This is a genomic window from Agromyces kandeliae (assembly GCF_009674665.1).
GTDB lineage: Bacteria > Actinomycetota > Actinomycetes > Actinomycetales > Microbacteriaceae > Agromyces > Agromyces kandeliae.
This window is the reverse complement of record NZ_WKJD01000011.1, coordinates 1-56,805: the sequence shown is the minus strand read 5'-3', so window position 1 is coordinate 56,805 and position 56,805 is coordinate 1. Positions and strand designations below refer to the sequence as shown.

The following is a 56,805-nucleotide window of genomic DNA, read 5'->3' as shown; positions in this document are numbered from 1 at the left end:
GCTTCGTTCGGGACGAAGAGGTCGCAGGTTCAAATCCTGTCACCCCGACCATCCGGAAGCCCCTCCTTCGGGAGGGGCTTCCGTCGTCTCCACGACCTGCGATCGACCTCTCCAGGCGAGCGGATGTGCCGCGTCGCTCGCGAGCGGATGGGACGCGATCGCGTCAGGTGTCGCCGCGGCCCTTCTGGCGGCCGCGCGTGCCATCTGCAGCGCCGCCGGCCCCGTCCTGCCGATCCCGCCCGCTCGCGGCCCTCAGCAGTACCTCGAGCGGCCCCCTGCCGACGTAGCGGCGCCACAGCCAGGCGAAGGCCATCGAACCGACGATCAGGCCGATGAGCAGGCCCCACGAGTCATCCGTCGCGACGCCGCCGGGGCCGACCCGCTTCGACAGTGAGAGCACGACGAGTTGGCCGGTGTAGATCGTCAGCGGCATCGCCCCCATCGCGGTGATCGGCGAGAGCAGCGTCGATGCCGCACGACGGACGGGCGCCACCGCGAGCGCGGTGACGGCGACCGCACCGGCGAGCACCCCGAGTCCGGCGCCGACGTTCCCGACCGTCTCCAGTGACGCGCGCACGGGGATCACCCAGTCGGCCGCAGTGTCGGCCCCGAGCACCTGGTTCTCGGGCATCGAGGCGGTGATCGGCAGGCACACGGCGGCAGCGAGCACCCCGACCAGGGCGTACCAGCGGACGGTGGCCGACGCCGCGACGTCGAGGCGCGCCAAGCCGAGTCCGATGAGCATGACCGGCACCCAGATGATGACGGGGTAGGCTCCGGTGATGAACCACTCGACGACGATTCCCGCGTCGCCGGATGCCGCGGCCCGCACCGCCGGATCGCGCTCGGCGAGGGCGGCGACCGCCGGCGTGACGGCCAGCGACACCGCCCCGGCCGCGAGCGCCACGCGAGCGGACAGGAACAGCAGCGGCAGCATCGCGAGGAAGGCGATGCCGTAGACGTCGAGGATCACGATCACGAGTGGCCGCAACTCCGCGATCACGATCAGGCCGATGAGGATGAGGATCACCGCGCGGATCGCGACCTGGCGCCGCAGCTCGCCGCGGTCGGCCGTGCGCGGGCGCGTGGCGCCTGTGAGCAGCCCCAGGCCGACGCCCGCGGTCAGCGCGAACAGCAGGCGAGGTCGCTCATCGGCGATCGCGATGAGCTCCGCAACCTGAGCGGATTCCACGGCGGGCGCCACGTGCGCCACGAACATGCCGAGGAGCGCGATACCGCGCGCGGCATCGACGCCGGTGATGCGCGACGCCGGACGCCGTCGGGCCTCGATGCGGGATCCGACGTCCTCCGGCATGCGGGCCGACCAGCGCCTCGTCAGGGACGGCCGAGGCCGCGGTAGGTCCAGCCGGCGGCACGCCAGGACGCGGGGTCGAGCACGTTGCGACCGTCGATCACCGTCGGGTTCGCGACGAGGTCGCGCACGTCGGCCGGGTCGAGGCCCCGGTACTCGCCCCACTCGGTCACGAGGACGACGAGGTCGGCGTCGCGGAGCGCCTCGGTGGTCGATGCCTCGTAGGCGAGCTGCGGATGCCGCAGTCGCGCGTTCTCCAGACCCTCCGGATCGGTGGCCACGACCTCGGCCCCGAGTCCCTTGAGCTGCACCGCGACGTCGAGGGCGGGCGAGTCGCGCACGTCGTCGGAGTCGGGCTTGAAGGTGACGCCGAGGACGGCGACGCGACGCTCGTTGACCGAGCCGCCCAGTGCCTCCACGGCGAGGTCGACGACGCGCTGGCGGCGCCGGAGGTTGATCGAGTCGACCTCCTTGAGGAAGGCGACGGCGTCGCCTCGGCCGAGTTCCTCCGCACGGGCGGAGAACGCGCGGATGTCCTTCGGGAGGCACCCGCCGCCGAAGCCGACGCCGGCGTTGAGGAACCGGCGGCCGATGCGCGCGTCGTGGCCGATCGCGTCGGCGAGCTGCGTGACATCCGCCCCCGTCGCCTCGGCGATCTCGGCCATCGCGTTGATGAAGCTGATCTTCGTCGCGAGGAAGGCGTTCGCCGCGACCTTCACGAGCTCGGCCGTCGCGTAGTCCGTGACGATGCGCGGCGTGCCGGCGTCGAGCGCGGCGCGGTAGATCTCGTCGAGCGTCGCCGCGGCCGCGTCGTCGGCCACGCCGTAGACGAGGCGGTCGGGCTCGATCGTGTCCTTCACCGCGAATCCCTCGCGGAGGAACTCGGGGTTCCATGCGAGCGTCGCGTGCGGCGCGACCTCGGCGAGGCGCTCCGCGAGGCGGGTGGCGGTGCCCACCGGGACCGTGCTCTTGCCGACCACGAGGGCTCCCTCGGCGAGGTGCGGGAGGAGGTCCTCGAACGCCGCGTCGACGAAGCGGAGGTCGGCGGCGTGGCTGCCCGCCGTCTGCGGCGTGCCGACCGCCAGGAAGTGCACCTCGGCGCCCGCGGCATCCGCCATGTCGGTGCTGAAGCGCAGGCGGCCGGAAGCGGTCGCGGACGTCAGGATCTCCGGAAGGCCCGGCTCGAAGAACGGCGGACGCGCGGCGGCGAGCTCGCCGATCTTGCGCTCGTCGACGTCGATGCCGATCACCTCGTGGCCGAGTTCCGCCATCGCCGACGCGTGCACTGCGCCGAGGTAGCCGCAGCCGATGACCGAGATCTTCATGGGGTCCTTCCGGTGGGGGTCGCGCCCGTGGCGAAGCGCCGCTCGGGGAGCGCGAGGGTGTCGTGCAGGCACTCGACGGCCCGGGCGGCGACATCGAGTGCAGTCACAGGATAGTCGCTGCCGCCTGCGTCGAGGGTGCGCGGCCGGACGCGCATGCTCAGCCGCAGGTCGCCTCGACGACCTCGACTCCCGTGCGGTTGATCATCGGGGTGGTGCGCACCTCGACCGGCGCATCGTCGGGCGTGCCCGCGAACGTCGCGCGGACGACGGCGGTCTGGCCGTTGACCATGTCGACCGTGAACTTCTCCGCCGGACGCCCGAGGTCGATCACCGACGGGCCCGTCGTCGCACCGTTGGCGGGGTTCGGCACGGCGACCTCGGTCGTCGAACCGCCGGCCGGGCCGTAGAGGAACACCTCGGTCCGGTACGCGCCCGGCTCCCGTGAGTCGATGTACTCCGGCAGGGAGAACTGGAGGTCGGCCGGGATGTCCATGCGGAGCGTGACCTCGACCGTGTAGGTCGGAGCCTCCGGCGTGCAGGTGTCGACCGTGACCTTGGCGCCCGTGTGCAGGTAGTAGTCGATCTTCGAGATCGAGCGGTCGCGGAAGTACACGCCGAGCACGGTCGCGCCGAGGTTCGTGTGAGGAAGCGTGCCGTCCAGTCGCGAGCCCGCGAAGAGCTCCTGAGTCGGTTCGTTCTCGGTCCACATCATCAGGCTGCCCGAGTTGGTGACGTCGATGAGCGCCTGCGCCATCTGCCAGACGTCGTAGTCGCCGGCCATCATCTTGTCGAACATCGCCGCGGATGCCGCAGCGAAGTAGGCGTCGGACTCGGCCCCGCCCTCGGGGTACCTGAAGTAGATCTCGTTCAGGAGCTTCGACACGACGTTGTCGCTCGTGAGCTGTTCGCCGCCGGGCAGGCTGACCGGGCCCGTCACCTCGAGGATGCGGGACACGGCGATCGGATCGGTCATGACGACCGTGTTCGGCGTGATGCCGAGGTCGCGGTCCCAGCGCGAACGGAGCAGGGCCGCCGCGGTCGGGAAGTCCGGTCGGCTGGTCGTCGCGTTGATCTCGGTGCGCAGGATGTCGTTGTAGAGCTGGTCGGCGCTCTCGTCGATCTCGGTGCCGATCGGCGCCTGGGTGTCGAGTTCGGTGCTGGAGACCTGCCGGTCGATCTTGACGGTCCCGTCGTCGACGCTCAGCAGCGTCTGCGCGGCGGGCCCGCCGCCGAGCGCGGTCGCCTCGGCGTTGTTCTCGAACGCGAGGAGCACCGTCTGCGGGCCGTCGATCCCGAGCATCGCACCCGCGCCGGCGAGCGCGGCGTTGATCCCGGGCAGCGTCCCCTGCGCGCTCTCGACGACGTCGCCGAACTGCGTCACCGCGTCGGAGACCGGCGCGATCGTCGCGTCGGTGTCGATCCCGGCGAGGTCGGCCTCGAGACCGTCGAGGATGGCCTGGGCGTCGGCGGCGATGTCGGTGGCCGTGCGAAGCGGTTCGAGGTCGAGCGCTCCGCTCTCGTCGCGTGAGATGCCGAACTCGCCGACCAGTCCGCTCGCGGGCTGGACGACCTGCTGGGAGACGTCGTCGACGCCCTCCGCGATGATGCGGACGGCACGCACGTTCTCCCCCACGCCCGGGACCAGCTCCGCCATCCGCCAGACCGGGTTCGCCGTCGGCGCCGCGGCACTCGATGCTGCCGCGTCCAGCTCGTCGGCGATCGGCTGCAGTTCCTCGAATCGGCGCTCGTCGGCCGCCTTCTGGAACGCGACGACCTGGGCACGAGCGACCTCGAGGTCGTCGCGCACGGCGAGCGCGCTGGCCGCGAGCCACCATGCCGCGAGGCCGCTCCCGATGATGAGCAGCGCGAGCAGCGGCCAGAAGATGGAGTGGAAGATGATCCGACGACGGCGCTTCCTGCGCCGGCTGCTGCTGCCGGAGCTGCGGTGCTGCCGCTCCGGGGCGAGCAGGAACTCGGGGGTCGTCACGATGACCAATCGTAGACGCGGGATGCCGTGATCCGACCGGGCGCCGGATCACGATCACGACACGGCATCAGTAGGCGCCCTGCGCCTGGAGGACGGCACGCGCCGTGCGGTAGAGGATGATGACGTCGCCGGTCAGCGACCAGTTCTCGACGTAGTAGAGGTCGAGGCGGACGCTGTCGTCCCACGAGAGGTCGGAGCGGCCCTGCGTCTGCCAGAGGCCCGTGATGCCGGGACGGACGAGCAGCCGTCGGCGTGCCCACTCGTCGTACCGTTCGACCTCAGCTGCGAGCGGCGGCCGGGGACCGACGAGGGACATCTCGCCGCGCAGCACGTTGACGAACTGAGGCAGCTCGTCGAGGCTGTACCGGCGCAGGATCGCGCCGATGCGCGTGACGCGAGGATCGGAGCGCATCTTGAAGAGCACCCCGTTGCCGTCGGTCCGGTCGAGGAGCGTCGGGAGCTGCGCCTCCGCGTCGACCACCATCGAGCGGAACTTCAGCATGCGGAACCGCCGGCCGTTGAGCCCGACCCGCTCCTGGGAGTAGAGCGCCGGGCCCGGGCTGTCACGTCGGACGAGCACGGCGATCGTGAGGAACACCGGACTGAGGATGATGAGCGCGACGGTGGCGACGACGAGGTCGAACGCGCGCTTCGCCGCGTACTTGCGGCCCGTGAACTCGGGGTAGTCCACCTGGATGAGCGGAAGCCCGGCGACCGGCCGCGCATGGATGCGAGGGCCCGCGACGTCCGTCAGCGCCGGAGCCACCACGAGGTTCGTCGCGGTCGCCTCGAGCTGCCAGCCGAGCTCGCGCATGCCGCGCGGGTCGATGGTGTCGGCCCCCGTGAAGACGACCGTGTCGGCGCTGGCGACGCGCAGCGCCTCGTCGATCGCGTCGTAGGCGCCGAGGACCGGGATCCCGGGCGCGAGTTCACGGGACGACTCGCCGTGCTCGGTGAGCGCGCCCACGATCAGGATGCCGGAGACGCCGTCGCGCGCGATCTGCTCGGCGACGTGGAGCGACTTCTGGCGCTCTCCCATGAGGATGGCGCGATGCAGGAACCGGCCGGCCGCCCGCTGCCGCAGCAGCCACTTCCGCCACGCCCATCGCGCGGTCATCAGCAGCACGAGGCCGAGCGGGAGTGCCACCAGCACGTAGGCGCGACCAACCTCGGAACGCAACAGGAACGCGCCGATCGCGAGCACCGCGAAGACCCGGATGCTCGCATCCGCGATCCGTCGGTACTCGGCGGTGCCCGCGCCGATGATCGTGCGGTCGCGGGTGGCGAAGATCGCGAGCGAGGCGAACCAGCCCGCGGCGAGGAGTGCGGAGACCAGCGCGTAGCTGAGCAGGTACTCGGCGTCGCCGAGTCCGGGAATGCGGAGCGAGGTGCCGGTCGTCCCGAACCTGATGAACTGCGATCCGTACACGGCGAAGACGATGACGATGAGGTCGGTCACGAGCAGTCGCCGCGCGTAGGCGCGCTGCCACTCCTCGACCGTCTCGGAAGGACTCGTCTCGGTCGCGTGCCGTGCGAGGGTCATCCATCACCTCCGCCGCAGTGGCTCGGGCCCCGATGACGGCCCCCGAGCGTCCGCCGTTCGGGTCGGCGGACAGAGACAGGTTAACGTGCCGTTGTCCTCCGATGTGAGGACAGGGTGGAAGTGGCCCCCGAACTGGGGCAGCCCCCCGAGGATCAGCCGTGGCGTCCGCGAAGCCGGCCGCCGCTCTCCTCCAGGTAGCAGACCCCGCAGAGCGACTCGTAGGTCACCTCGACACCGTCGATCGCGACCTGGTCGCCGTCGAAGATGAATCGACCGCCGACGCGCCGGCCGTTGAAGATCGCCTTCCTGCCGCATCGGCAGATCGTCTTCAGTTCCTCGAGGCTGTGGGCGACCTCGAGGAGGCGACCGCTGCCGGCGAAGGCGACGGTCTGGAAGTCGGTGCGGATCCCGTAGGCGAGGACGGGGATGTCGTCGAGCAGTGCGATCCGCAGCAGGTCGTCGACCTGATCGCCCGTGAGGAACTGCGCCTCGTCGACGAGCAGGCAGCTCACGTCGCGGCCGTGGGCCTCGATGACGGGCGTGCGGTGACGCTGGAACACCTCGAGCACCTGGTCGTCGGGCGCGATCGTGAAGTCGACCTCGCGGACGACGCCGAGCCTCGAGACGATGTCGCGATCGCCCTTGGTGTCGACCGCCGGCTTCGCGAGCAGCACCCGATGCCCGCGCTCCTCGTAGTTGAACGCGGCCTGCAGCAACGCGGTGGACTTGCCCGAGTTCATCGCGCCGTACCGGAAGTAGAGCTTGGCCACTACTCGAGCATCCCGTCCTCCGCCGCTCGGCGGATCAGTTCGGCGCGGCGGCCTGCCGGCCTGCCGACCTTGGCGTACTTGTCGCGCGCCCGCCGGAGGTAGGTCTTCGCGGTCTCGTACCCGACGTCCATGCTCGCGGCGACGTCGGCCGTCGACATCCCCTGCACGTAGAGGCCGACGGCCCGCCGCTCCGCCGCGCTGAGCGCGGCCTCCGGCGGGGCGGAGACCTCGAGCGCTCCGTCGTCCGATGCGCCAGAGCCGTCCGGCCCCTTCGGCGCCGCGGGCGCCCGTTCGCCGCGGAGCGCACGCCGGGCCGCCGCCACGACGTCCTCCACCGGGAACGTCTTCGACACGAAGGCATCCGCGCCGGCCGCGAGGCAGCGCTCACGCGATGCGTCGTCGTCGAGCGCGGTCACCACGACGACGATCGCCCCCGCGGCCCGACACGCGCGGATCCGCGACTCGATGGAGACAGTGTCGCCGAGCTGGAGGTCCATGAGCACGAGGTCGACCGGGAAGTCGGGGTGGCGGATCAGGTCAAGCCACATGGTCGTGCGGATGACGACACGGAGGTCGGGGGCGTGCTCCGCGATCCAGCTCGCGATGCCGTCGACGATGACGGCGTGGTCGTCGAGGATCGCGACCCTGACGACTTCGTCGGCGTCGGGCTCAGGCGTCATATCGGAACTCCACCCGGATATTCTCTCGCGCCATCTCGAGATCGGCGCGCACCCCCACGGCGCGAGCGACCGCGAGGAACCGCTCGACCTCTCGCCGTGCCGGCGCCGAACCGCCGGCCGCGGCCACGCGCGCCTCGACGCGGACGATCGAGCCGCTGCCCTCCGCCGCCACCCGGATCCGGATCGCGTCCGAGCGCTCGGCGCTGCTCAGCCAGGACAGCAGCGCGGTCAACGGGGGCCGCTGGTCGCTGCGGAGACGCGCCGCGGTGGCTCCGGGATCGTCCACCGTGATGGGGATCCGGCGTGCGGCCGCGATCGACGAGGCCAGGTCGTCGAGCCACGTCGATTCGATGCCCGCCTTCAGCGCGCGACGGAGCATCTCCGCGAGTTCGCGCGCGCGATCGGCGTCGGCGACGCTGATCCGCTCGGCGTTCATGACGCCGGCGAGGAACGGCAGCACCTCCCTGCTGAGCACCGAGACGCGGCCCTGCTGCACCGAGCGGACGATCCCGGCGCGCACGCCGCCATCGCGTTCGAGCGCGATCGCATTCGCCTCCCGCTGCCACGCCAGGCTCTCCCGGACGATGGTCGCCGAGTACGCCGCCCCCGCCGCGGAGAGGGCGAGCACCGCGACCGAGTTGACGGCGACGAGCGCGGCGGCGTTGGCCTGCAACGCGCTCGCACCCGACGAGCCGACGGCGAGGATCGCGAGCACGGCGGCTGCGACCGCGCCGGCCGCGAGCAGCGAGACCCAGGTGCTGAAGGGCGCGAGGGAGAGGATCAGGATGCCGACGACGAGCGGACCGTAGTTGTCGTACAGGTAGCGATCCGCGCCCACCGTGCTGACGTACTCGGCGATCGCGCCTCCGACGGCGAGCGCGACCGCGAACCAGAGCCGTTCCACGGTGAACGGCGCACGTGACGGAAGGGCCGACACGGTCGCCACCGCGCCCGCCGCGGCGACGAGCAGGATGCCTGCGATCGCGGCGAGCACCGATCCGACCTCGTCCCAGTGCCACGCCGTCAGCGCGATCGAGGTCGCCGCTCCGAGGATCGAGCCGATGAGCACCAGCGGGGCCGCCGCGACGCCGCCGATCGGGTCGACCTCCTGCTGGGTGAGGCGGAGTGCGGTGCTCATTCGCCACCCTCCGGGACGGCGAGCAGCACGGTGGTGCCGACGCCGGGCCGCGACCAGACTCGTGCGCGACCGCCCTCCTGCTCGATCCGACCCCTGATGGACGTGCGGAGCCCGATGCGATCGTCGGGGACGTGTTCCGGGTCGAATCCCCGTCCATCGTCCACGACGACGACGGTGACCTCGCCGTCCGCACGCCCCAGCACGACTTCCACGTCATCGACGCCGGCGTGCCGGGCGACGTTCATCAGGCACTGCGCGACGGCGGACTCGATCGCCGAGCGACGCCGAGGACCCACGGCGGCGAGGACGTCCGGGGGGCCGGACACGTTCACCTCCAGCCCGGCGTCGCGCGCGACGCCGAACGCTTCGGAGAGCGGCGCGGGGGCCTCCTCGGCTGCGATGGTGGACATCGCGCCCGCTCGGCTCGCGCCGGTCCGATCCCGGCCCGACGCCTCGGATGCATCGCGGGACTCGGCGGCACGGAGGGCGGTCGACGTCGCGCCCCCCGTTCCGGTCCTGACCGCGGCCGCCTCGCCGTCCTCCGAGTGCTCTGTCGCCCAGTCCCGCCCGACGATGAGGGAGAGGTCGTGGCGGATCGCGGTGCGAAGCCGCTCGTCGACGGGCCCCGAACCGGATGCGGCGATCGCGACGAGGTGACTGAGCGCGGTGTCGTGGAGGCGCGCGATGGCGCGGAGTTCGTAGTCGTGGCGGATGACGAGCTCACGAGTCTGCTGGCTGGCGCGATGCAGCGCCGTCTCGCGTCGGGCGTCGCTGCGCGTCACGGCGTCGAAGACCCGCGTGATCACGACGATGCCGAGTGCGGCGGCAGCCGCGGCGTTGGGCGCCCACGCGGCGCCTGCGGCCATCGCACCGAGGAACGCCGCCGCCTCACCGAGTCCCCAGCCGAGCGTCGCCCAGGTGATCGCGATCCGAGAGCCGATCCCTGCGCCGCCGAGGAGGAGCAGGGCGGTGCGCGGCATGGCGAGCAGCGCGTTGTTCGTCGTCTCGAAGCCGTTGCCCTGGGCCATCACGAGCACGGTCAGCCCGTACACGACGGCAGTGCCTCCGAGGAGGTACACGACCGTGAGGGTGACGCTCGGATGGAATGCCACGAGCGCGAAGAGCGCGGCCTGCACGCCGATCAGCGCGAACGCCGCGATCGCCGCCTGCCGGTCGGGACCGATCTCGCCGACGGGATCGACGACGATCGACGCGACCGCGATGACCATGGCCGACGCGAGGCAGACCGCACCCGCAGCATGCCCGGCGCTCGCGAGCGCCCGGCTCAGGGACGCCTTCGCGAGGTGCTCGGGCAGGCCGAGGGTCATGGTTGCTCCGATCCGGCCGCGGGGGAAGAGGCACTGGCCGGATTATCTCAGTTCGGCGGCCGATCGCCCCACTCGCGGCACCGCGGCGTCAGAACAGCATCGCCGGCGCCGCGGCGTCGAGAACCGGAGGCGGAGAGGACCGATCGGCGACGCGCGAGCGCACGCCACCGGTCACGACGTCCTCCCGACCGCGATCGAGGCGGTGCGCCCGAAGCAACGGCGCGACGCGCGCCGCGAGCCACGTTCGGTACTCCTTCGGCGCATACGCCGCCGCTCCGGGGAACATCGCGCGGTACTTCGGCACGAGTTCGGGATGCTCCCGGGAGAGCCAGGCGAAGAACCATGGCTTGACGGACCCGCGCAGGTGCAGCGCGGAGTACACGACGCTCGTCGCGCCGGCCGCCTTCACCCGACCGAGCGCATCGTCGAGGTGCGCCCGCGTGTCGGTCAGGTACGGGAGGATCGGCATCAGGAACACGGTGCAGTCGAAGCCCGCCTCGCGTATTGCGGTGACGCCCGCGAGCCTGGCGGTCGTGGTCGGAGTGCCGGGCTCGATCGAACGCTGCAGTTCGTCGTCGTACACCGCGATCGACATCGCGAGGTCGATGGGCACGTGCTCGCTCGCACTCGCGAGCAGGGGGAGGTCGCGACGGAGCAGCGTGCCCTTCGTGAGCACGCTGAACGGCGTGCCGCTGCCCGCGAGCGCCTCGATGATCCCGGGCATCAGTGCGTACCGACCCTCGGCGCGCTGGTACGGGTCGGTGTTCGTGCCGAGCGCCACCGGGTCGTGCCGCCAGGACGGCCGTGCGAGCTCACGACGCAGCACGTCGGCGACGTTCACCTTGACGATCAGCTGCCGGTCGAAGTCGTCGCCCGGGCCGAGGTCGAGGTACTCGTGGGTCGGTCGCGCGAAGCAGTAGACGCAGGCGTGGCTGCACCCCCTGTACGGATTGATGGTCCATCCGAAGGGCACGTACGACTGGCCCGGAACCCTGTTGAGCGCCGACTTGGCGAGCACCTCGTGGAAGGTCAGGCCCGCGAACTCGGGTGTCCGGACGGACCTCACGAGGTTGCTCAATCGGGCCAGGCCGGGCAGCGTCCCCTGCTGCTCGACATCGAGTTCCTGGCCGTTCCATCGCATGCGCTCATTCGAACATACGTTCGATCAGGTCCGCAAGCCGGCGCGCGCACCGGCGACACCTCGACGCAACATCACCGGGCTACGCTGTGTCGATGTCCCGGACGCCGTATCCCGACCGACGCCCGGCGCCCGCGGGGCCCGGTCGGCGCGCGCTCGCGTGGCGACGCGTGGTCCTCGCGATCGTCGGCGTCGCGTACGGCATCGGCCTCTGGATCGTGCTCTTCTGGCCCGTGCACGTGGACGGCGAGGGCGGCCTCATCAGGGTCGACGGGATCATCGACCTCCTCGGGCGGATGGGGATGCCCGCCGGGATCCGCTACCCGCTCGTGCAGGCAGGCCTGAACGCGGTCCTCTTCCTCCCGTTCGGCGCACTCTGGGCGGCGTGGTTCCGGCGTCAACGCCTGCACCTGGTGATCTCCGCGACCGCGCTGGCGTCCGCGGCGAGCCTGGCCGCGGAGATCGTGCAGGGGCGCTACCTCCCCGGGCGCACGTTCGACCTGCGCGACGTCGTCGCGAACGGGATCGGCGCGGGCATCGGCGCACTCATCGTGGTCCTCGCGGCACGGCGCCCGCCATCTCGCGATCCGGGGGCGTGACGACGGATGCCTCGGCGGCCGACCGCGCCGGGAGGGCCAGTTCCGCGCCCGCCCATCGGCGACGGAGCCAGCGGTCGTGGCTGGCGACGATCACCGCTCCCGGGAATCCGCCGAGCGCGTCCTCGAGCTCGCCGGCGAGGGCCAGCGAGAGGTGGTTGGTCGGCTCGTCGAGCAGGAACACGTGCGGGGGCGCGGCGATGACCAACGCGAGCGCGAGCCGTCGCTGCTGTCCGACCGAGAGCCGCCCGACGGCCCGATCGAGGTCGCGCGGCGCGACGAGTCCGAGACCCGCGAGGGGCACGCGCTCGGCGCGCCGCTCCCCCAGCACCCGCTCGTAGATCGCGCGCGGCGTGGCATCCGGGTCGGCGAAGCGCACGTCCTGTTCCAGCAGGCCGACCCGCAGGCCCCGTCGACGGTGCACCGTGCCCCGGTCCGGGGCGAGTCGACCGGCGAGCACCGCGAGGAGCGTCGACTTGCCGGCGCCGTTCGCGCCCGTCACCAGCAGCCTGGTCGTCGAGGCGACCCGCAGCGCCCGGAGGTCGAGGCGCCCGGCGACGGCGAGGTCGGAGACGTGCACCAGGAGGCCCGCCGCGTCCGACGGCGCGTGCGAGCCGCCCGGGATGCCCGCGAACGCCATCGGCGCCGGCGGGCGGGCGACCTGCGTCCGCTCGAGGTCGTCGAGCCGGGCCTCGGCGTTGCGGACCCGCCTCGACACGGCGGCCTCGACGTTCCCGCGCTTGAAATGCTTGAGGAACTTGTCGTTGTCGGTCGGCCCGCGGCCGTGCGCGACCGCGCGGGCCGTCTCCGCGACCGAGCGGCGGAGCCGCCTCAGCTCGCCCTGCTCGTCCTCGTACTGCCGCCGCCAGCGTGCGCGTTCGTCGTCGCGGCGGCCGAGGTAGTCGCTGAACGACCCCCCGAACACCGTCCCGACGGATGCCGCGAGCACCACCTCGCGACCGTTCGCGTTCGACGGAGCATCGCCCGATCGCGCCAGTGCCGTCGCGCCCGTGCGACCGGGATCGAGGTCGAGGAGTCCCGTCGCCACGCGGTCGAGGAACTCGCGGTCGTGGCTCGCGAACACGACCGGCCCGCGCCAGGCGCGAAGTCGCTCCTCGAGGAAGGCCGCGGCGTCGTCGTCGAGGTGGTTGGTCGGTTCGTCGAGCAGGAGGGCCTCCGGCGACGAGAGGAGGAGGGCGGCGAGCGCGAACCTGCTCCGTTGCCCACCGGAGAGCTCGTCGACGCGCCGGCCTCGTCCGAGGCCGGCCAGGCCGAGGCCGTCGAGCAGTTCGTCGCGCCGACGATCGACGGACCAGACGTCGGCGAGTTCGGCGGCATCGAGCGCTCGGGCGTACCGTTCGGCCGGGCCGTCGTCCGCCGCCGGTCGGTCCGAGGCGACGGCGCCGAGGGCGACGGCGGCCGCGTCGAGTTCGCGCTCGACCGCACGCACCTCCTCGACGGCCGACTCGAGCACGTCGTCGATGCGGTCGGACGACGCGAACGGCGGTTCCTGCAGGAGCAGCCCGGTGCGCGCGGGACGCACGAGGCGCCCGTGCACGACGGCGCCCCCGAGGGAGGCACCGGCGATGAGCCGCAGCAGCGTGGACTTGCCCGCGCCGTTCTCGCCGATGAGCCCGAGGCGATGCCCAGGCGCCACGGCGAAGCCGAGATCGGCGAAGACGCGCCGATCGCCGAACGCGACGGAGAGCCCGTCGACGCGGAGGTGGGAGGAATGGGAGTGGATGACCGGCATGCGGAAGGGATCCCTTCGCGAGATGCCCCCGAGCCGTCGACCGGCGCCCGCGCGCTTCGGCGAGCACGGACGACGCGTCGACCGAGCGGTCGTCGCGCGAGAGCGGCGACACGACGGCCCGGGAGCGGATGATGGATCCCGCCGGGCATGTGCCGTCGTCGAGGCGCGCGCGAACACGGTCGCGAACAGTGCTGGAGCGCACACCCCGGTGTCGACGGCGCCTCGGGCGCGGGACGGTGGGATGTACTCACTTCATAGCGCCGTCGACAGTAGCAGACGACGAGACGCAGGGGAAGAGCGGATGCCGCGGCATCCGCCCCTCGTGTTCAGGCGCTGATCTGCAGCGCGGCCGCGGTCCGGGCGAGCGAGGCCGCCGCCGCGTCCGGGTCGTCGGACAGCGTGGTGCCGTACGACGGGATCATCTCGCGGATCTTCGGCTCCCAGTCGGCCATGCGCTCGGGGAAGCATTTCTGCATGACCTCGAGCATGATCGGAACGGCGGTCGACGCGCCCGGCGAGGCACCGAGCAGCCCGGCGATCGAGCCGTCGGCGCCGGAGATCACCTCGGTGCCGAACTGCAGCACGCCGCCCTTCTCCGGGTCCTTCTTCATGACCTGCACGCGCTGGCCGGCGGTGATGAGCTCCCAGTCCTCCGACTTCGCGGTCGGCATGAACTCGCGGAGCGCCTTCATCTTCTTGTCGCGCGAGGCGAGCAGCTCGGAGACGAGGTAGCGCACGAGGTCGAAGTTGCGGAGGCCCACCTGCAGCATCGGGATGAGGTTGTGAGGGCGGATCGAGAAGGGGAGGTCGAACCACGTGCTCGACTTCAGGAACTTCGGGGTGAACCCTGCGTACGGCCCGAAGAGCAGCGAGGTCTCGCCGTCGACGACGCGCGTGTCGAGGTGCGGCACCGACATCGGCGGAGCGCCGACGGCGGCCTTGCCGTAGACCTTCGCCTGGTGCTGGGCGACGACCTTGGGGTTCGTGGTCCGCAGGAACTGGCCGGAGATCGGGAAGCCGCCGTACCCCCGGATCTCGGGGATGCCGGAGTGCTGGAGGAGCGAGAGCGCGCCGCCGCCCGCCCCGACGAACACGAATCGCGCGCGCACCGTCTCGGGGGTGTTGCCGACGAGGTTCCGGATGCGCAGCTTCCAGGTGCCGTCCTTCTGGCGCTTGAGCCACGTGACCTGGTGGTCGGTGCGGATCTCGGCGCCGCGCGACTCGATGTCGCGGAGCATCTGGAGCGTGAGCGCGCCGTAGTCGACGTCGGTGCCCGACTCGATGCGCGTCGCGGCGATCTTCGCCTTCGGGTTGCGCTTCTTGGCGAGGAGCGGCGCCCACTCGGCGATGGTGTCGAGGTCGTCGGAGTACTCCATGCCGGCGAACAGCGGTTCGCCGGCGAGCGCGTCGACACGCTTCTTCAGGTACTCGATGTTCGACTTGCCGCGCACGAAGGTCATGTGCGGCGTGGAGTTGATGAAGCTGTTCGGCTCGGGCAGTGCGCCGGACTCGACGAGGTGGGCCCAGTACTGGCGGCTGACCTGGAACTGCTCGTTGATGGAGACGGCCTTCGCGGCGCTCACGCTGCCGTCGGCGGCCTCGGGCATGTAGTTCAGCTCGCAGAGCGCGGCGTGCCCGGTGCCCGCGTTGTTCCACGGGTTCGAGGACTCCTGCGCGACGCGACCGAGGCGCTCGTAGAGGCGGATGCTCCAGTCGGGCTGCAGCCTCGAGATCAGGGAGCCGAGCGTGGCGCTCATGATGCCCCCGCCGATCAGGACGACGTCGACGGTTTCCTCGGAATTCACGGGTTCCAGTGTATGGGCGCGCGGATGGACGCGATGACCAGCGGGTCTTCCGCCGATGTACGCGCTGACCAGCGCGGTCTCCTGGTCAGAGCGCTCTGATGCCGCCGGCGAGCAGCCCGACGCCGGCGGTGACGAGCCCGATGGTGAGCGAGGCCGCGCCGAGCCAGAGCAGCAGGATGGCGCGGCTCGGCCGCTCGGGATCGCGCCCGAGCACCGAGAGGAAGAAGCCCGCCGGCATGAGGATCGCGGCGATCGGCACGCCGAGCCGCGCGACCCAGAGCCATCCGCCGTCGAGCGCCGAATCCGACAACACCGCGAGGATCGCGACCGAGAGGACGATGAGGACGCCGGCGTGGGCGTGCCCGGCGCGGAAGAAGGACTGCTGGAGCGGATTGGCCGGCGCGAGGCCGCGCGAGACGCGGGTGAGGAACCACCCGCCGCTCTCGACCGTGACGAGTGCGAGCAGGAGCGCTCCGATGAGGATGGTGTCGATCGGCGACGGCATGGCGCGGCCCTCCGGGGTTCGATGGCATGCTTGGATAGTGTGACTCTCCAATATTAGAGAGTGAAAGTATCCAATGCAAGGAGTCCGAATGCGCATCTCTGGCCTCGCCGACACCTCGGGCGTCTCCGTCGCGACCATCAAGTACTACCTGCGCGAGGGGCTCCTGCATCCGGGGGTCGCGACCTCGGCGACCCAGGCGACCTACGACGACTCCCACGTGCGCCGCCTCCGGCTGATCCGGGCCCTCACCGGGCCGGTGGGACTCAGCGTGCAGCAGGCGCGCGCCATCCTCACCCTCGTCGACGACCCCGGCGACGACCTCTACGCGACGCTCGGCCGCGCGGTCGGCGCACTCCCTCCGGCCACGTCGCCGACGCCGGCCGGGGACCCCGACCCGTACCCTCGCGCCCGCGCCGCGCTCGAGGCCCTGGGGCAGGTCTTCGACCCGAGGTTCCCCGCGGTCGCGCAGCTCGAGACCGCCTTGGCCGCCGCCGAGGACGCCGGGCTCCCGATCAGCCCCGAGCGCCTGCTCGCCTACGGACGCTCGCTCCGCGAGCTCGCGGCCTACGACCTCCAGCGGATGCCCGCGGAGCCGCGCGCCGCGGTCGAGTACACGGTGCTCGGCACCGCGCTGTACGAGCCCGTCATCCTCGCGCTGCGACGCCTCGCGCATCAGGATGTCGCGGCCCGGCTCGATCTCGGTGGTTGAGCACCGGTCCGGCTCGTCGCTGCCGCCGCGCGCCCGGGCAGCACGAGACCCGGTCACCGTGACGGCGACCGGGTCTCGGGAATCGGATCAGACCGACGCGGGCAGCTTCGCCGCGACGAGCTCCGCGATCTGCACCGCGTTCAGCGCGGCGCCCTTGCGCAGGTTGTCGTTCGAGACGAAGAGCACGAGCCCCTTGCCCTCGGGGGCCGACTGGTCCTGCCGGATGCGACCGACGTAGCTCGGGTCGGTGCCGGCGGCCTGCAGCGGGGTGGGGATGTCGCTGAGCGCGACGCCCGGGGCATCCGCCAGCAGCTCGGTCGCGCGCTCGGGCGTGATCGCGTTGGCGAACTCGGCGTGGATCGAGAGCGAGTGCCCGGTGAAGACGGGCACGCGCACGCACGTGCCCGCGACGCGCAGGCCCGGCAGCTCGAGGATCTTGCGGCTCTCGTTGCGGAGCTTCTTCTCCTCGTCGGTCTCGAGGTCGCCGTCGTCGACGATCGAGCCCGCCAGCGGGACGACGTCGAAGGCGATCGGGCGCGGGAACTTCACGGGGTCCGGCATCGTCACCGCGGCGCCGTCGTGCACGAGTCCGATCGCATCCTGCGCGACCGCGGCGCGCGCCTGCTCGAGGAGCTCCTCGCCGCCTGCGAGGCCCGCACCCGAGACGGCCTGGTACGTCGAGACCATGAGTCGCTCGAGGCCGGCCTCGTCGTGCAGCACCTTGAGCACCGGCATGGCGGCCATGGTGGTGCAGTTCGGGTTCGCGATGATGCCCTTTTTCGCCTCGTCGATGGCGTGCGGGTTGACCTCGCTGACGACGAGCGGGACCTCCGGGTCCATGCGCCAACCGCTCGAGTTGTCGATGACGGTGACGCCCGCCGCGGCGAACCGCGGCGCCTGCGCCTTCGAGAGCGTCGCTCCCGCGGAGAAGATCGCGATGTCGAGACCGGTCGGGTCCGCCGTCGAGGCGTCCTCGATGACGATCTCCTCGCCCTTCCACGGAAGGGTCGACCCGGCCGACCGCGCCGAGGCGAAGTAGCGGATCGACGCGACCGGGAAGTCGCGCTCCTCGAGGAGGCGACGCACGACCGCGCCGACCTGTCCGGTGGCGCCGACGACGCCGATGTTCACTCCGTGTGCCATGGTGCTTCCTCTCGTGGCATCCATCAAGTATTCAGGAGGTCCTGCGGTGCGCAGGACCCGAGCCGGCCGAACGTCCGGCATTGGCAGGGATCCGCGGTGATCCGGCAGTCGGTCGACGGATGCCGCGTGCCGCGTCGCGGCGCGGCATCCGGTCGCCCCGGCGGGTCAGCGACCGGTGCCGGCGTAGACGACCGCGTCGTCGTCGCCGTCGAGGTCGAATGCGGTGTGCACGGCACGGGCGGCGGCGTTGACGCTGTCGGCCCGGGTGACGACCGAGATGCGGATCTCGCTGGTCGAGATCATCTCGATGTTGATGCCGGCCTCGTACAGCGCTTCGAACAGCCGCGCCGAGATGCCCGCGGCCGAGCGCATCGCGGCGCCGACGAGCGAGAGCTTGCCGATCTGGTCGTCGTACTGCAGCGACTGGAAGCCGAGGGTCTCCTGCGCGGCCGAGAGCGCCTGCACGGCCTTCTCGCCGTCGGACTTCGGGACCGTGAACGAGATGTCGGTGCGACCGGTCGCGGCCGCCGAGACGTTCTGCACGATCATGTCGACGTTGGCGTTGGTGCCGGCGACGATCTTGAAGATCTTGGCGGCGGCGCCCGGAACGTCGGGGACTCCCACGACCGTGATCTTGACCTGCGACAGGTCGACCGCGACGCCGGCGATGACGGACTCTTCCACAGCTTCTCCTTCGGGAAGACGCTCGGGGTCGTAGACGATCGTCCCCTCGCTGTTGTTGAACGACGAGCGCACGTGCAGCGTCACGCCGTGGCGACGCGCGTACTCGACCGCGCGGATGTGCAGCACCTTGGCGCCCGAGCCGGCGAGCTCGAGCATCTCCTCGCTCGTGATCCGGTCGAGCTTGTGCGCCCGCTTGACGACGCGGGGGTCGGACGTGAACACGCCGTCGACGTCGGTGTAGATCTCGCACACGTCGGCCTCGAGCGCCGCTGCGAGCGCGACGGCCGTGGTGTCGCTGCCACCGCGGCCGAGCGTGGTGATGTCGCGCGACTCGCGGCTGAAGCCCTGGAACCCGGCGACGATGACGACGGCGCCCTCGTCGAGCGCCTCGCGCAGGCGCACGGGCGTGACATCGACGATGCGTGCCGCGCCGTGCGTGGAGTCGGTGATCATGCCCGCCTGGCTGCCCGTGAACGAGCGGGCGTCGTGGCCGAGCGCCTTGATCGCCATGGCGAGGAGCGCCATCGAGATGCGCTCGCCCGAGCTGAGCAGCATGTCGAGCTCGCGGGGGGCCTGGATCGGCGTGACCTCGTCGGCGAGGTCCATGAGCTCGTCGGTGGTGTCGCCCATCGCGGAGACCGCGACGACGACGTCGTTGCCGGCCTTGCGGGTCTCGACGATGCGCTTGGCGACCCGCTTGATGCTCTCCGCGTCGGCGACGGACGATCCGCCGTATTTCTGCACGATCAAGCTCACGTGGGCGCTCCCGGGGGTGTCTGGGCCGGGGAAACGTTCACCCGGCGCCGGAAGGTCCATCATACGGCGACGCGCATACGCGCCCGGCCATGTGACGGCGCCTAGCGGTCGCGCTCCATGTACCACTCCGTGAAGCGGGTGGCGCGGCCGTCGGGCGCGAGGCGGATCACCCAGAGGTTGTCGTAGAGCTTCGCGGCCGGGTAGTCGGTGCGGCCCTGGACGATGACGAGGTCGTCGGTCTCGGTCAGCACCTCCCAGTCGAAGTGCCAGTCGCCGGGTTCGTCGCGGGAATCGAGCCACCCGGCGATGATGGCCTCGCGGCCGCGCAGCGCGTCTGGGTCGTCCGGGCTGAACTCGTACACCGCGTCGTCCGTGAAGAGGGCCGCGATGTCGTCGGCGTCGTTGGATTCCCATGCCCGGACGTATCCGGTGACCCATTCGGTCCCTGCGCTCATGGGCTCCGTTCTACTGGTGCGCTGCGCGTGCGTCAACGGATGGCGCGGGCCGGCGTTCCGTGCGTCAGCCGACGACGCGGCGGCCCTCGAACGCGCGGCCGAGCGTGACCTCGTCGGCGTACTCGAGGTCGCCGCCGACGGGAAGGCCGGAGGCCAGGCGCGTGACGCGGATCTCGAGGGTCGTCAGCAGCCGGCTGAGGTAGGTCGCGGTCGCCTCGCCCTCGAGGTTGGGGTCGGTCGCGATGATGACCTCCGAGACGGTGCCGTCGGCGAGCCGCTGCATGAGCTGGCGGATGCGGAGTTCGTCGGGTCCGATGCCGTCGATCGGGCTGATCGCACCGCCGAGTACGTGGTAGAGGCCGCGGAACTCGCGGGTGCGCTCGATGGCGACGACGTCCTTCGCCTCTTCGACCACGCAGATGAGGCTCGGGTCGCGGCGCGGGTCGCGGCAGATGGAGCACGTCGACTGCTCGGCGACGTTGCCGCAGATCTCGCAGAACTTCACCTTGTCGCGGACCTCGACGAGGATCTCGGCGAGGCGCGAGACGTCGAACTGCTCGGTCTGCACGATGTGGAAGGCGATGCGCTGCGCCGACTTCGGCCCGATTCCGGGGAGGCGGCCGAGTTCGTCGATGAGCTCCTGGACGATGCCCTCGTACACGCGCTACCCCCGCTCGCCGAATCGAGCCTGCGGCGCCTCGACCTCTTCGAGGAAGGTCGCGCCGAGCAGGTCGCGCACGACGGCTTCGCCGTATCGCTGGATGGCGGGGGCGGAGCCGGCCGGTGCGCCCCGCGTGGGGCGTGATGCCGGCTTCGGCGCGCCGGGGCGCGCGGACGAGGTTGCGGATGGGGTCTGGCCGACCGGCGGCCCGGGGTCGGGCGCGTACTCGGGCTCGGGCTCGAGCGGCGGCGCGTCGGCGTCGTCGAGCGGGGGCACGTCGTCGTCGGTCGGCGCAGGGGCCTGCGCGACGGGCGCGGGCCGTTCGGCGACGGCGGTTCGCGAGGTCGATCGGGCGGCGGGGGCGGATGCCGATGCGGCGGAGTCCGAGGGCGCGGCCGCCGTCGGATCGGAGCTCGGAATGGCGACGGTCGCCCAGGAGTCGACCGGTCCGCTCGAAGCGGCTGGGCTCGGGCCGGCCGGCCGGGCGGCCCGGCCTGCGTCGGAGCCGGAGGAGTCGGGTGCGGACGCGGGAACGCGGGCCGCCGCGCCGGCGCGCGGTGCGGTTCCGGGCGCCTCGGATGCCGGCGCATCAGCGGTTCGCCCGCCGTCACGCGCCGGCGACGGCGGTGCCGCAGGCCCGCGGTCGGCTCCCCCGCCGGCGGAGACGACGCGTGCGAGGAACTTGACCCGCACGCCGAGGATCTCGGCGATGGCACCGCGCAGGAGGTCGCCGACGCTCTGGCCGGGCGGGCCGGAGCGGAAGCTGCCCATGTCGGACTCGCTGGGGAAGCCGAGGACGAGCACGTCGTCGTCGCGGTACTCGAGGACCTGGGCGGTGAACGCGACCATCCACGCGCTGCGCTTGGTGCGCTGGAGGGTCGAGAGCACCTCCGGCCAGGCGTCGCGCATCTGCTCGACGGTCACCGGCCCGACCGGGCGCGCGGACTTCGCCGGAGCCGGGGCCTCGACCGGAGCCGCCGGAGCCGCCGCCTCGGGCTCGGTCGCGGGCGTCTCCCACTTCGGCGGCGCCGCGGGCGCGACCCGCTCCGCAGGCGTCTCGGCGGGCGTCTGCTGCTCGACGGGAGCGGCCTTCGCGGCCGGTGCAGGCGCCGGTGCGGGAGCGGGGGCAGGGGCTCCGGTCGCGGCCGCCACGGGCTGTCCGCCCGAGGCATCCGTCACCCCGACGCGGCGCTCGAGCCGCTCGACTCGCGCGAGCGCGCCACGCTCGGTCTCGTCGATCGACGGGACGAGCACGCGCGCGAGCATGAGCTCGAGGTGGAGGCGCGGCGAGGTCGCACCCGTCATCTCGGTGAGGGTCTGGTTGACGAGGTCGGCCACTCGGGAGAGTTCGGCGGCGCCGAACACGGACGCCTGGGTCGCCATGCGCGCGAGCTCGTCGGCGGGCACGCCGCGCAGCACGGCGGCCGCCGCTTCGGGGGTCGTCGCGGCCACGACGATGAGGTCGCGGAGCCGCTCGAGCAGGTCTTCCACGAACCGGCGCGGGTCCTGCCCGGTCTGCATGACCCGGTCGGCCGCGGCGAAGGCGCGCGCCGCGTCGGCGGCCCCGATCGCCTCGACGACGTCGTCGAGGAGCGCGCCGTGCGTGTAACCGAGCAGCGCGACCGCCCGCTCGTACCCGACCGTGGTCCCCTCGGAACCCGCGATGAGCTGGTCGAGCAGCGACAGCGTGTCTCGCGGCGAGCCGCCGCCGGCGCGAACGACGAGCGAGAGCACGCCCGGTTCGACCTGCACTCCCTCTTCGTCGCACAGCTTCTGCACGTAGTCGAGCATCGGCGCCGGCGGGACGAGCCGGAACGGATAGTGGTGGGTGCGCGAGCGGATGGTGCCGAGCACCTTGTCGGGTTCGGTCGTCGCGAAGATGAACTTCACGTGCTCGGGCGGCTCTTCGACGAGCTTCAGCAGCGCGTTGAAGCCCTGCGGCGTGACCATGTGCGCCTCGTCGAGGATGAAGATCTTGTACCGGTCGCGGGCGGGTGCGAACACCGCGCGCTCGCGCAGGTCGCGGGCGTCGTCGACGCCGTTGTGGGATGCCGCGTCGATCTCGACCACGTCGAGCGACCCGCCGCCCGCACGCGACAGTTCGACGCAGCTCGGGCACACGCCGCACGGGGTGTCGGTCGGTCCCTCGGCGCAGTTCAGGCAGCGCGCCAGGATTCGTGCCGAGGTCGTCTTGCCGCAGCCACGGGGGCCGGAGAAGAGGTACGCGTGGTTCACCCGGTCGGTGCGGAGCGCCGTCATGAGCGGCTCGGTGACCTGTGATTGGCCGATCATCTCGGCGAAGGTCTCGGGCCGGTAGCGGCGATAGAGGGCGGTGACCACGCGTCAATGGTAGTCGTGGCATCCGACACGTTCGCCGTGGCCGCGATCGCGTGGGAATGGGCCCGTCGCCCGGCCGCTTCAGGCGCGCCGGGCCGTTCGACCCGGCCGCGACGTCGGTCGGCTGGCATAGGATCGGTGGACCGCATCGGAGCGGACGAGCCATCCCACCGCCCGGTGCACGACGACGGAGGTGGTCACGTGACGACGGGGGTCCGCACAGCCGAGCAGCTCGAGCGGTTCCGAGAGCTCCTGCTCGCGGAACGACGCGAGGCCGAGGAGCGCCTCGCCGAGCAGAGCGAGGGGATCACCGCGGTCCGCGAGGCCAGATCCGACACGTCGGTCGATGACGAGCACGACCCCGACGGCCCCACCATGAGCCAGGAGTGGTCGCAGCGCACCGCGGTGCTGCACGACGTCGAGCACGAGCTCACCGACGTCGACCGGGCGCTCGCTCGCATCGACGACGGGACCTACGGCGTCTGCGAGCGCTGCGGCAACAGGATCACCGTCGCGCGGCTCGAGGCGCGGCCGACCGCGACGCTCTGCATCGACTGCGCACGCCTCGTCCGCTGACGGCAGCTCAGCGGCCGGGCTCGACCACGGCGTCGAGGTCCGCGACGGATGCCTCGTCGCCCGACTCCACCGTGGCGCCACCGCTCCGAGCGCCCGAGAGCCCGTCGAACGCGCGCAGCACGAGCGGGCTCGCGCCGAGCACCGCGTAGAGCACGGCCGCACCCGCAACGACCGGCACGAACCCGAACGCGTCGACCGCGGCACCTGCCGCGAACGCCCCGATCGGCATCGACGCCGCGACCCCCGAGGTGATCGCGCCGAACACACGCGCGCGCATGCCGTCGGGCACGACGCCGAACAGGGCCGTCGAGATCATCGGGTTGAGCGCGCCGGCCGCGAGGCCGGACAGTGCGAGCACGACGAACAGCACCTCGACCGGCACGCCGAGCGCCATCGCCGCGTACGGCGGAGCGCCCGCGAGCATGAAGCACGCGGCGAACATGACGCGCCCCGAGGCGCGATGGCCGACGAGCCCGAACACGGCCGAACCCGTCAGCGCGCCGGCGGCGAAGCAGCCGATCATGAATCCGAGCGACGCGGGGTCGCCGAGCACCTGCGAGGCGTACACGGGCTTCAGCACGGTCATGCCCGCCGCGTCGATGGCGTTCGTGAGGGTCACGAGCAGCACCACGGCGAGCGCGAGCGGCGTCTTCGCGATGAAGCGGATGCCGGCGACGAAGCCCGCCGCGCTCTCGGCGGCGCTCGCACGGCGCGGCTCGGCTCCACCGCCCTCCGGGGCGGCGTCCGGCACGGTGGCCGCGAGGCGCGCACGCGAGGGCACGAGCAGCGCGACGAGGATCGCCGACACGGCGAAGCCGGCGGCATCCGCCAGCAGCGCCGTCATGGGCCCGGCCAGCGCGACGAGCGCTCCGGCGGTGCCGGCGCCGACCATCGTCGCGGTGCGCTGCACGGCCGACTGGGCGCCCGCCGCGCGGGCGAGGGGCGTGTGCGCGAGTGCCGCGAGCTCGGGCATGAGGACCGTCTTCGCCGTGTCGCCGGGTGGGTCGAGGAGGCCCCCGAGGAACACGAGCGCGAGGAGCAGCCCGAACGAGAGCACGCCCGCCGCGTCGAGGAGCGGGATCGCGAGCACGGTGACGCCGCTCGCGACATCCGCCGCGATGCTCGACGCCCGGTAGCCGAAGCGATCGACGAGCACACCGCCCAGGGCGCCGCCGATCACGAGCGGCACGGTCGCGAAGATGCCCGCGACGCCGGCCGCGAGCGGCGAGCCGGTCTGCTGGAGGACGATGAGCGGCACCGCCACGATCGCGATCGCGTTGCCGCCGAGCGAGAAGAGCTGTGCGGCGTACAGCGCGACGAGCGGGAGGCGCCGGCGGCGCCCCGTCACCGTCGGTGCGGCCGCCTCGGATGCCGAGCTCACGCCTCGGGCCTCGGGAAGACGTGCGTCATCCACCGCACGAGACGCGTCCCCTCCGCCGGCTCGCGCCGACGCGCCCACCACTTGTCGCGCACCGCGGCGAGGTCGGCCGAGAGCTCCCTGAACTCCTCGAGCGTGAGGTGCGCGGCCCCGTCCGACGAGTCGGTCGGCGCGATCCACTCGGGCTCGAGCCCCGCCTCGGCGTCGAGCGCGGCGAGCAGTTCGCGGTGGTAGCTCTCGAGCACGGTGCGCCGCAGGGCCTCGGATGCCGCGTGGCGCGCCGGGTCCTCGAGGAACTCGACGGTGTCCCAGCTCGTCATCTCGTGCGCGGCGCGCCACCAGCGCTCGCGACGGTCGCGGGCGAGCTCGGGCGCCTCCTCCACGAATCCGTGCTTCGCGAGCGTCGACACGTGGTAGCTCACGGAGCCGGCGGACTCCCCCGTCTGCTGCGCGAGCATGCCGACGGTGGCGGGCCCGTCCATGCGCAGGATGCCGATGAGCCGCAGTCGCGTCGGGTGCGCCATCGCGCGCATCGGGCCGGGGTCGTGCAGGTGCACGCTGGAGTCGGCGGGCGGTCGTCCGGGGTCGGCCATGGGATCAGCCTAGATCCACAAGATCTGTTGTACAAGGTTTCTTGTGGAAATTGCGATGCGGTCGCGACGACCGGCCCGGACCGGCCCGGCCGGCGTTCCGACGTCAGCCCGCGACGACCTCGAGGGTCTGCCGCGCGATCTCGAGCTCCTCGTTCGTCGGCACGACGAGCACGGCGGTCCGCGAGTCGTCGGTCGAGATCCTCCGCGCCTCCCCCGAGCGCTCGGCGTTGCGCACGGCATCGACCTCGACGCCGAACCCCTCGAGCCCGGAGAGCGACATCGCGCGCACGTCGGCCGAGTTCTCTCCCACGCCGGCGGTGAACACGATCGCGTCGACACGACCCAGCTGCGCCGCATACGCGCCGACGTACGAGCGGATCCGGTGCGCGTACACCCCGAGCGCGGTCCGCGCGCGCTCGTCGCCCGACCCCGCCGCCTCGGTCAGGTCGCGCATGTCGCCGTGCCCCCCGAGGCCGAGCATGCCGCTCCGCTTGTTCAGCAGGTCGTCGACCTCGTCGACCCCGAGGCCCGCACGCCGTTGCAGGTGCAGCACCACCGCCGGGTCGAGGTCGCCCGAGCGCGTGCCCATCGCGAGGCCCTCGAGCGGGGTCATCCCCATGCTCGTCTCGACGGAACGCCCCCCGTCGACCGCGCACGCGGAGGCGCCGTTGCCGAGGTGCAGCACGATGAGCTTCAGCTCCTCGACCGTTCGGCCCAGGAACGCCGCCGCGGCACGCGAGACGTATCGGTGCGACGTGCCGTGGAAGCCGTAGCGACGGATGCGATGGCGCTCGGCGACGTCGCGATCGAGCGCGTACAGGTACGCCTCGGGCGGCATGGTCTGGTGGAACGCGGTGTCGAAGACGGCCACGTGCGGCACCGACGGGAAGGCGCGCTCGGCCGCCACGATGCCGGCGAGGTTCGCGGGATTGTGCAGCGGCGCGAGCACCGAGAGCTCGTCGATGTTGATCCTCACGAGCTCGGTGATCACGGTCGGCTCGAAGAAGCGCGCGCCGCCCTGCACGACGCGGTGCCCGACCGCGACCGGTGCGTGCCCTTCGAGCGACGGCCCGTGCTCGGCGAACGCCCGCAGCATCCACGCGAAGGCCGCGTGGTGGTCGGCGACCGAGACCTCCTCGCGGACGACGTCACCCGAGGCATCCGCGTGCGTGGCACGACCGACGCCCGCGCCGATGCGCTCGACGAGTCCCGACGCGAGCGCCTCCTCCGCCGCGACGTCGACGAGCTGGTACTTCAGCGACGACGATCCGGAATTGACGACGAGGACGACGCGACCTGCGCCCGGGACGTCACCCGAGCCGGCGGCATCCGCCCCGCTCACGACGCCGCCTGGATCGCCGTGATCGCGACCGTGTTCACGATGTCCTGGACGAGCGCGCCCCGGGAGAGGTCGTTCACCGGCTTGTTGAGCCCCTGGAGCACGGGCCCGATGGCGACGGCGCCGGCCGAGCGCTGCACCGCCTTGTACGTGTTGTTGCCCGTGTTCAGGTCGGGGAAGACGAACACCGTCGCGCGTCCGGCGACCGACGAGCCCGGCATCTTGGTCCGCGCCACCGCCGCGTCGGCGGCCGCGTCGTACTGGATCGGCCCCTCGACCGGGAGCTCCGGCGCGCGCTCGCGGACGAGCTCGGTCGCGCGGCGCACCTTGTCGACGTCGGCCCCCGACCCCGACTCGCCGGTCGAGTACGACAGCATGGCCACGCGGGGCTCGATGCCGAACTGCGCCGCGGTCTGCGCCGACGAGATCGCGATGTCGGCCAGCTGCTCCGCCGTCGGGTCGGGCACGACCGCGCAGTCGCCGTAGACGAGCACGCGGTCGGCGAGCGCCATCAGGAACACGCTCGAGACGACGTCGACCTCGGGTCGAGTCTTGATGATCTCGAAGGCGGGGCGGATGGTGTGCGCCGTCGTGTGCATCGCTCCGGAGACCATGCCGTCGGCGAGCCCGAGCTCGACCATCATGGTGCCGAAGTACGAGACGTCCTGCACGCTGTCGCGGGCCTGCTCGAGCGTCACGCCCTTGTGCGCGCGGCGCCGCTGGTACTCGTCGGCGAATCGGTAGACGAGCACGTGGTCGTGGTTCGAGAGCACGGTCGCCCTCGAGATGTCGAGGCCGAGCCCGATCGCGCGCGAACGGACCTCGATCTCCTCGCCGAGGATCGTGAGGTCGGCGACGTCGCGCGCGAGCAGTGTCGCGGCGGCGCGCAGGATGCGGTCGTCGTAGCCCTCGGGAAGCACGATGTGCTTGCGCGCGTCGCGCGCCCGGGCGAGCAGGCCGTACTCGAACATGAGCGGCGTGACGACGTCGGTCCGTGCCACGTCGAGGCGGTCCAGCAGCTCGACCCCGTCGACGTGCTTCTCGAAGAGCGCCAACGCCGTGTCGCGCTTGCGCTGCGACTCCGCGGCGAGCTTGCCGCGCGTCTGCGTGATCGCCAGCGCGGTGTCGTAGCTGCTCAGCTGGGTGCGGATGATCGGCAGGCCCGACTTCAGCCCCTCGACCAGGCGTTCGACCGTCTCGGAGACCGGGAACCCGCCGTTCAGCACGATGCCGGCGATCGACGGGAACGTCGCCGAGGCGTGCGCGGTGAGGACCCCGAGCAGCACCTCGCTCCGATCGCCGGGCACGACGACGACGGCGCCCTCCGTGAGCCAGGCGAGCACGTTCTCCATCGACATCGCGGCGACCACCACGCCGAGCGCCTCGCGCTCGAGCAGCTCGGGATCGCCCGCGTACAGCTCCCCGCCGACGGCGCGCATGACCGAGCGCATGGAGGGCGCGACGAGGTACTGGTCCTCGGGGATCGCCCAGACCGAGACGGATGCGTCGTGGCCGCCGGCCGCGCCCGACGCGGATCGCAGGGCATCGACGACATCGTCGAGCCGGTCGGGGTCGGCGCGGTTGGCGACGACGCCGAGCAGCGTCGCGTGCTCGCGCACGAGTTCCTCGACCGCGAGCTCCGTGAGCTGGGCCAGCTCGTCGGGCGTCCTGGCGTCCGTGTAGCCGAGCCGCTCGCTCGCGCCCCGCCCCTGCGTCACGCGCCCGCCGACGACGAGGAGCACCGGTGCACCGAGGTTCGCGGCGATACGGGCGTTGAACGCCAGTTCGGTCGGGCTGCCGACATCCGTGTAGTCGGAACCGATCACCACCACGACGTCGCACCGCGCTTCGACGGCCTTGAACCGACGGACGATCGTGGCCAGCGCGGCGTCGGGATCGCCGTGCACGTCCTCGTAGGTGACGCCGATCGCCTCGTCGTAGCCGAGGTCGATGACGCCGTCGTGCGCGAGCAGCAGCTCGAGCACGTAGTCGCGCTCCTCCGTGGAACGCGCGATCGGGCGGAAGACCCCCACTCGGGTCGCTCGCCGGCTCAGCGTGTCCAACGTCCCGAGCGCCACCGTCGACTTCCCGGTGTTCCCCTCGGCGGAGCAGATGTAGATGCTGTGCGCCACCCCGAAAGCCTATCGAGGCGGCTGCCGCGCACGCAGGCGCCCCGTCCCCGGTTCCGGAACCCGAGCGCCGTTCGCCTATGCTGTTCGGACCCGACCCGGCGTCGGCCCCGACGACGCCGCCCACGCACAGGAACCACCAGTGAACCCCATCGCCCTCATCGGAGCGGGCCCGTCCGGTCTCGCCGGTGCCCGCGCGCTCAGCCGCGCCGGCATCCCCTTCATCGGCTTCGAGGCCGGCCCCGACGTGGGCGGCCTCTGGAACATCGACAACCCGCGCTCGACGATGTACGAGTCCGCACACCTGATCTCGTCGCGGACCACGACCGAGTTCGCCGAGTTCCCGATGGACTCGACCGCGGACTACCCCGGCCATCGCGAACTGCACCGCTACTTCCGGGAGTACGCCGACGCCTACGGACTGCGCGAGCACTTCCGGTTCGACACCAGGGTCACCGCGGTCGAGCCGGTCGACGGCGACGCGACCGGGGCGAGCGGATGGCGCGTCACCGCTGCCGGCCCGGACGGAGGGACGACCACGACCGAGCACTCGGCCGTGGTCCTCGCCAACGGCACGCTCGCCGAGCCGAACGTCCCGGGCTTCCGAGGCGAGTTCTCGGGCGAACTCATGCACACGAGCGCGTACACGTCGCCCAAGGTCTTCGAGGGCAAGCGCGTGCTCATCATCGGCGCCGGCAACTCCGGCTGCGACATCGCGGTCGACGCGGTGCACCACGCGGCATCCGTCGACCTGTCGGTGCGGCGGGGCTACTACTTCGTGCCCCGCTACCTGTTCGGTCGCCCGAGCGACACGCTCAACCAGGGCAGGCCGCTGCCCGCGCGCATCAAGCAGTTCGTCGACACCCGCGTGCTGCGGGCGTTCACGGGCGACCCAGTGCGATTCGGCTTCCCGAAGCCCGACTACCGCATCTACGAGTCGCACCCGATCGTGAACACGCTGATCCTGAACCACCTCGGGCAGGGCGACCTGCGCGTGGTCGGCGACATCGACCGGTTCGACGGCCGGGCGGTGCACTTCGCCGACGGCAGCGCCGCGGACTACGACCTCGTCGTCCTCGCGACCGGCTACAAGCTCGACTACCCGTTCGTCGAGCGCGCCCACCTCAACTGGACGTCGGCGGCGCCCGAGCTCTACCTGAACGTCTTCCCGCCGAACTTCAACGGCCTGTTCGTGCTCGGCATGATCGAGGCCTCTGGCATCGGCTGGCAGGGCCGGTACGAGCAGGCCGAACTCATCGCCGCCTACCTCGCCGCCGCGCGGACCGAGCCGGATGCCGCGTCCCGCTTCCGTGATGCGGCCGCGAAGCCCTGGCCCGACCTCTCGGGCGGGTACCGCTACCTCGGCCTCGATCGCATGTCGTACTACGTCAACAAGGACGCGTACCGGCGGACGGTGAAGCGCATGCTCCGGACGCTGCCGACGCCCGCGGCATCCGTCGCGCCTGCGACCTCGGCTCCCGATCCCGTGCGCGACGCGGAGAGCGGTGCACCGAAGGCGGGCACCCGCGCATGAACATCGACGACGTCGTCCTCAACTTCGCGCCGGGCTCGATGATCGCCCTGAACGTCGTGCTCGGGTTCATCATGTTCGGCATCGCGCTCGACACCTCGCCGTCGGACTTCCGCGCCGTGGCGCGCGCCCCGAAGGCGATGATCATCGCGCTGCTCGCGCAGATCGTGCTCCTCCCGGCCGTCACGTTCGGGCTCACGCTGCTGCTCGACGTGCAGGCCTCCGTCGCGCTCGGCATGCTGCTCGTCGCCGCGTGCCCGCCGGGGAACATCTCGCAGGTGCTCACCTACCGCGCCCGCGGCAACGTCGCCCTCTCGGTGTCGATGACGGCGGTCGCGAACGTCGCCTACATCTTCGTGCTGCCGCTCAGCATCGCCTTCTGGGGCAGCATCCACCCGAAGGCGTCGGAGCTGGTGCGCGCAGTGAGCCTCGACGGCTGGCAGATGCTGCTCGACATCTTCCTCATCATCGGCCTGCCGTTCATCGTCGGCTTCGCCATCCGCGCCGTGTGGCCGCGCTTCGCCGCCCGCGTGCAGCCCTACGCGCGCTGGATCAGCCTGCTCGCGCTGGTCGGCTTCATCGTCGCCGCGCTCGTCGGCAACTGGGCGATCTTCATGGCCTACATCGGTGTGGTGCTCCTCGCCGTGTTCCTCCACGACGCGATCGCGCTCGGACTCGGCTACGCGAGCGCCCGCATCGGCGGCCTCGGGGTGCGCGACCGCAAGGCGATCACGTTCGAGGTCGGGATCCGCAACGCGGGCCTCGGACTCGGCCTCGTGTTCTCGTTCTTCGGCGGGATCGGCGGCATGGCGATCGTGGCCGGCTGGTGGGGCATCTGGGACATCATCGCGGGGCTCGCGCTCGCGACGATCTGGGCGCGACGCACGAAGCGGGCGGATGCCGCGACGGCGGATCCGAGCGATGAGGACACGTCGGCCGCCACGCCCGCCGACCCGGGGGCGGCGTCGTGAGCCGCCGCATCCTCGTCACCGGCGGCAGCGGGTTCCTCGGCTCGAACGCGGTCCGCGCGCTGGCGTGGGACCCGGACGTCGAGCTCGTCGTCTCGGGCGACGTTCGTCCGCCCGCGGCATCCGTGCCCGATGGCGTCGTGGTCGAGCCCTGCGACGTGACGGATGCCGCGGCGGTCGCCGCCGTCGTGGCGCGTCACGGCGTCGACACGATCGTGCACCTGGCCGCCATCGTGAACCCCGGCGGGCTCAGCGAGGAGATCGAGTACCGCGTCGACGTCGAGGGGACCAGGAACGTGCTCGAGGCGGCCGTCGCCGGCGGCGTCACGCGCATCGTCGTCTCCTCGTCCGGCGCCGCCTACGGCTACCACCCGGACAACCCGGAGTGGCTCACCGAGGACGACCCGCTCCGCGGCAACCCGGAGTTCAGCTACTCCCGCCACAAACGGCTCGTCGAGGAGCTGCTCGCCGACTACCGCACGCGTCACCCCGAGCTCGGGCAGGTGGTGCTGCGCATCGGCACCATCCTGGGACCGACCGTCGCGAACCAGATCACGGCACTGTGGGAGGCGAAGCGCATCCTGCGGGTCGCCGGGTCGGAGAGCCCGTTCGTCTTCGTGTGGGTCGACGACGTCGTCGGCGCCATCGTGCGGGGCGCGACCGGCGAGGTCACCGGCGCCTTCAACGTCGCCGGCGACGGGCGCGTGACCGTGACCGAGATCGCGGCCGCGCTCGGCAAGCCGACCGTGACCGTCTCGCCGAGGCTCCTGACCGGAGTGCTGCGCATCGGACACGCGCTTCGACTCACCGTGCACGGCCCGGAGCGCGTCGGCTTCCTCCGCTACCGGCCCGTCCTCGACAACACGCGCCTCAAGCGCGTGCTCGGCTACTCGCCCGAGCGGACCAGCCGCGAGGCGTTCGACGAGTACCTCGCGGTTCGACGCACGCGTTCGCTCGGGTAGACTGTCCGAGGCTCCTCACGTGGCGCCATCCAGGCCAACTCCCCCAGGGCGGAAACGCAGCAAGGGTAACCGGGCTCTGGCGGGTGCGTGAGGGGTCCCAGGAGGATTCGCCTAGTGGCCTATGGCGCACGCTTGGAAAGCGTGTTGGGTGAAAGCCCTCGGGGGTTCGAATCCCCCATCCTCCGCATCGGATGAGCGCCGCGCCCGTGGGGCGCGGCGCTCATCTTCGTCTCGGGACAGGTCCGGCGCCGATCCGAGAATTCCGCAGTTCTCCCCCGAACGGGTGTCGCCGCCGACATGAGGATCCGTCATGATGTGCCCGACCCGGAACGAACCGCGCCGGAGCGACTCAGCCGCTCGTCGCGCGGGAGGGGGGAACCATGTCCGGATCGATCCATCGTCGCGGCATCCTGGCCGCTGCGGCCGCCGTCGCGTTCGCCGCCACGGTCGTCGCCGCGCCGCCCGCAACGGCACGCCCGCTTGAACGCGGCACCTTCGTCGACGGGTTCTCGTTCACCGACGAGAACTTCTGCGACGCGGGAATCGCCGTCGAGGTCGAGGCGACCCAGGAGGTGCGCTTCCTGTTCAACAGCCGCAAGCCCGGCACCGCGCCCTACTGGACCGCGAACGTCTGGGAGACGGTCGTCTACACGAACGTCGCGGGGGACAGCGTCACGGAGCTCACGCGGCTGGTCGACAAGGACCTCGCGATCACCGACAACGGCGACGGGACACTGACGATCCTCGTCCTCGCAACGGGCAACACCACGGTCTCCGACGAGTCGGGCACGGCGATCGCGCGCAACCCCGGCCAGGTGCGGTACGAACTCCTCATCGACCACAACGGCACGCCGGAGGACCCGTCCGACGACCAGTTCATCGACTTCCTCGGCCTCGTGAAGGAATCGACCGGACGTACGGACGACTTCTGCGCAGCCGTCCTCCCGATCCTGGGGTGATGCGGTCGTCGCTGCTCGCATGAGTACGACCGAGGTGCCGGGCGCAAGTCCCCCTTAATGCCGAATGGCGCGCGCCCTCGCATCGGCGCAACATGGATCCCGATGTCAGTGGCAACGGTGAGAACGGGATACGGGGACGCAGGGGACTCCCGCACCGGCCGGGCAGGGGGCGGGGGTCTCAGGGTGATCACCCTGAGACCCCGTCGCTCCCTGACGAGGGCCGTCGGGCTTCCGGTGATGGCCCTGCTGGTGCCCGTACTGCTCACCGTCGCCTGGCTCGTCTCCCCGCTCGGGAGCGCCGCGGTCGGCCTCACCGCCGCGGTCGTCGTCGCCCTCGCGGCGCTCGGCGTCGCCGCGTACATCGGCTACCAGCGCACGGAGGTCGTGGTGAGTCCGCACGGCATCGTCGAACGCGGGTTCCTCGGTCGCATCCACAGCGTCGCGCGTCGCGAGATGGCCGGCGTCCTGCGCATCGAGACCTACCGGGGCGACACGCTCGAGACGGTGCAGCAGTTGTTCGTCGTCGATGCCGCCGGTCGCTGCCTGTTCCGCATGCGCGGCACGTTCTGGGACGATCGGTCGCTCGACGCGATCGCCGAGATCCTCGACCTCGAGGAGACCGTGCGCACCGAGCCGGTGACGCTGGCCGAGCTTCGCGCAACGGACCCGTGCCTGCTCTACTGGTTCGAGGGCCGCGGCCTTCGCGCCTGAGCCGCCGCCGCCTGCGGCCGGCTCGTCCCGGCGATCACCGCGTCGAGATCCCGAAGCGCGGTGCGCCGGGCCGGCTCGACGGCAACTCGTGGAATCCGAGGCGCTCGTAGAACGCCCGCGCGCCGACGTTCGCCGCGTCGAACCCGAGGTGCAGCGCGCGCACGCCGCGTTCGGCCAGCGTCGCCCGGAGCGCGTCGATCAGGCGCCGGCCGAGTCCGCGGCCCTGCAGCTCGGGCAGCAGGTCGATGTGCAGGTGCGCGGGGTAGTCGTCGAGTTCCGGGATCCGCATGCGCTCGGAGTCGCCGCCGTCGGCGACCAGCTGCGCCTCGGTGTACGCGGGTCGATGCGCGGTCGGCGGGCCGGCGACCGGATGCCGCTCGCGGAACGCCGGCGCCCAGACGCGTGCATACCAGTCGATGAACTCCTCGGTGTCGGCGATGCCGAGCACGTAGCCGGCGACCCGGCCGTCGACCTCGACGACGAACGCGAGGTCGGGTGCGTACTCGACGTACGGCAGCGCGTAGACCTCGGGCATGAGCGCGTCGTCCGAGTACACGCCCGTCGCGTCGCCGCCCGAGGCCGCGGTCTTCAGGCACACCGCCGCGACGGCGGCCCGATCAGCCGCGCGATAGCGGCGGATGACCGGCTCCCCCGAGCCGGTTCCGGCCCCGTTCACTTGCGCTTCGCCATGCCGAAGAGACCCGTCAGCACCTGCGTGATCACCTTCTGCGTGCTCTTCGAGCCGAGCACCTCCTCGAGCGCCGATCGCTGCCGGGTCCGCGAACGCGCCCGCGACGAGGTCTGCTTCATGAGCCGGTCGTACTCGGCCTGCGCCTTCTTCTCGGCCTTCTCGCGGTCGGCCTCGATCTTCGCCTGCATCTTCGCGTACTCGGCATCGGCCTTCGCCTGCGCCTCGGCGGCTTCTGCCGCGTCGGCCGCGGCCGCGGCATCCGCCATGCGCGTGGTCAGCAGCTCGTGCGCGGACTCCCGGTCGATCGCGGTGCCGTACGTGGCCATGAGGGGGGATGCCGCGACCGAGGCGTCGATCGCGGCATCCGCACTCGGCGACATCGACGCCTGGGGCGCGCGCAGGCGCGTCCAGGCGACCGGGCTCGGGGCGCCCTTCTCGTTCATGACGGTCACGACCGCCTCGCCCGTGCCGAGCACCGTGAGGGTCTCCTCGAGGTCGTATCCCGAGTTCGGGTACGTCGAGACGGTCGCGCGCAGCGCCTTCGCGTCGTCGGGCGTGAACGCGCGCAGCTGGTGCTGGACGCGCGAGCCGAGCTGGGCGAGCACGTCGCCCGGCACGTCCTTCGGGGTCTGCGTGACGAAGAAGACGCCCACGCCCTTGGAGCGGATGAGCCGCACGGTCTGCACGACCTGCGCGAGGAACTCCTTCGACGCGTCGCGGAACAGCAGGTGCGCCTCGTCGAAGAAGAACACCAGCTTGGGCCGGTCGAGGTCGCCGACCTCGGGCAGGCCGCCGTAGAGGTCCGCGAGCAGCCACATGAGGAAGGTCGAGTAGAGGGCCGGCTCGTCGGCCACGCCCGGCACCTCGAGCAGGCTGACGACCCCGCGGCCGTCGGCGGCGGTGCGCAGGAAATCGGCCGTGTCGATCTCGGGCTCGCCGAAGAAGGCGTCTGCACCCTGGTCGGCGAACGTGATCAGCTGACGCAGGATGACGCCGACCGTCGCCTTGGACAGCCCGCCGAGCCCGTCCAGCTCGCCCTTGCCCTCGTCGCTCACGAGGTAGGCGAGCACGGCGCGCAGGTCGTCGAGGTCGAGGAGCGCGAGCCCGTTCCGGTTGGCGTAGTGGAAGACGAGCCCCAGGCTGGACTCCTGCGTCTCGTTGAGCCCGAGCACCTTGCCCAGCAGCAGCGGTCCGAAGCCGGAGACGGTCGCGCGGATCGGCACGCCGCGGCCGACGCCCCCGAGCGAGAAGAACTCGGTCGGGAAGCTCGCCGCCTCCCACGCCTGCCCGATGCCGTCGGTGCGCTTCAGGAGCTTCTCGCTGCTCGTGCCCGGCGTCGCGACCCCCGACAGGTCGCCCTTGATGTCGGCCGCGAACACGGCGACGCCGGCCGCCGAGAGCTGCTCGGCGAGGAGCTGGAGCGTGCGGGTCTTGCCCGTGCCGGTCGCGCCGGCGACCAGGCCGTGCCGGTTGGTCATCGCGAGCGGGATGCGGACCGGCACGTCGGGAAGCGCGTCGCCGTTCACGAGCGCACCCATCTCGAGCGCCGGCCCCTCGAATGCGTACCCGGCGCGGATGCGCTCGACCTCGTCCGCATCGAGCGGGCCGTCGGTTGCGGACGTGGCGGATGCCGCGGGCGCAGCCGGAGGCGCGGGAGCGGCCTGCGCGTCCGACGGGGCCGCCTCGGCATCCGACGCCGCCTCGGCGGCCGCCTTCGCGAGCGCGGCCGCCTCCTCCGCCTTGCGGATCGCCTCCGCGGCCTGCGCCTGCAGCGCCGCCGCCGCTGCCGCCGCGGCGTCCGCCGCCTCCTGTGCCCGCCTCACCGCGTCCTCCGACATGGGCCCGATCCTAACGGCGCACCTGTGGTCGCGCCGGGATACTGGGCTCGTGAGCGATCTCGGTCCCGTCGATCCCGGGAGAGCCGACGAGGCCGCGTGGCTGCGGCGGTGGCGGCTCAGGCCGGACGGCGATGCCGCGACCACCACGACGAGCCGCCTCATCCCCGTCCGCACCGAGGACGGCGCCGCGGCGATGCTGAAGATCGCGCACGAACCGGAGGAGGCACGCGGCGCCGCCCTCCTCGCGGCGCTCGACGGGCGCGGTGCCGTGCCGGTCATCCGGCGCGACCACGACGCCCTGCTGATGGAGCGGGCCACGGGACCCGGCGACCTCGTCGCGATGGTCCGCGCGGGCGACGACGACGAGGCGACGCGCATCCTCTGCGCGGTCGCCGGCCGCCTGCGCGCCGAGACCGACCGCGTGCTCGCCCTCCCCGATCCGCCGGCGCTCGTCCCGCTCGAGACCTGGTTCGGCCAGCTCTTCGCCCACGCCGACCGGCTCGGCCCGCTGCACCGCGCGGGGGCAGACCTCGCGCGGCGCCGATTCGACGACGGGCGGGAGCCGGCAGTGCTGCACGGCGACCTGCACCACGGCAACGTGCTGGACTTCGGAGAGCGCGGCTGGCTCGCGATCGACCCGAAGGGGCTCCTCGGCGATGCCGAGTTCGACGTGTGCAACCTGCTCTGCAACCCGTCGCACGAGCGCGCGCTCGTCCCTGGGCGGCTGCCACGTCAGTTCGCGGTCGCGGTGGAGGCGACGGGCTTCGAGGCCCGGCGCCTCCGCGACTGGCTCGTGGCGTGGAGCGCGCTCTCGTCCACCTGGTTCGAGCTCGACGGCCGTCCCGAGCGCGCCGCGACGGCGGAGCGCATCGGAGAGGCGGCCGCGGGACTCGCCGTCTGAGGCGGCCTCCGCCCTACTGGACGATCGGCAGCCCCGTGGCATCCGCCGCCTGCTGCATCGAACCGGCGTCGGTCACGTCGAGGCCGGCGTCCTCCATGAGCGAGGCGGCCTGGGCCGAGCGGTTGCCCGACTTGCAGTAGACGACGTAGTCGCCCTCGGCGTCGAGTGCCGGGATCTCTGCGGCGAGCTCCCCCGAGGTGAGGTCGAGGTTGACGGCACCGTCGAGGTGGCCGGCGGCGTACTCGGCGGGGGTGCGGACGTCGACGACGACGGTGTCGGCGCCGAGCTCGATGGGCTCGGGCGACGCGCAGCCGCCGAGGGCGAGCGCGGTCGCGCCGGCGACGGCGACCAGGCCGGCGCGCAGGCCGCGAGCGCGGCGGGTGGAGGGGGCGGAGCGGGGCGCCGGGGCGCCCGATGAGCGGGTGATCGTGGTCTGCATGGAGTGAATAATACCCCAGGGGTATCTCGTGCTAGAATCGGGGCATGGCTTCCGTGAACATCACCCACGACACCATCGAGTCGACGATCAAGGACAACGACATCGTGCTCCTCGACTTCTGGGCGGAATGGTGCGGCCCGTGCCGCATGTTCGCCCCGATCTTCGAGTCGGCGTCGGAGCAGCACGCCGACGTCGTCTTCGGCAAGGTCGACACCGAGGCCGAGCAGGCCCTCGCCGCGGGCTTCCGCATCACCTCGATCCCCACGCTCGTCGTGTTCCGCGAGGGCATCATCGTCTTCGCGCAGCCGGGCGCGCTGAACGGCGCCCAGCTCGAGCAGGTCATCGAGGGCACCAAGGCGCTCGACATGGACGACGTGCGCCGCCAGCTCGCCGAGCAGCAGGCCGCCGCCGCCGCACAGGCGTGAACCGCGTCGTCCGCGCGCTCACCTCGCGCTCCTGCGCGGTGAGCCGCGGTGAACGGGTGCTCCGCGGCGTCATCGCGGTGTTCCTCGCCGCGTTCGCGGCATCCAACGTCGAGAACCTCTGGTGCGCGATCCCCGCAGGCATCTGCGCGACGTTCCTCGCGATCGGCGCGGTGACCGGATGGTGCCCCACCGACCTGGTCTCCCGCTCGGCCGTCGAGACCGAGCCGAACGTGCTCGGCTACCCCGAGGCACGTCGGCAGCTGCTGGGCTGAACGACCCGATCGAGTGCGGGCCGGGCGTTACGCTGGGCGCATGATGACGGACGAGCCGCTCATCGGACCGGTCGAGGCCCCCGACCTGCACGTGATGTCGTTCAACATCCGGCGACGCGTGCCGCGGAACCGCCCGGGCAGCCCCGACCGGTGGGCGACCCGGAAGCCGCTGGTGCGCCGCCTCCTGACGGCCGAGCGACCCACGGTCCTCGGCGTGCAGGAGGCGCTCGACGAACAGGTCGAGGTCGTGGCCGACGCGCTCGGCGGCAGCCACCGATGGGTCGGCAGGGGACGTGATCCCGGCGGGCACGGCGAGGCCTGCCCCGTCTACTACGACGACGCTCGCCTCGAACTCACCGACTGGCGGCAACTCGCGCTCTCCGCCACGCCGAACGAGCACGGCTCCCGATCCTGGGGCAACCTCACGCGCCGCGTCGTGGTCTCAGCGGAGTTCACCGACCGAGCGACCGGGGGGCGCCTGCGCGTCTTCAACACCCACCTCGACCACCTCTCGCGCCGCTCGCGGCTGCAGTCGGCGCTCATGATCGCCGGGCTCGCCCATGCCGCCCACCTCGACGAGCCCGAGGCCGCGATCGTCGTCACGGGCGACTTCAACGCCGATGAACGGTCCGCCGTGCACCGCAGGCTGACGGGCGACGGCGTCCTCCGCGACGCATGGGACGCCACGGTCGAACAGCTCACGCCCGAGTGGGGCACGTTCTCGAACTACGGCCCGCGACGACGCGGCGGTCGCCGCATCGACCTGATCCTCGTCGGTGGCGCCGCCGAGGTCACGCACGCCGGCATCAACGCGGCGAGGTTCGAAGGGCGCGCGGCATCCGACCACGAACCCGTCCAGGCGGTGCTCCGGCACCGGTCGAACGACGAGGCGGCCGGCGGCCGCGAGGAGGCAGGCTGATGCGGAGCATCTGGAGCGGGCTGACCCGACGTGCCGTGGGCCCGGGCGAGATCGCGGCCGACGTGCTCCGGCTCATCGCGCTCGCCTGCATCCCGCTCGCGGGCATCGGCTGGGGCCCGCTCGGGCTCGTCAGCCTCGCGTTCGTCGCCGCGGCCATGGTCATCCCACGGCTCCTCCACGTCCGGCCTGCGCTCGACATCGCCTTCGGCGTCATCGCGCTCGTCTCGGTCTGGAGCAGCGTGACCGACCTCTACGTGAGCGTCCGCTGGTGGGACATCCCGATGCACTTCCTCATGAACGGCCTCGCCGCCGTCATCGCCGTCCTGCTGTTCGCGCGCCTCAGGCTCATCGCCGACCCGCAGCGTCTCCCCCGGCCGGTGCTCGCGGCCGTCCTGGTCACCACGGCGTTCGGGCTCGGACTGGCGGTGGTCTGGGAGGTGTTCGAGTGGTTCGGCAAGAACTTCATCGACGACGACATCTACGTCGACTACCGCGACACGATCGGCGACCTGGTGTGGGGCGGGGTCGGCTCCGCGCTCGGCGGGCTCGCCCTGCCGGTGCTGGCGCCCAAGCCGGAGCGGGCGACGGCCGGCACGGCGTGAGCGGACGGCCGACCCGCGTCGCTCGCGCGGAACGGCACCGCCCCGACCGTCACGCGCCGATGGTCACCGCCGCACGGGATGCCCAGTCGCGGACCAGCTCGTCACGCACCGTCACGCCCGTGCCCGCGGCATCCGGCACGCGCATCTGGCCGCGGTGCTCGCCCGAGCCGAGCACGAACGGTTCCGTGAGGTCCTCGGCGAAGTAGCGGCCCGACGCCGAGGTGTCCCCGGGCAGGACGAAGCCGGGGAGCGCGGCGATCGCGACGTTCGCCGCACGGCCGACTCCCGTCTCGAGCATCCCGCCGCACCACACCGGGACCTCGCGCGCACGGCACGCGTCGTGCACGCGCAGCGCCTCGAGGAACCCGCCCATGCGTCCGGGCTTGATGTTCACGATGCTCGTCGCGCCGCGCTCGATCGCGTCGACCGCGGTCGTGACGTCGAGGATCGACTCGTCGAGGCACACGGGGGTCTCGGCCGCCTGCGCGAGGCGGACGTGCGTCGCCAGGTCCTCCTCGGCGAACGGCTGCTCGATGAGCAGCAGGTCGAACGGGTCGAGGCTCGCGAGCAGGGGGATGTCGTCGGCGGTGTATGCCGTGTTCGCGTCGACCTGGAGCATCGCGTCGCGGCCGATGAGCTCCCGCACCGCGGCGACCGGCACCAGGTCCCAGCCGGGCTTGATCTTCAGCTTGATGCGGCGGTAGCCCGCCTCGAGGTAGCCGGTCACCTCGTCGAGCAGCTCCTCGAGGGTCGGCGCGATGCCCACCGAGACCCCGCAGTCGACCCAGTCGCGCACCGCGCCGAAGCACTCGGCCATCGAGCGCCCCTGCGCGCGGAGCTCGGCGTCGAGGACGGCGGCCTCGAGTGCGCCCTTCGCCATGCGGTGCCCCGCGACGAACGACAGGGTCGGGGCGACGGATGCCGCGAGCGGCACGCTCGCGATCGACGCCGCCGCACCGCTGCTCGCACCCGCCGTGCCCGCCGTGCCCGCGGCGGGGACGCCCTGCTCGCGATCGTCGACCCAGATGCCGGTCGCGTGCGCGGGGTCCTCGATGAGCACGCCGCTGACGTGCCCGTCGTCGACGAGGTGCGGCGCGGGGGCGCGCAGCAGCGCGGGCGCGAGGTAGCGCTCGATGACGGATGCCGCGCCGTCGACGTACTCGCCCGAATAGAACGGGTCCCGACCCGCGACGCACTCGCCCCACCCGTCACCGCGGTCGGTGCGGACGTGCACGAGCAGCACCTCGCGCGCCGCCTCGCGGCCGAACGACGTCTCGAACGGTCGGACGAGCGGCACCTCGAGCCGGTGCAGCTCGATGGACTCGATCCTCGGAGCGCGCTCGGCGCTCCGCGTGGATGCGGCGGTCTCGGACATCATGCCTCCCGGTCGGGGTCGTCTGCGGTGAACACGTAGTCGCCGGCGGCATCCAGCTCGGGCCGGAGGCGGCCGTCGGCGAGCGCGGCGAACGCGGCGCGGGATGCGGCGCGGAGCGCGCCGGCGGTCTCGCGGTCCGTGGAGCGGACCGCCTCGAAGTCGGCGACGAGCCGGAGGCCGCCCTCGGCACGCCATGGCGGCTGCGGCATGCGCTCGAGCGCGCGTGCCACCCGCGGTGACGCCAGTCGCCACCGCACCTCGAAGCGGTCGCTTCGGTCGCCGCCGGAGATCGCATCGCGGAGCTCGCCGTAGAAGTCGGCGTGGTACGCCGCGACCTCCGCGCCGAGACGAACGAGGTTCATGCGCGCGTTGCGGCGGATGAGCGGATCGTAGGTCCAGCGGACCTCGTCGACGCCGTGGTCGAGGCAGATCGCGCGTTGGCGGAGCTTCAGGGCGACGCCGATCCCGCGCCCGCGTGCCGCGGGGTCGACGGCGTTCATGTGCGAGTGCACGTGGATGCCGCCGTCCCAGCCGAGGAATCCGAGCGCGGCGCCGAGCGGCGGGTTGGCGGTGGCGTCGGAGTCGGCGCCCGGGCCCGCGGCATCCCCGCCCGTCGGTGCGGGAACCGCGACGAGCACGGTGTTGCCCGCGTGCGCGATGGCCTTCAGCGACGCCAGGTCGACCGTGCGGCCGACGCCCCAGGTCGCGTCGAAGCGCGCGAGCGCGCCGGCGAGTTCGTCGGGCCGCGCCTCGCGAGTGACGACGCCCGCACGCCGATCCTCCTCGTCGGCGAGCCCATGCGCGCGGGCGAGGATCGCGGCATCCGTCATGGTTCGGACCCTACCGCGCCGCGGGGACCCGCCGCAGGCTCGCGGCAGGGCCGACCGCGCAGGCCACCCCCGGCTACGTCAGCGGGCCAGGCGGTCCTCCATGCCCCAGGGCTGCCCGTAGCCGCCGTCGGCCTCGGATCGGGCCATCAGGTCGAGGAACGCCTTCGCGTCGAACGCCTCGGGCCCGAGGACGCCGCGGCCCGACCAGACGCCGGTCGCCAGGAGCTCGAGCGCGACGACCGGGTTGAGCGCGGTCTGCCAGACGACGCACTGCGCCTCGTACTCGCGCATCGTCCACTCGTTGTCGCTCACGTGGTAGAGGTACACCTCGCGCGGCTCGCCGTCGGTGCCGCGACCGGTCACCCAGAGGCCCGCGCAGGTCTTGCCGGTCATCCTCGGGCCGATCGTCGCAGGGTCGGGCAGCGCCGCGGCCACGACGTCGCGCGGAGCCACCTCGACGGGGCCGTTCGCGCTCCGCACGCGGATCGGCGTCGTCGCGTCGAGACCGAGCAGGTGCAGCGTCTTCAGCACGTTGATGAACTCGTCGCCGAGGCCGTACTTGAAGGTCACGCGCTTCGCGTCGACCCAGCGCGGCATGAGGAGGACCTCCTCGTGCTCGACGTTCACGCACTCCACCGGGCCGATGCCCTCGGGGAACTCGAACACCTCGGGCTCGCTGAACGGCGGGGTCGTGAACCAGCCCCGGTCCTTCTCCCACACGACGGGCGGGTTGAGGCACTCCTCGATCGTGGTCCAGATCGAGAACGACGGGGCGAAGATCTCGTTGCCCGCCTCGTCGCGCACGACGAGGTTCGCGCCGTCGCGCGTGCCGAGCTCGTCGATCTCGCTGAAGAGGTGGTCGGCCGCGTAGCGCGCGAACACGTCGGAGAGGCCGGGCTCGACGCCCATGCCCACGAGTGCGAGGCGCCCTGCCGTCTCCCAGTCGTCGGCCTGCGCGAACTGGTCGTCGCCGAGCTTCACGCCGGTCTCGGCGTACGGGTCGGTCGGGTGCGGTTCCGACAGGCTCATCGCCATGTCGAGGTAGTCGGCGCCGGCGGCGAGCGCGCCACGGAAGATCGAGGGCACGAACTTCGGCTCGACGGCGTTCATCACGTGGGTGGCGCCGTGGGCGCGGGCGACGGATGCCACGACCTCGGGATCGCTCGCGTCGACCTGTGCGGTGGCGAACCGGGCCGCCACGTCCTGGCCGTGCTTCGCGGCGATCCAGTCGACCGTGCGGCGGGCGCGGGACTCGTCGTAGTCGCTCACGACGATGAGCTCGTAGAAGTCGCGGCGGGCGGCGATCTTGGCGATGGCATCGCCCACGCCCCCCGCACCGATGAGGAGGATTCGCATGCTGGGTACGCTAGCCGCGATCCACTCAATTGTCCAGTTGGATAATTGCTCGGGCGCGCATCGTCGCCCCGGTAGCTGCCGACTCCTTCGGGAGGAACTTCCCGTTCAGGTGCGGCGTGTCGCAGTCGTCGCAACGGCGTGTCCCGGCGTTCTTCCTCCCGAACGAGTCCGGCGGACACCGATGAACCACGGCAGGACGCGAAGACGACGACGGGGATGAGGCAAGGACCACCGGATCAGCCGAACGCCGGCGGCAGGCCGCGCGCAGCGCGGAGCGTCGTGGCATCCGCCACTGCGCGTGTGACTGCCGCGATCACGGTCGGCCAGTCCTCGAGCACGTGCCGAGCACTCGGTCGGACCACGGGAACGCCGAACGCGTGACCGACCAAGGTCCGATCCCGGTCCCGGTGGAACTGCTCCGGACCGGAGTGATGCTCGCGCCCGTCGACCTCGAAGAGGACCACGCCGTCGATGAGCCCGTCGAATCGCCCGAAGCCCGCGAACCGCACCTGCGGCACGACCGAGAATCCCGCGTCGGCGATCCGCCTGACGAAGAGGCTCTCGACCCCCGACTCGAGCCGTCCGGTGAACTCGTCCACGAGCACGCGGGTCGTCGCCACGCCGTCGAGTACGGCCTCGACGCCGAGTCGCGTCAGGACCCGCTCGTGCAGCACGGAGTCGATCGCCGCACGCGCGTGCTCCGCGGGCAGGCATCGTGCTGCGCGTGCGAGCGCGGCCTCAGGCGAAACGATCCAGTCGAAGGCTCGCTCCGGGGCGGGGTCGGCAGCCCAGTGGACCCGCGGAACGCCCTGCAACGCGGAGCGGACTCCGGTCGGCCGTCTCCGGTGCGGTGCGAGCGGATGCCACACCCCGGCCGCGTCCGGTCCGTCCGGCCGGGCCCCGGGATGGACGTGCCCCGCGGACGGCGATGCATGCAGGTGCAGCACGTCGTCCTCGCCGGCCCAGACCCCGAGCCTTCGCAGGGCCGAGACGCAGCCGATGGCCGCGCCGGCTGCAACCGCCGCCAGCTGCTCGCGGTCGGCCGACGGCGCGGCGAGCCATCCGCGCCTGGGGCGAGTCACGGCACCACGCGCGACGGCGCGCGAGATCTGCCTCCGGTCGACGCCGCGGGCGATCAGGGTGCTGGCGCGAGCCACATGGCCGAGCCGGGAGAGCTCGTCGAACAGTCCGGGCATGCCGGAAGCCTCGCGAAACCGAGGCGTGAGCCCGGGCCGGCCGGCCGGATCCGGGGAGGGCCGGCCCGACGGACGGGTTCGGGAGGAGCAGTTGCGAACGGTCGTGCTCTCACGGGAGGAGGATTCGACCGGACTGCCGCGTGTCGCCATGCGACACGCCGACCGGTGGCCGGAAGTTCCTCCCGACGGATGGCGGACGCGTGGCGGGTGGCGGGCTGGGGGTGGCGGGTGGCGGGCGGCGGGCGGCGGCAGGCCGACGGGCGGGCGAGGGCGCGCCAGGACCGGGCGAGGGCGCGCCAGGACGGGCCGGAGCGCGCCGGCGCCGGCGTCGGCCGACCGTGGCATCCGTCAGCAGAAGCCGGCGATGCCCTCCCAGGCGGCCGCCGGGCTCGCCACGCCCTCGCGCACCACGGCGGCCTCGATCAGGCCGTACGGCCGGTCGGCGGCGTAGAAGACCTCGTTCGGGTTGTCGAGCCCGAAGGGCGAGAGGTCGACCGCGAAGTGGTGGTTGTTCGGCATCGAGAAGCGGATCTCCGCGATGTCGTCGTGCTCCTCGAGCACGCGCCGCCCCATGCCGTAGAGCGTCGCCTGCAACCCCGGCGAATACCCCTCGGCGAAGGCTTCGAGCAGCAGCGCACGCACGCTCTCGTACCGCGCGTCGAAGTCCACGTCGGTGCGCGCGTAGCGCCAGCGGGCCGAGACATCCGTCGCCAGGATGCGGTCGTGGGTCTCCTGGAGCGTGGTGTAGCGGTCGTGCGGATAGGCCTCGAACCCCGAGCCGGTGGACTTCATGACCGTGAGATCCCGGAGCCCGGCGATGACGTGCCGTTCGGCGCCGTCGGCCACGACGACGGCGGTGCGCACCTCGTGACCCGACCGCACGAACGCGTGGTCGTGCGGGGCGCCGCCGACCATGATGCGCTGCCAGGCGAACCGCTCCGCCGCCCAGCGGCCGCCGGTGACCCATTCGAACGACGAGACGAAGTGATCGGCCAGTCGCAGCAGGAACGCCTCCGGCGAGCCGATGCCGTCGCGAGCGAACGCGTAGATCGTGTTCTTCTGGGTGTCGGTCGGCACCACGTGCGCGTTGTCGCCCACGAGATGGGCCGCGGCGAAGTCGCCGCGTAGCTGCGAGGTCACGTTCAGGTCGTCGATCTCGTGACGCGCGCTCTCGCGCGCGACCTTGACGACGCGGACCTCGGCCTTGCCGTACTGGTTCGCGCCGAGCACGATGGCTGGTTCGGACATGGTCAGCTCCCTCGATAGGTGGAGTAGGCGAACGGGCTGAGGAGCAGTGGCGCGTGCACGTGCCGGCCGTCGTCGGCGACGTGGAACGTCAACACCACCTCGGGGTAGAACGACTCGACGCCGAGCGCGGCGAAGTAGGCCGCGGTGTCGAAGCGCAGCCGGTAGTCGCCCGCCGGCGGCGTATCGGGGCCGATGCGCGAGATCCGGCCGTCGGCGTCGGTGACGGCGTCGTCGAGCGCGCGCCATCCGTCGTCCCCTCGCGCGGAGAGTTCGACGGCGACGCCCTCGGCTGGGCGGCCGGAGGTCGCGTCGAGCACGTGGGTCGTGATGCGCGACCGCTGCGGCGCGGTGCCCTGGTTGCTCATGCGAGGAGTCCCTTCAGTCGGAGGACCGCGATCTGGCGGAGCTGGTCGGCGACGACGGGCGCCTCCTGGTCGGGCGTATGTCCCAGGCGCATCGTGAGCGCGTCGAGGATCTCGCGCGACGAGCGGCCGGCGGCGCGGATCAGGAAGACCCGGCCGAACTTCTCCTCGTACGCCCGGTTGCCCTCGGCGAGCGCCGCCGCGACCGCAGCATCGGTCGGATCCACTCCGGCCTGTTCCGCCCGCGACATCGCAGCCTGCGCTCCGGGCCCCGCCGGCCGCTCGCCGATGCGCGGGTGGTGCGCGAGCGCCCCGTCGACCTCGGCCGGCGTGAGCGGCGATGCCGCGGTCTCGGCGCGCGCGAGCAGGTCGTCGACGGAGGCGTAGGGTCGTCCGTCGGCGAGCTCCGCGCACCACCGGTCCACGTCGAGGCACGATCGCAGCAGCTCGAGGGCATCGTCGCGATCGGCCCCGTTGAATGCGTCAAGCGTCATCGCCCGCTCCGTTCTCCGATCGCGCCGCGCGCAGCAGTCGGCCGCGGGCGACCGAGCCGTCGACCTCGCGCCCCGCGAGGTAGGTCGCGCGGACCGCGCCGACCAGCTCGCGTCCGTCGTAGGGCGTGATCGGATGCCGGTGCCGCAGTGCCGCGGCATCCACGGTGAACGCCTCGTCGGGCGCGACGACCACGAGGTCGGCGTCGGCGCCCTCCACGATGGCGCCCTTCCCGTCGAGGCCGACGAGTCGCGCGGGCGCCGCCGCCATCCACTCGACGACCCGTTCGAGGCGGATGCCGCGGCGGCGCGCCTCGGTCCAGACGACGGCAAGGCCGAGCTGGAGGGACGCGATGCCGCCCCACGCGACGGCGAAGTCGCCGTCGCCGGCGAACTTCACCGCGGCCGGAGCCGGCGAGTGGTCGGAGACGACCGTGTCGATGACGCCTTCCTCGAGCGCACGCCAGAGCGCGTCGCGGTTCGCGGCCCCGCGGATCGGCGGGCAGCACTTGAACGCCGCGGCTCCCGCAGGCACCTCCTCCGCCGTCAGCGCGAGGTAGTGCGGGCAGGTCTCGACGGTGAGCCGCACGCCCTCGGCCCGCGCGCGGGCGATCGCGTCGAGCGACGCGGCCGAGCTGAGGTGCAGGATGTGTGCGCGCGCCCCCGTGCGGCGGGCGGCCTCGATCACGGCCGCGATCGCCGCTCCCTCGGCGGCATCGGGCCGGGACGCGAGGAAGTCGGCGTACTCGCGGCTGTGCGGGTGCGGCGCCGCGTCGATCACCGCGGCGTCCTCGGCGTGCACGATGACGAGCGGGTCGGCACCGGAACCGGCGCCCGCGACCACGGCCATCGCCCGCTCCATCTCATCGGCCGAGACGGGCGGGAACTCGGGCACGCCGGAATCGACGAGGAAGCACTTGAACCCGAACACGCCCTCCGCGGCGAGCGGCAGCAGGTCGGGCTCGTTTCCGGGCACGATGCCGCCCCAGAACCCGACGTCGACGAACACGCGCCCGCTCGCCCTCGCCCGCTTCACGGTCAGGGCGGCGACCGAGGTCGTCGCCGGGATGCTGTTCAGCGGCATGTCGACGATCGTCGTGACGCCGCCGGCCGCGGCGGCGCGGGTGGCGGTCTCGAACCCCTCCCAGTCGGTGCGGCCGGGCTCGTTGACGTGGACGTGCGTGTCGACGAGCCCCGGGACGAGCACCTCGTCGTCGGCGAGACGCCTGCGATGCGCCGCCCGGAGTCCGGCACCCGGCCCGGCGATCCGCGCGATGCGCCCGTCGATCACCCCGATCTCGGCGGGCGCGAACGCCCCGTCGACGAGCACCCGCTCGCCTGCGAGCACGAGGTCGAAGGAGGCGGATGCCTCGCCGGCACCGCTCGACGGTTCGTGGGCCCGCGCCATCCGCTCGCTCACTCCCCCGGACCGGTCAGGCGCACCTGCCGGTTGACGTCCTTGTACAGCAGGTACCGGAACGGTCCCGGACCGCCCGCATAGCAGGCCTGCGGGCAGAACGCCCGGAGCCACATGAAGTCGCCCGCCTCGACCTCGACCCAGTCGCCGTTCAGGCGATACACGCCCTTGCCCTCGAGCACGAAGAGCCCGTGCTCCATGACGTGCGTCTCGGCGAACGGGATGCTGCCGCCGGGGGCGAACGTGACGATGTTGACGTGCATGTCGTGCGCGAGGTCGTCGGGGTCGACGAAGCGGGTCGTCGCCCAGGCGCCGTCGGTGTCGGGCATCGGCTGCGGCTCGACCTCGGCGTCGCTCGTGACGAACGATGCGGGCGCGGCGATGCCCGGTACCGGCTCGTACGCCTTGCGGATCCAGTGGAACGAGGTCGGCGCGTCACCCTCGTTCGCGATCGACCAGGCCTCCCCTGCCGTGATGTACGCGTAGCCGCCCGGCCGGAGCGCGTGCCGGGCGCCGCCGAGGTCGAGCGCGAGCTCGCCCGCCGTCACGAAGAGCACCGCCTCCACGCCTGGCTCGGCCTCGGGCCGGACCGCCCCGCCGCCCGGCTCGATCTCGACGATGAGCTGGGCGAACGTGGTGGCGAAGCCGGCGATCGGACGGGCGATGATCCACGACCTCGTGCCGGTGAACCCGGGCAGGTTGCTCGTCACGATGTCGCGCAGCACGCCCTTCGGGATGACCGTGTAGGCCTCGGTCACGATCGCGCGGTCGGTGAGCAGCTCGGCCTGCGCGGGCAGCCCGCCGGGCGGGGTGTAGTAGCTCATGGGGTCTCCTCGTGCGTGCGCCTCGGGTTCGCGAGCCTCGCGAGCGTCTGCAGGTCGAGGCCGGTGTCGCGGGCCGCCTCGCCGGCGGTGATCGCCCCGCACTGCACGCCGCGGAGCACGAAGCCCGCGAGCGCGCGCACCGTCGCGGGCTCGTCGAGCACCGCCCCCGCCGTGCGGTCGTGCACGTGCCGAAGCCGCCCGGAGGCCTCCGCCCAGCCGTCGCGGTAGTACGCGTAGGTCGCGATGAATCGCGTGGGCAGCTGCGCCGGGTGCAGGTCCCAGCCCTGGGGGAAGCCGCGCTCCAGCGATCGGCGCACGAGCCGCGCGTGGAGGCGCCACGCCTCGGCCGCGCCGTCGCCGATCGGCAGCACGTTCGACGAGCCGTCGGAGAGGCGGATGCCGGTGCCGGCGACGGCGACCTGCATCACCTGCTTCGCGTGGTCTGCGGCCGGGTGCTCGAGCGACTGGTGCGGCGCGGCGATGCCGAGCGCCGCGCTGTAGTCGTAGGTGCCGAAGTGCAGCCCGGCGATGCGCCCCGGGGCGACATGCGCGATGCGCGCGACCGTGGCGACGCCATCGGCGCCGAGCACGAGCTGCGGCGTCTCGACCTGCACCTCGAACCGGAGCCGACCGTCGGGCAGCCCGAGCGCGCGTTCGAGGGCGGTCGCGGCATCCGCCATCGCCTCGACCTGCGCGAGCGTCGAGACCTTCGGCAGGGTGAGGGCGAGGCCGTCGGGCAGGCCGCCGCGATCGACGAGGGCGGTCACGAACAGGTCGAGCGAGCGGATGCCGCGGGCGCGTGTCGCCGCCTCGAACGATTTGAACCGGATGCCGATGAACGGCGGCGCGGTGCCCTCGGCCGTCGCGGCCGCGACGTGCTCGGCGGCCCGCACGACGTCGGCGTCCTCGGCATCGTCGCCCCGGTCGCCGTAGCCGTCCTCGAAATCGATCCGGAGGTCCTCCATCGGCTCGCGGGAGAGCTTCTCCTCGACGAGCGGCGCGATCGCCGCGGCGACGTCGGGTCGGACCCCGACGTCCAATGCGAGCGCCTCGAGTCCCCCGGCCGACTCGGCCGCTGCGAGCGCCGCGTCCCCCCATGCCGATGGCAGGTCGGGCGTGACCGTGTCGCCCCGCACGTACACCGTGTGGACCGGTTGCCGCGACCCGTCGTCGCCCGGATAGGCGGTCGCGAGCAGGCGGTCCGTCTCGGCGAGCCGGTCGTCGATGGACGCCTTCACGGTGGCGGGGAGCGCGGTGCGCACGGCTCAGGCCAGCAGCTCGTACGCGGGCAGCGTGAGGAAGTCGACGTAGTCGTCGGCGAGGACGAGGTCGGCGACGAGGCGCGCGGCGGGCTCGTAGTACTGCGAGAACCGGTCGGGCGGCACGTCCGCGGCGAGCAGCGCCACCTCCTCGTCGAGCACCTCGCGCACGAGTCCGGGCGTCATGGCCCTGCCCGTGTCGGCGAGCACCACGTCGTGCTGCAGCTGCTGCCACACCTGCGAGCGCGAGATCTCGGCGGTCGCGGCATCCTCCATCAGGCTGTGCAGGGCGACCGCGCCGCTGCCCGCCAGCCAGGCCGCGGTGTACGCCACGCCGACCGAGAGGTTCGTGCGGAGGCCCGCCTCGGTGACCGCGCCGCCGGTCGACGCGACGTCGAGGAGCTCGGCGGCCGTGACCTCGACCTCCGGCCGCTGCCGGTCGAGCTGGTTGGGCCGCTCGCCGAGCACGTCGTCGAAGACCTCACGGCAGACCGGCACGAGGTCGGGGTGCGCGACCCACGAGCCGTCGAATCCGTCGCCCGCCTCGCGGGTCTTGTCGGCACGGACCTTCTCGAACGCGACCGCGGTGGCCTCGGGGTCGGCGCGGTTCGGCACGAACGCGGCCATGCCGCCCATGGCGACCGCGCCGCGGCGGTGGCACGTCTTCACGAGCAGCTCGGTGTAGGCGCGCATGAACGGCGCGGTCATCGACACCGACGCGCGGTCGGGCACGATGAACTCCGGCCCCGCGTCGCGGAACACCTTGATGATGCTGAAGAGGTAGTCCCAGCGGCCGGCGTTGAGGCCCGACGCGTGGTCGCGGAGCTCGTAGAGGATCTCGTCCATCTCGAACGCGGCCGGGATGGTCTCGATGAGCACCGTCGCCCGGATGCTGCCGGCCGGCAGCGCCATCCGCTCCTCCGAGAAGGCGAACACGTCGTTCCAGAGTCGCGCCTCGAGATGGCCCTCGAGCTTCGGCAGGTAGTAGAAGGGGCCGGCGCCGCCCTCGATGAGGAGGCGCGCGGTGTGGTGGAGATGCAGCCCGAAGTCGACGAGCGAGCCCGACGCGCGCTCACCGTCGACGAGCACGTGCTTCTCGGGCAGGTGCCAGCCGCGCGGGCGCGTGACCACGGTCGGCCGGCGGATGTCGTCGCGGAGCGCGTACTCCTTGCCCTCGGGCGAGGTCCACGCGAGCGTGCCGCGCGCGGCGTCTCGCAGGTTGCGCACGCTCCCGACGACGTTCTCCCACGTGGGGCTGGAGGCGTCCTCCAGGTCGGCGAGCCAGACCCTGGCACCCGAGTTGAGCGCGTTGATCGCCATCTTCGCCGGCATCGCGGGGCCGGTGATCTCGACCCGGCGGTCGGCGAGCGCCTCCGGCGGCGGCGGCACCCGCCACTCCGATTCGCGCACGTCGCGGGTCTCGGCGAGGAAGTCCAGTGGCTCGCCGCGCGCGATGCGCCGGCGGCGCTCCGCGCGGGCGGCGAGCAGTTCGCGCCGTCGCGCGTCGAACCGGTGGTGCAGCTCCTCGACGAACGCGAGCGCCTCACCGGTGAGGATCTCGTCGTCGTCGGCTCGATCTGCACTCACGATCTCGATGGTCATGCGGCTGCCGCTCCCTCCATCGCCCGTTCGGGGTGGTGCTCCAGGCCTCGCCCTCATCTTCGCGCAAAGGCGCACGGGTCGGAACCATCGCGCACGCATGCGCGGAACGGGAGCCGGCGCATGCGCGCGGCGTAGACTCCGAGCAGAGGGAGCCAGACATGGACATCTTCGTCACCGTCAACGGCCGGCCGCGAGATGCCTCGGGGATCGCGGCCCACACGACCGCGCTCGACTGGCTCAGGTCGATCGGGCTGACCGGCGCGAAGGAGGGCTGCGCCGAGGGCGAGTGCGGGGCCTGCGCGGTGCTCGTCGCGACCCCCGCAGACGCCGACGGAACGCAGTGGACCGCCGTGAATGCGTGCCTGACGCCGGCCGCGGCGCTCGACGGCCAGGAAGTCGTGACCGCGGAGGGGCTCGGCACGCCCGAGCGCATGCATCCGGTGCAGTCGGCGCTCGCCGAGGCGGGCGGCTCGCAGTGCGGGTACTGCACGCCCGGCTTCGCGTGCAGCATGGCGGCCGAGTTCTACCGGGCGCGGGGCGGAGCGGATGCCACGGGCGCCACGTCCTCGGCGGGCCCCGCTGCGTCCGGGCAGTCGGCGGACGACGGCTTCGACCTGCACGCCCTGAGCGGCAACCTCTGCCGGTGCACGGGATACCGGCCCATCCGCGACGCGGCGCTCGGCATCGAGGCGACGCCCGGGGCCGACGACCCGCTGGCCGAGCGACGCACGCGGCCGGCACCCGCTGCCCGTGCGACCCGCCTCGCGGGCGAGGGCGGTCGCTTCGTGCGGCCCGAGTCGCTCGACGAGGCGCTGGCGCTCCTGCACGTCGAGCCCGAGGCCGTCGCGATCGCGGGGTGCACCGACTGGGGCGTCGAGGCGAACCTCCGCGGCCGCCGTGCTCCGCTCACGGTCGCGATCGAGCGGCTCGACGAGCTGCGCACGTTCGAGGAGGACGACGCCGGCATCGACCTCGGTGCCGCGCTCACCCTCACCGAGGTCGAGCACCGACTCGCCGGGCGCGTGCCGCTGCTCTCGGCGCTCTTCCCCCAGTTCGCGTCGCCGCTCATCCGCAACCGGGCCACGCTCGGCGGCAACCTCGGCACCGCCTCCCCCATCGGCGACGCGCCGCCCGCGCTGCTCGCACTCGAGGCACGGCTCGTCCTCGCCTCGCCCGACGGCGAGCGCGAGGTCGACCTCGCCGACTACTTCACGGGGTACCGCGAGACCGTCCGCCGGCCGGGTGAGCTGATCCGCACCGTCCGGATCCCGCGACCGACGGCCGGCCTCACCGCATTCCACAAGGTCGCCAAGCGCCGCTACGACGACATCTCGAGCGTCGCCGTCGCGTTCGCGATCGACCTCGACGAGGAGCGCGGCACCGTGGCATCCGCTCGCATCGGACTCGGCGGCGTCGCCGCGACGCCGATCCGGGCACGCGCGACGGAGGCCGCGCTCGTCGGACGCGAATGGACCGCCGACGCCGTCCGGGAGGCGGCATCCGTGCTCGGCGAGGAGGGCACGCCCATGTCGGACCACCGGGCGAGCGCCGAGTACCGATCGGCGATGCTCGCGCAGTCGCTCCTGCAGCTGCATCGACGGACCGCGCGCGAGGGGGTGCCCGCATGAGCGAGCTCTCCGACCGTCCCGACGGCGCGGTCGCCGGCAGGCCGATCGCGCACGAGAGCGCCCGGCTGCACGCGACCGGCACCGCCGTGTACACCGACGACCTCACGGCCACCCGCCGCGACGTGCTCACCGCGTGGCCGGTGACCTCGGCGCACGCGCACGCGCGCGTGCGGCTCGACGTCGCGCCGGCGCTCGAGGTGCCCGGCGTCGTGCACGTGCTGACCGCCGACGACGTGACGGGCGTCAACGACGGCGGCGCGAAGGGCGACGAGCCGCTGTTCCCCGACGAGGCGCAGTACCACGGGCACGCGCTCGCGTGGGTGCTCGGCGAGACGGCCGAGGCCGCACGGCTGGGCGCCGCCGCGGTGGCCGTCGACGCCGAGGAACTGCCCTCGATCGTGACCGTCGAGGAGGCGATCGCCGCCGGGTCCTTCCAGGGCATCGCGCCGACCGTGCGGCGCGGCGACGCGGCATCCGCCCTCGCCTCGGCGCCGCACGTCTTCGAGGGCGTCAGCGTCGTCGGCGGCCAGGAGCACTTCTACCTCGAGACGCACGCGTCGTTCGCGCACGTCGATTCCGAGGGGCAGGTGTTCGTCGAGTCGAGCACGCAGCACCCGAGCGAGACGCAGGAGATCGTCGCGCACGTGCTCGGCGTGCCGAACCATCGCGTGACGGTGCAGTCGCTCCGGCTCGGGGGCGGCTTCGGCGGCAAGGAGATGCAGCCGCACGGACTCGCCGCCGTCGCGGCCCTCGGCGCCGTGCGCACCGGGCGCCCCGTGCGACTCCGCCTCACGCGCGCCCAGGACATGACGATGACCGGCAAGCGGCACCCGTTCCACGCCACGTGGCGGGCGGGCTTCGCCGACGACGGCCGGATCCTCGCGCTCGAGGCGACGCTCACCTCGAACGGCGGCTGGAGCCTCGACCTCTCGGACCCCGTGCTCGGGCGCGCGCTCTGCCACGTCGACAACGGCTACTGGATCCCCGACATCGAGGTGCACGGGCGCATCGCGCGCACGAACGTCACCTCGCAGACCGCGTTCCGCGGCTTCGGCGGCCCGCAGGGCATGTTCGTGATCGAGGACATCCTGGGCCGCGTCGCGCCTCGCCTCGGCATCGACCCGGCGGTGCTCCGCGAGCGCAACCTGTACCGGCCGGGGCAGACGACGCCGTACGGCATGGAGGTGCGGCACGCCGAGCGGCTCGGAGCCGCCTGGTCGCAGGTGCTCGAGGAGTCCGGGTTCGCCCGCCGTCGCGACGAGATCGCCGCCGCGAACGCCGCCGACCCCGACGTGAAGCGCGGCCTCGCGATCACGCCCGTGAAGTTCGGCATCTCGTTCACGTTCACCGCGTACAACCAGGCTGGCGCGCTCGTGCACGTCTACCGCGACGGCTCGGTGCTCGTGAACCACGGCGGCACCGAGCTCGGCCAGGGGCTGCACACGAAGATGCTCCAGGTCGCGGCCACCGCGCTCGGGGTCCCGCTCGCGCAGGTGCGGCTCGCGCCCACCCGCACCGACAAGGTGCCGAACACGTCGGCGACCGCGGCCTCTTCGGGCGCCGACCTCAACGGCGCGGCCGTGAAGGACGCGTGCGACCAGATCATCTCCCGGCTCCGGCCCGTCGCGGCGAACGTGCTGGGCGTCGACGAGGCCGACGTGCGGTTCGAGGACGGCCGCGTGCATGGCGGCGACCCTGCCGTCTCCGTGCTGTTCGGCGAACTCGCCGCGACCGCGTACGCCGAGCGCGTGCAGCTCTTCGCCGCCGGCTACTACCGCACCGAGGGCCTCGGCTGGGACCCGGCGACGATGACGGGGACCCCGTTCAAGTACTTCGCCTGCGGCGTGGCCGCCAGCGAGGTCGAGGTCGACGGCTTCACGGGCGCGACCCGGCTCCGGCGTGTCGACATCGTGCACGACGTCGGCGACTCGCTCTCGCCCCTCATCGACCTCGGGCAGGTCGAGGGCGGGTTCATGCAGGGCGTCGGCTGGCTCACGCTCGAGGAGCTGCGCTGGGACGAGACCGACGGCCCCGGCCGCGGGCGCCTGCTCACGCCCTCGGCGAGCACCTACAAGCTGCCGAGCTTCTCGGAGCTGCCCGACGAGCTCAACGTGCGCTTCCTCGAGCGCGCGCATGAGGACGGCGCGATCTACGGCTCGAAGGCCGTCGGCGAGCCGCCGCTCATGCTCGCCTTCAGCGTGCGCGAGGCGATCCGCGAGGCCGTCGCGGCCTTCGGCCCGCCCGGGCACTCGGTCGAGCTCGCCGCGCCGTCGACGCCGGAGGCGGTGTTCTGGGCGATCGAGGCGGCACGGGAGGCGAGCCGGAGCGCGTCGACGGATGCCGAGCGGTCGACGGATGCCGAGCGCGTCGCGGTCGACGCCGGTGCGACGGATGCCGCGTCCCTGGCCGCGCACTCCGGGCGCGTGTCCGCCGAGCGCTGACGGACGGCCGCACATGGACTGGGTCGACGCCGTGCAGCGCCTCCGGGCGTCGCGCACGCCGGCCGTGCTCGTCACGCTCGCGATGGTGCGCGGTCACGCACCGCGCAACGGCGGGGCGAAGATGGTCGTCGCCGCAGACGAGGTCACCGGGACCGTGGGCGGCGGCAACCTCGAGCAGACCGCGCTCGCCCGCGCCCGCGAGCTGCTCGCGGCGGGCACGGCGGAGCCCGAGCTGCTCACGCTGACGCTGAGCGACCGGGCCGTCGTCGACTACGGCGTGCAGTGCTGCGGAGGAGAGGTCACGATGCTGCTCGAACCCCTGCCGGTCGTGCCGGCCGTCGCGATCTTCGGCCTCGGGCACGTCGGCCTCGAGCTGGCGCGGATCCTCGCGCGGCATCCGCTCGAGCTCGACCTCGTGGACTCGCGCGAGGCCATGCTCTCGCCGGACCGCCTGGGCGAGCTCGGCCGCTCCGGTCCGTTCACCGACGCGGTCGCCACCATCCGGGTGCACCACCTGCCGGTGCCGGAGGCGGCCCTCGCCGAGCTGCCGACGGGCGCGCACGTGCTGGTGATGACGCACGACCACGCGGAGGACCTGGCGATCGTCGACGCCGCGCTTCGCACGCCCGGCGTCGACTCGATCGGGCTCATCGGCTCGCGCTCGAAGTGGGCGCGCTTCCGCGGGCAGCTCGCGTCGGCGGGGCACGACGACGATGCGCTCGCCCGCGTCGAGACACCCATCGGCATCGACGGCATCCGCTCGAAGGAGCCGGCCGCGATCGCGGTGAGCGTCGCCGCCGAACTGCTGCAGCGCATCGAGCAGGCCGCCGCGGCGCGATCGCGCTGAGGCCCTCGCGCCTTCGCCTTCGCCTTCGCCTTCGCCTTCGCCTTCGCCTTCGCCTTCGCCTTCGCCTTCGC

At 72.5% G+C, this 56,805-nt stretch carries 51 protein-coding genes, 2 tRNA genes and 1 other RNA gene (1 of these 54 only partly in view); 19 read left to right on the top strand and 35 right to left on the bottom strand.

The features are described from left to right. Positions 1 to 51: transfer RNA gene (locus GJR97_RS06995), tRNA-Pro, on the top strand (it extends 26 nt beyond the left edge of the window). Between the two features lie 112 nt (positions 52 to 163). On the opposite strand, the gene GJR97_RS06990 is transcribed toward GJR97_RS06995, so the two are convergent. The 9 genes from GJR97_RS06990 to GJR97_RS06950 all read right to left on the bottom strand — a co-directional run bounded on the left by GJR97_RS06990 (position 164) and on the right by GJR97_RS06950 (position 11,224). Then, positions 164 to 1,315, bottom strand: coding sequence for a DUF418 domain-containing protein (locus tag GJR97_RS06990; RefSeq protein ID WP_154345793.1), 1,152 nt, complete (start codon positions 1,313 to 1,315; stop codon positions 164 to 166). A 20-nt stretch (positions 1,316 to 1,335) separates the two neighbouring features. Beyond that, positions 1,336 to 2,637, bottom strand: a complete 1,302-nt coding sequence (locus GJR97_RS06985; RefSeq protein ID WP_154345792.1) for a UDP-glucose dehydrogenase family protein — start codon at positions 2,635 to 2,637, stop codon at positions 1,336 to 1,338. A 157-nt stretch (positions 2,638 to 2,794) separates the two neighbouring features. Beyond that, positions 2,795 to 4,624, bottom strand: a complete 1,830-nt coding sequence (locus GJR97_RS18710) for a DUF4012 domain-containing protein (protein ID WP_154345791.1) — start codon at positions 4,622 to 4,624, stop codon at positions 2,795 to 2,797. Positions 4,625 to 4,691: 67 nt separating this feature from the next. Then, positions 4,692 to 6,167, bottom strand: a complete 1,476-nt coding sequence (locus tag GJR97_RS06975; protein ID WP_154345790.1) for a sugar transferase — start codon at positions 6,165 to 6,167, stop codon at positions 4,692 to 4,694. A gap of 152 nt (positions 6,168 to 6,319) precedes the next feature. Continuing rightward, a complete protein-coding gene (locus GJR97_RS06970) occupies positions 6,320 to 6,937 on the bottom strand; it encodes a thymidine kinase (RefSeq protein ID WP_324613249.1) in 618 nt (205 codons plus the stop codon). Continuing rightward, entirely contained in the window at positions 6,937 to 7,617 is a 681-nt protein-coding gene (locus tag GJR97_RS06965) for a response regulator transcription factor (protein ID WP_154345789.1), read from the bottom strand. The genes GJR97_RS06970 and GJR97_RS06965 overlap by 1 nt, the downstream gene beginning before the upstream one ends. Further along, positions 7,607 to 8,755, bottom strand: a complete 1,149-nt coding sequence (locus tag GJR97_RS06960; RefSeq protein ID WP_154345788.1) for a hypothetical protein — start codon at positions 8,753 to 8,755, stop codon at positions 7,607 to 7,609. Before GJR97_RS06960 ends, GJR97_RS06965 begins: the two co-directional genes overlap by 11 nt. Further along, a complete protein-coding gene (locus GJR97_RS06955; protein ID WP_154345787.1) occupies positions 8,752 to 10,083 on the bottom strand; it encodes a sensor histidine kinase in 1,332 nt (443 codons plus the stop codon). The genes GJR97_RS06960 and GJR97_RS06955 overlap by 4 nt, the downstream gene beginning before the upstream one ends. A gap of 88 nt (positions 10,084 to 10,171) precedes the next feature. Next, complete coding sequence (locus GJR97_RS06950) at positions 10,172 to 11,224, bottom strand: Rv2578c family radical SAM protein (protein WP_154345786.1); 1,053 nt, start codon at positions 11,222 to 11,224, stop codon at positions 10,172 to 10,174. A gap of 92 nt (positions 11,225 to 11,316) precedes the next feature. Between GJR97_RS06950 and GJR97_RS06945 the strand changes: the two genes are divergently transcribed. After that, positions 11,317 to 11,820 (top strand): VanZ family protein, encoded by a 504-nt coding sequence (locus GJR97_RS06945; RefSeq protein WP_154345785.1) that lies wholly within the window; start codon positions 11,317 to 11,319, stop codon positions 11,818 to 11,820. Here the strand turns inward: GJR97_RS06945 and GJR97_RS06940 are convergent. The 3 genes from GJR97_RS06940 to GJR97_RS06930 form a co-directional block, all read right to left on the bottom strand. Beyond that, a complete protein-coding gene (locus GJR97_RS06940; RefSeq protein ID WP_154345784.1) occupies positions 11,768 to 13,570 on the bottom strand; it encodes an ABC-F family ATP-binding cassette domain-containing protein in 1,803 nt (600 codons plus the stop codon). The genes GJR97_RS06945 and GJR97_RS06940 overlap by 53 nt on opposite strands. A 326-nt stretch (positions 13,571 to 13,896) precedes the next feature. Further along, positions 13,897 to 15,375, bottom strand: a complete 1,479-nt coding sequence (locus GJR97_RS06935; protein WP_324613248.1) for a malate:quinone oxidoreductase — start codon at positions 15,373 to 15,375, stop codon at positions 13,897 to 13,899. An 85-nt stretch (positions 15,376 to 15,460) separates the two neighbouring features. Beyond that, the gene (locus GJR97_RS06930; RefSeq protein WP_154345782.1) at positions 15,461 to 15,880 is read right to left on the bottom strand and encodes a hypothetical protein; all 420 of its coding nucleotides are present in this window, start codon (positions 15,878 to 15,880) and stop codon (positions 15,461 to 15,463) included. An 88-nt stretch (positions 15,881 to 15,968) separates the two neighbouring features. Between GJR97_RS06930 and GJR97_RS06925 the strand changes: the two genes are divergently transcribed. Then, positions 15,969 to 16,589: a MerR family transcriptional regulator gene (locus tag GJR97_RS06925; protein WP_154345781.1), complete on the top strand. Its 621-nt coding sequence runs from the start codon at positions 15,969 to 15,971 to the stop codon at positions 16,587 to 16,589. An 87-nt stretch (positions 16,590 to 16,676) separates the two neighbouring features. Here the strand turns inward: GJR97_RS06925 and GJR97_RS06920 are convergent, their stop codons facing one another. The 5 genes from GJR97_RS06920 to GJR97_RS06900 form a co-directional block, all read right to left on the bottom strand. Then, positions 16,677 to 17,732: an aspartate-semialdehyde dehydrogenase gene (locus tag GJR97_RS06920; protein WP_154345780.1), complete on the bottom strand. Its 1,056-nt coding sequence runs from the start codon at positions 17,730 to 17,732 to the stop codon at positions 16,677 to 16,679. Between the two features lie 165 nt (positions 17,733 to 17,897). After that, positions 17,898 to 19,172, bottom strand: coding sequence for an aspartate kinase (locus tag GJR97_RS06915; protein ID WP_324613247.1), 1,275 nt, complete (start codon positions 19,170 to 19,172; stop codon positions 17,898 to 17,900). 101 nt (positions 19,173 to 19,273) lie between these two features. After that, the gene (locus tag GJR97_RS06910) at positions 19,274 to 19,627 is read right to left on the bottom strand and encodes a nuclear transport factor 2 family protein (protein ID WP_154345779.1); all 354 of its coding nucleotides are present in this window, start codon (positions 19,625 to 19,627) and stop codon (positions 19,274 to 19,276) included. A gap of 64 nt (positions 19,628 to 19,691) precedes the next feature. Beyond that, positions 19,692 to 20,288, bottom strand: coding sequence for a recombination mediator RecR (gene recR, locus GJR97_RS06905; RefSeq protein ID WP_324613246.1), 597 nt, complete (start codon positions 20,286 to 20,288; stop codon positions 19,692 to 19,694). A 3-nt stretch (positions 20,289 to 20,291) separates the two neighbouring features. Beyond that, entirely contained in the window at positions 20,292 to 22,628 is a 2,337-nt protein-coding gene (locus GJR97_RS06900; protein ID WP_324613245.1) for a DNA polymerase III subunit gamma and tau, read from the bottom strand. Between the two features lie 198 nt (positions 22,629 to 22,826). On the opposite strand from GJR97_RS06900, the gene GJR97_RS18155 reads away from it, so the two are divergent. Continuing rightward, positions 22,827 to 23,201 carry a TraR/DksA family transcriptional regulator gene (locus GJR97_RS18155; RefSeq protein ID WP_324613244.1) on the top strand — a complete coding sequence of 125 codons (375 nt, stop codon included), beginning with the start codon at positions 22,827 to 22,829 and terminating at the stop codon, positions 23,199 to 23,201. Positions 23,202 to 23,208: 7 nt separating this feature from the next. On the opposite strand, the gene GJR97_RS06890 is transcribed toward GJR97_RS18155, so the two are convergent. The 4 genes from GJR97_RS06890 to pta all read right to left on the bottom strand — a co-directional run bounded on the left by GJR97_RS06890 (position 23,209) and on the right by pta (position 28,643). After that, positions 23,209 to 24,582, bottom strand: coding sequence for an MFS transporter (locus tag GJR97_RS06890; RefSeq protein ID WP_154345777.1), 1,374 nt, complete (start codon positions 24,580 to 24,582; stop codon positions 23,209 to 23,211). Continuing rightward, complete coding sequence (locus tag GJR97_RS06885; RefSeq protein WP_154345776.1) at positions 24,579 to 25,172, bottom strand: winged helix-turn-helix domain-containing protein; 594 nt, start codon at positions 25,170 to 25,172, stop codon at positions 24,579 to 24,581. The genes GJR97_RS06890 and GJR97_RS06885 overlap by 4 nt, the downstream gene beginning before the upstream one ends. Positions 25,173 to 25,275: 103 nt before the next feature. Then, a complete protein-coding gene (locus GJR97_RS06880; RefSeq protein ID WP_324613243.1) occupies positions 25,276 to 26,514 on the bottom strand; it encodes an acetate/propionate family kinase in 1,239 nt (412 codons plus the stop codon). After that, positions 26,511 to 28,643, bottom strand: coding sequence for a phosphate acetyltransferase (pta, locus tag GJR97_RS06875; RefSeq protein WP_324613242.1), 2,133 nt, complete (start codon positions 28,641 to 28,643; stop codon positions 26,511 to 26,513). The genes GJR97_RS06880 and pta overlap by 4 nt, the downstream gene beginning before the upstream one ends. A 139-nt stretch (positions 28,644 to 28,782) precedes the next feature. Between pta and GJR97_RS06870 the strand changes: the two genes are divergently transcribed. From GJR97_RS06870 to GJR97_RS06840, 7 genes are all read left to right on the top strand, one after another. Beyond that, a complete protein-coding gene (locus GJR97_RS06870; RefSeq protein WP_324613241.1) occupies positions 28,783 to 30,174 on the top strand; it encodes a flavin-containing monooxygenase in 1,392 nt (463 codons plus the stop codon). Further along, positions 30,171 to 31,142 carry a bile acid:sodium symporter family protein gene (locus GJR97_RS06865; RefSeq protein ID WP_154345774.1) on the top strand — a complete coding sequence of 324 codons (972 nt, stop codon included), beginning with the start codon at positions 30,171 to 30,173 and terminating at the stop codon, positions 31,140 to 31,142. Before GJR97_RS06870 ends, GJR97_RS06865 begins: the two co-directional genes overlap by 4 nt. Then, positions 31,139 to 32,101: an NAD-dependent epimerase/dehydratase family protein gene (locus tag GJR97_RS06860; protein WP_324613240.1), complete on the top strand. Its 963-nt coding sequence runs from the start codon at positions 31,139 to 31,141 to the stop codon at positions 32,099 to 32,101. Before GJR97_RS06865 ends, GJR97_RS06860 begins: the two co-directional genes overlap by 4 nt. 6 nt (positions 32,102 to 32,107) lie before the next feature. Then, an RNA gene (gene ffs / locus GJR97_RS06855) (signal recognition particle sRNA small type) lies at positions 32,108 to 32,204 on the top strand. Further along, positions 32,202 to 32,286 (top strand) — tRNA-Ser (locus GJR97_RS06850). Before ffs ends, GJR97_RS06850 begins: the two co-directional genes overlap by 3 nt. A 195-nt stretch (positions 32,287 to 32,481) precedes the next feature. Then, the gene (locus tag GJR97_RS06845; protein ID WP_154345773.1) at positions 32,482 to 33,060 is read left to right on the top strand and encodes a hypothetical protein; all 579 of its coding nucleotides are present in this window, start codon (positions 32,482 to 32,484) and stop codon (positions 33,058 to 33,060) included. A 237-nt stretch (positions 33,061 to 33,297) separates the two neighbouring features. Beyond that, positions 33,298 to 33,771 carry a hypothetical protein gene (locus GJR97_RS06840; RefSeq protein ID WP_154345772.1) on the top strand — a complete coding sequence of 158 codons (474 nt, stop codon included), beginning with the start codon at positions 33,298 to 33,300 and terminating at the stop codon, positions 33,769 to 33,771. 34 nt (positions 33,772 to 33,805) lie between these two features. Here the strand turns inward: GJR97_RS06840 and GJR97_RS06835 are convergent, their stop codons facing one another. After that, complete coding sequence (locus tag GJR97_RS06835; protein ID WP_324613239.1) at positions 33,806 to 34,447, bottom strand: GNAT family N-acetyltransferase; 642 nt, start codon at positions 34,445 to 34,447, stop codon at positions 33,806 to 33,808. Beyond that, the gene (locus GJR97_RS06830) at positions 34,444 to 36,300 is read right to left on the bottom strand and encodes a helicase HerA-like domain-containing protein (protein ID WP_154345771.1); all 1,857 of its coding nucleotides are present in this window, start codon (positions 36,298 to 36,300) and stop codon (positions 34,444 to 34,446) included. The genes GJR97_RS06835 and GJR97_RS06830 overlap by 4 nt, the downstream gene beginning before the upstream one ends. Before the next feature lie 49 nt (positions 36,301 to 36,349). Between GJR97_RS06830 and GJR97_RS06825 the strand changes: the two genes are divergently transcribed. Continuing rightward, positions 36,350 to 37,201, top strand: a complete 852-nt coding sequence (locus tag GJR97_RS06825) for an aminoglycoside phosphotransferase family protein (RefSeq protein WP_195760631.1) — start codon at positions 36,350 to 36,352, stop codon at positions 37,199 to 37,201. A 13-nt stretch (positions 37,202 to 37,214) separates the two neighbouring features. Here GJR97_RS06825 and GJR97_RS06820 read toward each other — a convergent pair whose 3' ends face one another. Continuing rightward, positions 37,215 to 37,640, bottom strand: a complete 426-nt coding sequence (locus tag GJR97_RS06820) for a rhodanese-like domain-containing protein (RefSeq protein WP_154345769.1) — start codon at positions 37,638 to 37,640, stop codon at positions 37,215 to 37,217. Between the two features lie 44 nt (positions 37,641 to 37,684). Here GJR97_RS06820 and trxA point away from each other — a divergent pair, with 44 nt between their 5' ends. Genes trxA through GJR97_RS06800 form a run of 4 tightly spaced genes read left to right on the top strand, consistent with a single transcriptional unit; the run spans position 37,685 to position 39,858 of the window. Continuing rightward, positions 37,685 to 38,065: a thioredoxin gene (gene trxA / locus GJR97_RS06815; protein ID WP_129235775.1), complete on the top strand. Its 381-nt coding sequence runs from the start codon at positions 37,685 to 37,687 to the stop codon at positions 38,063 to 38,065. Continuing rightward, a complete protein-coding gene (locus GJR97_RS06810; protein WP_154345768.1) occupies positions 38,062 to 38,337 on the top strand; it encodes a YgaP family membrane protein in 276 nt (91 codons plus the stop codon). The genes trxA and GJR97_RS06810 overlap by 4 nt, the downstream gene beginning before the upstream one ends. Positions 38,338 to 38,377: 40 nt before the next feature. Then, a complete protein-coding gene (locus tag GJR97_RS06805; RefSeq protein WP_229276062.1) occupies positions 38,378 to 39,256 on the top strand; it encodes an endonuclease/exonuclease/phosphatase family protein in 879 nt (292 codons plus the stop codon). Further along, positions 39,256 to 39,858, top strand: coding sequence for a hypothetical protein (locus GJR97_RS06800; protein ID WP_154345767.1), 603 nt, complete (start codon positions 39,256 to 39,258; stop codon positions 39,856 to 39,858). The genes GJR97_RS06805 and GJR97_RS06800 overlap by 1 nt, the downstream gene beginning before the upstream one ends. A gap of 49 nt (positions 39,859 to 39,907) precedes the next feature. On the opposite strand, the gene menC is transcribed toward GJR97_RS06800, so the two are convergent. The 11 genes from menC to aceB all read right to left on the bottom strand — a co-directional run bounded on the left by menC (position 39,908) and on the right by aceB (position 51,818). Then, positions 39,908 to 41,233 (bottom strand): o-succinylbenzoate synthase, encoded by a 1,326-nt coding sequence (menC, locus tag GJR97_RS06795; RefSeq protein WP_154345766.1) that lies wholly within the window; start codon positions 41,231 to 41,233, stop codon positions 39,908 to 39,910. Further along, positions 41,233 to 42,063, bottom strand: a complete 831-nt coding sequence (locus tag GJR97_RS06790; protein ID WP_154345765.1) for a hypothetical protein — start codon at positions 42,061 to 42,063, stop codon at positions 41,233 to 41,235. Before GJR97_RS06790 ends, menC begins: the two co-directional genes overlap by 1 nt. A 78-nt stretch (positions 42,064 to 42,141) precedes the next feature. Next, positions 42,142 to 43,419 (bottom strand): saccharopine dehydrogenase family protein, encoded by a 1,278-nt coding sequence (locus tag GJR97_RS06785; RefSeq protein ID WP_154345764.1) that lies wholly within the window; start codon positions 43,417 to 43,419, stop codon positions 42,142 to 42,144. A 236-nt stretch (positions 43,420 to 43,655) separates the two neighbouring features. Then, a complete protein-coding gene (locus tag GJR97_RS06780; RefSeq protein WP_154345763.1) occupies positions 43,656 to 44,615 on the bottom strand; it encodes a type IV toxin-antitoxin system AbiEi family antitoxin domain-containing protein in 960 nt (319 codons plus the stop codon). Between the two features lie 348 nt (positions 44,616 to 44,963). Beyond that, complete coding sequence (gene pucL / locus GJR97_RS06775) at positions 44,964 to 45,863, bottom strand: factor-independent urate hydroxylase (RefSeq protein WP_154345762.1); 900 nt, start codon at positions 45,861 to 45,863, stop codon at positions 44,964 to 44,966. Positions 45,864 to 45,865: 2 nt separating this feature from the next. Further along, positions 45,866 to 46,228, bottom strand: a complete 363-nt coding sequence (uraH, locus tag GJR97_RS06770) for a hydroxyisourate hydrolase (protein WP_154345761.1) — start codon at positions 46,226 to 46,228, stop codon at positions 45,866 to 45,868. Next, a complete protein-coding gene (gene uraD, locus GJR97_RS06765; RefSeq protein ID WP_154345760.1) occupies positions 46,225 to 46,719 on the bottom strand; it encodes a 2-oxo-4-hydroxy-4-carboxy-5-ureidoimidazoline decarboxylase in 495 nt (164 codons plus the stop codon). Before uraD ends, uraH begins: the two co-directional genes overlap by 4 nt. Then, positions 46,709 to 48,124, bottom strand: coding sequence for an allantoinase AllB (gene allB, locus GJR97_RS06760; protein ID WP_154345759.1), 1,416 nt, complete (start codon positions 48,122 to 48,124; stop codon positions 46,709 to 46,711). The genes uraD and allB overlap by 11 nt, the downstream gene beginning before the upstream one ends. An 8-nt stretch (positions 48,125 to 48,132) precedes the next feature. Further along, complete coding sequence (locus GJR97_RS06755) at positions 48,133 to 48,957, bottom strand: bifunctional allantoicase/(S)-ureidoglycine aminohydrolase (RefSeq protein ID WP_154345758.1); 825 nt, start codon at positions 48,955 to 48,957, stop codon at positions 48,133 to 48,135. Next, complete coding sequence (locus tag GJR97_RS06750) at positions 48,954 to 50,219, bottom strand: DUF6986 family protein (RefSeq protein WP_324613238.1); 1,266 nt, start codon at positions 50,217 to 50,219, stop codon at positions 48,954 to 48,956. Before GJR97_RS06750 ends, GJR97_RS06755 begins: the two co-directional genes overlap by 4 nt. Positions 50,220 to 50,222: 3 nt before the next feature. After that, positions 50,223 to 51,818, bottom strand: a complete 1,596-nt coding sequence (gene aceB, locus GJR97_RS06745; RefSeq protein ID WP_154345757.1) for a malate synthase A — start codon at positions 51,816 to 51,818, stop codon at positions 50,223 to 50,225. 158 nt (positions 51,819 to 51,976) lie between these two features. On the opposite strand from aceB, the gene GJR97_RS06740 reads away from it, so the two are divergent. The 3 genes from GJR97_RS06740 to xdhC are packed head-to-tail and all read left to right on the top strand — an operon-like array spanning position 51,977 to position 56,734. Beyond that, on the top strand, positions 51,977 to 53,446 hold the full coding sequence (locus tag GJR97_RS06740; RefSeq protein WP_154345756.1) for a xanthine dehydrogenase small subunit: 1,470 nt from the start codon (positions 51,977 to 51,979) through the stop codon (positions 53,444 to 53,446). Beyond that, the gene (gene xdhB, locus GJR97_RS06735) at positions 53,443 to 55,887 is read left to right on the top strand and encodes a xanthine dehydrogenase molybdopterin binding subunit (protein WP_154345755.1); all 2,445 of its coding nucleotides are present in this window, start codon (positions 53,443 to 53,445) and stop codon (positions 55,885 to 55,887) included. The genes GJR97_RS06740 and xdhB overlap by 4 nt, the downstream gene beginning before the upstream one ends. A 13-nt stretch (positions 55,888 to 55,900) precedes the next feature. Further along, on the top strand, positions 55,901 to 56,734 hold the full coding sequence (gene xdhC / locus GJR97_RS06730) for a xanthine dehydrogenase accessory protein XdhC (RefSeq protein WP_154345754.1): 834 nt from the start codon (positions 55,901 to 55,903) through the stop codon (positions 56,732 to 56,734). The last annotated feature ends 71 nt before the right edge of the window (positions 56,735 to 56,805 follow it).

Coding starts and splice junctions, on each gene's coding strand:
- pucL (WP_154345762.1), bottom strand. CDS start 45,863: ATGTCCGAACCAGCCATCGTGCTCGGCGCGAACCAGTACGGCAAGGCC.
- GJR97_RS06780 (WP_154345763.1), bottom strand. CDS start 44,615: ATGCCCGGACTGTTCGACGAGCTCTCCCGGCTCGGCCATGTGGCTCGC.
- GJR97_RS06830 (WP_154345771.1), bottom strand. CDS start 36,300: ATGTCGGAGGACGCGGTGAGGCGGGCACAGGAGGCGGCGGACGCCGCG.
- GJR97_RS06990 (WP_154345793.1), bottom strand. CDS start 1,315: ATGCCGGAGGACGTCGGATCCCGCATCGAGGCCCGACGGCGTCCGGCG.
- GJR97_RS06925 (WP_154345781.1), top strand. CDS start 15,969: ATGCGCATCTCTGGCCTCGCCGACACCTCGGGCGTCTCCGTCGCGACC.
- uraH (WP_154345761.1), bottom strand. CDS start 46,228: ATGAGCAACCAGGGCACCGCGCCGCAGCGGTCGCGCATCACGACCCAC.
- xdhC (WP_154345754.1), top strand. CDS start 55,901: ATGGACTGGGTCGACGCCGTGCAGCGCCTCCGGGCGTCGCGCACGCCG.
- GJR97_RS06805 (WP_229276062.1), top strand. CDS start 38,378: ATGATGACGGACGAGCCGCTCATCGGACCGGTCGAGGCCCCCGACCTG.
- GJR97_RS06945 (WP_154345785.1), top strand. CDS start 11,317: ATGTCCCGGACGCCGTATCCCGACCGACGCCCGGCGCCCGCGGGGCCC.
- uraD (WP_154345760.1), bottom strand. CDS start 46,719: ATGACGCTTGACGCATTCAACGGGGCCGATCGCGACGATGCCCTCGAG.
- GJR97_RS06960 (WP_154345788.1), bottom strand. CDS start 8,755: ATGAGCACCGCACTCCGCCTCACCCAGCAGGAGGTCGACCCGATCGGC.
- GJR97_RS06740 (WP_154345756.1), top strand. CDS start 51,977: ATGGACATCTTCGTCACCGTCAACGGCCGGCCGCGAGATGCCTCGGGG.
- allB (WP_154345759.1), bottom strand. CDS start 48,124: ATGGCGCGGGCCCACGAACCGTCGAGCGGTGCCGGCGAGGCATCCGCC.
- GJR97_RS06885 (WP_154345776.1), bottom strand. CDS start 25,172: ATGGCCGACCCCGGACGACCGCCCGCCGACTCCAGCGTGCACCTGCAC.
- GJR97_RS06930 (WP_154345782.1), bottom strand. CDS start 15,880: ATGCCGTCGCCGATCGACACCATCCTCATCGGAGCGCTCCTGCTCGCA.
- GJR97_RS06845 (WP_154345773.1), top strand. CDS start 32,482: ATGTCCGGATCGATCCATCGTCGCGGCATCCTGGCCGCTGCGGCCGCC.
- GJR97_RS06840 (WP_154345772.1), top strand. CDS start 33,298: ATGGCCCTGCTGGTGCCCGTACTGCTCACCGTCGCCTGGCTCGTCTCC.
- GJR97_RS06965 (WP_154345789.1), bottom strand. CDS start 7,617: ATGACGCCTGAGCCCGACGCCGACGAAGTCGTCAGGGTCGCGATCCTC.
- GJR97_RS06785 (WP_154345764.1), bottom strand. CDS start 43,419: ATGCGAATCCTCCTCATCGGTGCGGGGGGCGTGGGCGATGCCATCGCC.
- GJR97_RS06955 (WP_154345787.1), bottom strand. CDS start 10,083: ATGACCCTCGGCCTGCCCGAGCACCTCGCGAAGGCGTCCCTGAGCCGG.
- aceB (WP_154345757.1), bottom strand. CDS start 51,818: ATGACCATCGAGATCGTGAGTGCAGATCGAGCCGACGACGACGAGATC.
- GJR97_RS06975 (WP_154345790.1), bottom strand. CDS start 6,167: ATGACCCTCGCACGGCACGCGACCGAGACGAGTCCTTCCGAGACGGTC.
- trxA (WP_129235775.1), top strand. CDS start 37,685: ATGGCTTCCGTGAACATCACCCACGACACCATCGAGTCGACGATCAAG.
- GJR97_RS06865 (WP_154345774.1), top strand. CDS start 30,171: ATGAACATCGACGACGTCGTCCTCAACTTCGCGCCGGGCTCGATGATC.
- GJR97_RS06940 (WP_154345784.1), bottom strand. CDS start 13,570: ATGCCGGTCATCCACTCCCATTCCTCCCACCTCCGCGTCGACGGGCTC.
- GJR97_RS06950 (WP_154345786.1), bottom strand. CDS start 11,224: ATGCGATGGAACGGCCAGGAACTCGATGTCGAGCAGCAGGGGACGCTG.
- xdhB (WP_154345755.1), top strand. CDS start 53,443: ATGAGCGAGCTCTCCGACCGTCCCGACGGCGCGGTCGCCGGCAGGCCG.
- GJR97_RS06800 (WP_154345767.1), top strand. CDS start 39,256: ATGCGGAGCATCTGGAGCGGGCTGACCCGACGTGCCGTGGGCCCGGGC.
- GJR97_RS06790 (WP_154345765.1), bottom strand. CDS start 42,063: ATGACGGATGCCGCGATCCTCGCCCGCGCGCATGGGCTCGCCGACGAG.
- GJR97_RS06985 (WP_154345792.1), bottom strand. CDS start 2,637: ATGAAGATCTCGGTCATCGGCTGCGGCTACCTCGGCGCAGTGCACGCG.
- menC (WP_154345766.1), bottom strand. CDS start 41,233: ATGTCCGAGACCGCCGCATCCACGCGGAGCGCCGAGCGCGCTCCGAGG.
- GJR97_RS06920 (WP_154345780.1), bottom strand. CDS start 17,732: ATGGCACACGGAGTGAACATCGGCGTCGTCGGCGCCACCGGACAGGTC.
- GJR97_RS06820 (WP_154345769.1), bottom strand. CDS start 37,640: ATGCAGACCACGATCACCCGCTCATCGGGCGCCCCGGCGCCCCGCTCC.
- GJR97_RS06755 (WP_154345758.1), bottom strand. CDS start 48,957: ATGAGCTACTACACCCCGCCCGGCGGGCTGCCCGCGCAGGCCGAGCTG.
- GJR97_RS06910 (WP_154345779.1), bottom strand. CDS start 19,627: ATGAGCGCAGGGACCGAATGGGTCACCGGATACGTCCGGGCATGGGAA.